The 56,746-nt window shown below is 74.5% G+C and carries 51 protein-coding genes (1 of these 51 running past the window's edge); 27 read left to right on the plus strand and 24 right to left on the minus strand.

Going from position 1 to position 56,746, the window contains the following annotated elements; all coding sequences use genetic code 11:
• Positions 1–112: 112 nt before the first annotated feature.
• Complete coding sequence (locus ACZ52J_RS17675; protein ID WP_465619794.1) at positions 113–868, minus strand: lysoplasmalogenase; 756 nt, start codon at positions 866–868, stop codon at positions 113–115.
• A gap of 261 nt (positions 869–1,129) precedes the next feature.
• Between ACZ52J_RS17675 and ACZ52J_RS17680 the strand changes: the two genes are divergently transcribed.
• Positions 1,130–2,971, plus strand: a complete 1,842-nt coding sequence (locus ACZ52J_RS17680; protein ID WP_465619796.1) for a DUF2398 family protein — start codon at positions 1,130–1,132, stop codon at positions 2,969–2,971.
• A gap of 186 nt (positions 2,972–3,157) precedes the next feature.
• Here the strand turns inward: ACZ52J_RS17680 and ACZ52J_RS17685 are convergent, their stop codons facing one another.
• The 4 genes from ACZ52J_RS17685 to ACZ52J_RS17700 form a co-directional block, all read right to left on the minus strand.
• Positions 3,158–3,337 carry a hypothetical protein gene (locus ACZ52J_RS17685; protein WP_465619798.1) on the minus strand — a complete coding sequence of 60 codons (180 nt, stop codon included), beginning with the start codon at positions 3,335–3,337 and terminating at the stop codon, positions 3,158–3,160.
• Between the two features lie 226 nt (positions 3,338–3,563).
• Complete coding sequence (locus ACZ52J_RS17690; protein WP_465619800.1) at positions 3,564–3,785, minus strand: hypothetical protein; 222 nt, start codon at positions 3,783–3,785, stop codon at positions 3,564–3,566.
• A 114-nt stretch (positions 3,786–3,899) separates the two neighbouring features.
• The gene (locus ACZ52J_RS17695) at positions 3,900–4,271 is read right to left on the minus strand and encodes a MerR family transcriptional regulator (protein WP_465619802.1); all 372 of its coding nucleotides are present in this window, start codon (positions 4,269–4,271) and stop codon (positions 3,900–3,902) included.
• 54 nt (positions 4,272–4,325) lie between these two features.
• Positions 4,326–5,108, minus strand: a complete 783-nt coding sequence (locus tag ACZ52J_RS17700; protein ID WP_465619803.1) for an alpha/beta fold hydrolase — start codon at positions 5,106–5,108, stop codon at positions 4,326–4,328.
• 303 nt (positions 5,109–5,411) lie between these two features.
• On the opposite strand from ACZ52J_RS17700, the gene ACZ52J_RS17705 reads away from it, so the two are divergent.
• Positions 5,412–6,644, plus strand: a complete 1,233-nt coding sequence (locus tag ACZ52J_RS17705; RefSeq protein ID WP_465619805.1) for a sulfite oxidase — start codon at positions 5,412–5,414, stop codon at positions 6,642–6,644.
• A 76-nt stretch (positions 6,645–6,720) separates the two neighbouring features.
• On the opposite strand, the gene ACZ52J_RS17710 is transcribed toward ACZ52J_RS17705, so the two are convergent.
• The 5 genes from ACZ52J_RS17710 to ACZ52J_RS17730 all read right to left on the minus strand — a co-directional run bounded on the left by ACZ52J_RS17710 (position 6,721) and on the right by ACZ52J_RS17730 (position 11,155).
• A complete protein-coding gene (locus ACZ52J_RS17710) occupies positions 6,721–7,371 on the minus strand; it encodes a TetR/AcrR family transcriptional regulator (protein WP_465619807.1) in 651 nt (216 codons plus the stop codon).
• A 90-nt stretch (positions 7,372–7,461) separates the two neighbouring features.
• Positions 7,462–8,370, minus strand: coding sequence for an acyl-CoA thioesterase (locus ACZ52J_RS17715; protein ID WP_465619809.1), 909 nt, complete (start codon positions 8,368–8,370; stop codon positions 7,462–7,464).
• A 199-nt stretch (positions 8,371–8,569) separates the two neighbouring features.
• Positions 8,570–9,757: an MBL fold metallo-hydrolase gene (locus ACZ52J_RS17720; RefSeq protein WP_465620010.1), complete on the minus strand. Its 1,188-nt coding sequence runs from the start codon at positions 9,755–9,757 to the stop codon at positions 8,570–8,572.
• Between the two features lie 365 nt (positions 9,758–10,122).
• Positions 10,123–10,575: a MaoC family dehydratase gene (locus ACZ52J_RS17725; RefSeq protein ID WP_360489939.1), complete on the minus strand. Its 453-nt coding sequence runs from the start codon at positions 10,573–10,575 to the stop codon at positions 10,123–10,125.
• 136 nt (positions 10,576–10,711) lie between these two features.
• On the minus strand, positions 10,712–11,155 hold the full coding sequence (locus tag ACZ52J_RS17730; RefSeq protein WP_465619811.1) for a pyridoxamine 5'-phosphate oxidase family protein: 444 nt from the start codon (positions 11,153–11,155) through the stop codon (positions 10,712–10,714).
• Between the two features lie 301 nt (positions 11,156–11,456).
• On the opposite strand from ACZ52J_RS17730, the gene ACZ52J_RS17735 reads away from it, so the two are divergent.
• The 14 genes from ACZ52J_RS17735 (at position 11,457) to ACZ52J_RS17800 (ending at position 26,236) form a co-directional block, all read left to right on the plus strand.
• Positions 11,457–12,308 carry a hypothetical protein gene (locus ACZ52J_RS17735; RefSeq protein ID WP_465619813.1) on the plus strand — a complete coding sequence of 284 codons (852 nt, stop codon included), beginning with the start codon at positions 11,457–11,459 and terminating at the stop codon, positions 12,306–12,308.
• 137 nt (positions 12,309–12,445) lie between these two features.
• On the plus strand, positions 12,446–13,069 hold the full coding sequence (locus tag ACZ52J_RS17740; protein WP_465619815.1) for a hypothetical protein: 624 nt from the start codon (positions 12,446–12,448) through the stop codon (positions 13,067–13,069).
• On the plus strand, positions 13,063–14,001 hold the full coding sequence (locus ACZ52J_RS17745) for a hypothetical protein (protein WP_465619816.1): 939 nt from the start codon (positions 13,063–13,065) through the stop codon (positions 13,999–14,001). The genes ACZ52J_RS17740 and ACZ52J_RS17745 overlap by 7 nt, the downstream gene beginning before the upstream one ends.
• 64 nt (positions 14,002–14,065) lie before the next feature.
• Positions 14,066–14,947, plus strand: coding sequence for an SAF domain-containing protein (locus ACZ52J_RS17750; RefSeq protein WP_465619818.1), 882 nt, complete (start codon positions 14,066–14,068; stop codon positions 14,945–14,947).
• A complete protein-coding gene (locus ACZ52J_RS17755; RefSeq protein WP_465619820.1) occupies positions 14,947–16,290 on the plus strand; it encodes a CpaE-like family protein in 1,344 nt (447 codons plus the stop codon). The genes ACZ52J_RS17750 and ACZ52J_RS17755 overlap by 1 nt, the downstream gene beginning before the upstream one ends.
• Positions 16,280–17,929, plus strand: a complete 1,650-nt coding sequence (locus tag ACZ52J_RS17760) for a CpaF family protein (protein ID WP_465619822.1) — start codon at positions 16,280–16,282, stop codon at positions 17,927–17,929. The genes ACZ52J_RS17755 and ACZ52J_RS17760 overlap by 11 nt, the downstream gene beginning before the upstream one ends.
• Complete coding sequence (locus ACZ52J_RS17765) at positions 17,929–18,891, plus strand: type II secretion system F family protein (protein ID WP_465619824.1); 963 nt, start codon at positions 17,929–17,931, stop codon at positions 18,889–18,891. The genes ACZ52J_RS17760 and ACZ52J_RS17765 overlap by 1 nt, the downstream gene beginning before the upstream one ends.
• Positions 18,888–19,766: a hypothetical protein gene (locus tag ACZ52J_RS17770; RefSeq protein WP_465619825.1), complete on the plus strand. Its 879-nt coding sequence runs from the start codon at positions 18,888–18,890 to the stop codon at positions 19,764–19,766. The genes ACZ52J_RS17765 and ACZ52J_RS17770 overlap by 4 nt, the downstream gene beginning before the upstream one ends.
• 96 nt (positions 19,767–19,862) lie before the next feature.
• Entirely contained in the window at positions 19,863–20,153 is a 291-nt protein-coding gene (locus ACZ52J_RS17775; RefSeq protein WP_360489919.1) for a hypothetical protein, read from the plus strand.
• Positions 20,154–20,191: 38 nt separating this feature from the next.
• Positions 20,192–20,566 carry a TadE/TadG family type IV pilus assembly protein gene (locus ACZ52J_RS17780; protein ID WP_465619827.1) on the plus strand — a complete coding sequence of 125 codons (375 nt, stop codon included), beginning with the start codon at positions 20,192–20,194 and terminating at the stop codon, positions 20,564–20,566.
• A complete protein-coding gene (locus ACZ52J_RS17785) occupies positions 20,563–21,045 on the plus strand; it encodes a TadE/TadG family type IV pilus assembly protein (protein ID WP_360489915.1) in 483 nt (160 codons plus the stop codon). The genes ACZ52J_RS17780 and ACZ52J_RS17785 overlap by 4 nt, the downstream gene beginning before the upstream one ends.
• A gap of 159 nt (positions 21,046–21,204) precedes the next feature.
• On the plus strand, positions 21,205–21,654 hold the full coding sequence (locus tag ACZ52J_RS17790; RefSeq protein ID WP_396287649.1) for a hypothetical protein: 450 nt from the start codon (positions 21,205–21,207) through the stop codon (positions 21,652–21,654).
• Positions 21,654–25,616: a LysM peptidoglycan-binding domain-containing protein gene (locus tag ACZ52J_RS17795; RefSeq protein WP_465619829.1), complete on the plus strand. Its 3,963-nt coding sequence runs from the start codon at positions 21,654–21,656 to the stop codon at positions 25,614–25,616. The genes ACZ52J_RS17790 and ACZ52J_RS17795 overlap by 1 nt, the downstream gene beginning before the upstream one ends.
• A 146-nt stretch (positions 25,617–25,762) precedes the next feature.
• Positions 25,763–26,236, plus strand: coding sequence for a hypothetical protein (locus ACZ52J_RS17800; protein WP_465619830.1), 474 nt, complete (start codon positions 25,763–25,765; stop codon positions 26,234–26,236).
• Positions 26,237–26,307: 71 nt separating this feature from the next.
• Here ACZ52J_RS17800 and ACZ52J_RS17805 read toward each other — a convergent pair whose 3' ends face one another.
• Entirely contained in the window at positions 26,308–26,817 is a 510-nt protein-coding gene (locus ACZ52J_RS17805; RefSeq protein WP_465619832.1) for an HAD domain-containing protein, read from the minus strand.
• 597 nt (positions 26,818–27,414) lie between these two features.
• On the opposite strand from ACZ52J_RS17805, the gene ACZ52J_RS17810 reads away from it, so the two are divergent.
• Positions 27,415–29,352, plus strand: coding sequence for a hypothetical protein (locus ACZ52J_RS17810; RefSeq protein ID WP_465619834.1), 1,938 nt, complete (start codon positions 27,415–27,417; stop codon positions 29,350–29,352).
• Between the two features lie 173 nt (positions 29,353–29,525).
• Here ACZ52J_RS17810 and ACZ52J_RS17815 read toward each other — a convergent pair whose 3' ends face one another.
• The 4 genes from ACZ52J_RS17815 to ACZ52J_RS17830 form a co-directional block, all read right to left on the minus strand.
• Positions 29,526–30,896: a S53 family peptidase gene (locus tag ACZ52J_RS17815; protein ID WP_360489903.1), complete on the minus strand. Its 1,371-nt coding sequence runs from the start codon at positions 30,894–30,896 to the stop codon at positions 29,526–29,528.
• A 257-nt stretch (positions 30,897–31,153) separates the two neighbouring features.
• Positions 31,154–31,912, minus strand: coding sequence for a beta-ketoacyl-ACP reductase (locus tag ACZ52J_RS17820; RefSeq protein ID WP_360489901.1), 759 nt, complete (start codon positions 31,910–31,912; stop codon positions 31,154–31,156).
• Between the two features lie 50 nt (positions 31,913–31,962).
• Positions 31,963–33,162 carry a thiolase family protein gene (locus tag ACZ52J_RS17825; protein WP_465619837.1) on the minus strand — a complete coding sequence of 400 codons (1,200 nt, stop codon included), beginning with the start codon at positions 33,160–33,162 and terminating at the stop codon, positions 31,963–31,965.
• Positions 33,163–33,192: 30 nt separating this feature from the next.
• Positions 33,193–34,356, minus strand: a complete 1,164-nt coding sequence (locus ACZ52J_RS17830) for an acyl-CoA dehydrogenase family protein (RefSeq protein WP_465619839.1) — start codon at positions 34,354–34,356, stop codon at positions 33,193–33,195.
• 171 nt (positions 34,357–34,527) lie between these two features.
• Here ACZ52J_RS17830 and ACZ52J_RS17835 point away from each other — a divergent pair, with 171 nt between their 5' ends.
• A complete protein-coding gene (locus ACZ52J_RS17835) occupies positions 34,528–35,190 on the plus strand; it encodes a TetR/AcrR family transcriptional regulator (protein ID WP_360489895.1) in 663 nt (220 codons plus the stop codon).
• A gap of 19 nt (positions 35,191–35,209) precedes the next feature.
• Here ACZ52J_RS17835 and ACZ52J_RS17840 read toward each other — a convergent pair whose 3' ends face one another.
• The 7 genes from ACZ52J_RS17840 to ACZ52J_RS17870 form a co-directional block, all read right to left on the minus strand.
• Positions 35,210–36,520: a nitric oxide synthase oxygenase gene (locus ACZ52J_RS17840; RefSeq protein ID WP_465619841.1), complete on the minus strand. Its 1,311-nt coding sequence runs from the start codon at positions 36,518–36,520 to the stop codon at positions 35,210–35,212.
• 139 nt (positions 36,521–36,659) lie between these two features.
• Positions 36,660–38,087, minus strand: a complete 1,428-nt coding sequence (locus ACZ52J_RS17845; protein WP_465620012.1) for a sugar porter family MFS transporter — start codon at positions 38,085–38,087, stop codon at positions 36,660–36,662.
• Between the two features lie 224 nt (positions 38,088–38,311).
• Complete coding sequence (gene egtD, locus ACZ52J_RS17850) at positions 38,312–39,283, minus strand: L-histidine N(alpha)-methyltransferase (protein ID WP_465619843.1); 972 nt, start codon at positions 39,281–39,283, stop codon at positions 38,312–38,314.
• A gap of 45 nt (positions 39,284–39,328) precedes the next feature.
• Complete coding sequence (gene egtC / locus ACZ52J_RS17855) at positions 39,329–40,078, minus strand: ergothioneine biosynthesis protein EgtC (RefSeq protein ID WP_360489887.1); 750 nt, start codon at positions 40,076–40,078, stop codon at positions 39,329–39,331.
• The gene (gene egtB, locus ACZ52J_RS17860; RefSeq protein ID WP_465619844.1) at positions 40,078–41,514 is read right to left on the minus strand and encodes an ergothioneine biosynthesis protein EgtB; all 1,437 of its coding nucleotides are present in this window, start codon (positions 41,512–41,514) and stop codon (positions 40,078–40,080) included. The genes egtC and egtB overlap by 1 nt, the downstream gene beginning before the upstream one ends.
• Complete coding sequence (egtA, locus tag ACZ52J_RS17865; RefSeq protein WP_465619846.1) at positions 41,511–42,764, minus strand: ergothioneine biosynthesis glutamate--cysteine ligase EgtA; 1,254 nt, start codon at positions 42,762–42,764, stop codon at positions 41,511–41,513. Before egtA ends, egtB begins: the two co-directional genes overlap by 4 nt.
• Before the next feature lie 301 nt (positions 42,765–43,065).
• On the minus strand, positions 43,066–44,349 hold the full coding sequence (locus tag ACZ52J_RS17870; RefSeq protein WP_465619848.1) for an aminotransferase class I/II-fold pyridoxal phosphate-dependent enzyme: 1,284 nt from the start codon (positions 44,347–44,349) through the stop codon (positions 43,066–43,068).
• Positions 44,350–44,529: 180 nt separating this feature from the next.
• On the opposite strand from ACZ52J_RS17870, the gene ACZ52J_RS17875 reads away from it, so the two are divergent.
• Positions 44,530–45,120 (plus strand): antibiotic biosynthesis monooxygenase, encoded by a 591-nt coding sequence (locus ACZ52J_RS17875; RefSeq protein ID WP_465619850.1) that lies wholly within the window; start codon positions 44,530–44,532, stop codon positions 45,118–45,120.
• A gap of 156 nt (positions 45,121–45,276) precedes the next feature.
• Here ACZ52J_RS17875 and ACZ52J_RS17880 read toward each other — a convergent pair whose 3' ends face one another.
• The gene (locus tag ACZ52J_RS17880; RefSeq protein WP_465619852.1) at positions 45,277–45,798 is read right to left on the minus strand and encodes an SRPBCC family protein; all 522 of its coding nucleotides are present in this window, start codon (positions 45,796–45,798) and stop codon (positions 45,277–45,279) included.
• Positions 45,799–45,833: 35 nt separating this feature from the next.
• Positions 45,834–47,615, minus strand: coding sequence for a glycoside hydrolase family 15 protein (locus ACZ52J_RS17885; RefSeq protein WP_465619853.1), 1,782 nt, complete (start codon positions 47,613–47,615; stop codon positions 45,834–45,836).
• A gap of 244 nt (positions 47,616–47,859) precedes the next feature.
• Here ACZ52J_RS17885 and ACZ52J_RS17890 point away from each other — a divergent pair, with 244 nt between their 5' ends.
• The 8 genes from ACZ52J_RS17890 to ACZ52J_RS17925 form a co-directional block, all read left to right on the plus strand.
• Entirely contained in the window at positions 47,860–48,666 is an 807-nt protein-coding gene (locus ACZ52J_RS17890) for an SAM-dependent methyltransferase (protein WP_360489873.1), read from the plus strand.
• Entirely contained in the window at positions 48,663–48,824 is a 162-nt protein-coding gene (locus ACZ52J_RS17895; protein ID WP_465619855.1) for a hypothetical protein, read from the plus strand. Before ACZ52J_RS17890 ends, ACZ52J_RS17895 begins: the two co-directional genes overlap by 4 nt.
• Positions 48,821–50,935 carry a putative bifunctional diguanylate cyclase/phosphodiesterase gene (locus tag ACZ52J_RS17900; protein ID WP_465619856.1) on the plus strand — a complete coding sequence of 705 codons (2,115 nt, stop codon included), beginning with the start codon at positions 48,821–48,823 and terminating at the stop codon, positions 50,933–50,935. The genes ACZ52J_RS17895 and ACZ52J_RS17900 overlap by 4 nt, the downstream gene beginning before the upstream one ends.
• Positions 50,936–51,355: 420 nt before the next feature.
• Positions 51,356–52,231 carry a glycosyltransferase family 2 protein gene (locus tag ACZ52J_RS17905; protein WP_465619858.1) on the plus strand — a complete coding sequence of 292 codons (876 nt, stop codon included), beginning with the start codon at positions 51,356–51,358 and terminating at the stop codon, positions 52,229–52,231.
• Complete coding sequence (locus ACZ52J_RS17910) at positions 52,228–53,547, plus strand: glycosyltransferase family 2 protein (RefSeq protein WP_465619860.1); 1,320 nt, start codon at positions 52,228–52,230, stop codon at positions 53,545–53,547. The genes ACZ52J_RS17905 and ACZ52J_RS17910 overlap by 4 nt, the downstream gene beginning before the upstream one ends.
• Positions 53,548–53,554: 7 nt before the next feature.
• A complete protein-coding gene (locus ACZ52J_RS17915; RefSeq protein ID WP_465619862.1) occupies positions 53,555–55,075 on the plus strand; it encodes a lipopolysaccharide biosynthesis protein in 1,521 nt (506 codons plus the stop codon).
• Positions 55,072–56,049: a glycosyltransferase family 2 protein gene (locus ACZ52J_RS17920; RefSeq protein WP_465619864.1), complete on the plus strand. Its 978-nt coding sequence runs from the start codon at positions 55,072–55,074 to the stop codon at positions 56,047–56,049. Before ACZ52J_RS17915 ends, ACZ52J_RS17920 begins: the two co-directional genes overlap by 4 nt.
• A protein-coding gene (locus ACZ52J_RS17925; protein ID WP_465619866.1) for a polysaccharide deacetylase family protein crosses the window boundary here: on the plus strand, positions 56,046–56,746 show its 5' portion. The gene runs 112 nt beyond the window's last position; only the first 701 of its 813 coding nucleotides appear in the window; the start codon lies at positions 56,046–56,048; its stop codon lies beyond the right edge, outside the window. The genes ACZ52J_RS17920 and ACZ52J_RS17925 overlap by 4 nt, the downstream gene beginning before the upstream one ends.

The following is a 56,746-nucleotide window of genomic DNA, read 5'->3' on the forward strand; positions in this document are numbered from 1 at the left end:
TTTGTGGTTCTGCGGGTTAGCGGGGGGGACTTGTTCGGGTCCCCCCCTCTCCTCCACCCCCTCCGCACGCTACTCTTCCTCCTTCTACATCCCCCCCCCCCCCGGCGCCCTGTCAGGCCTGCTGCCCCTGCGGGCCCTGCCACGCGAACCCGGGCCCCTGCGTGAGCCCCGTCTCCTGCGTGAGCCCGTCCTCGTGCGCGAGCAGGCCGCTCGCCAGCAGGTACTGGGCCAGCACATAGGTCGCCATGATCCAGAACTGATGCCCCGGCAGCTCCCGCCACTTCGCCAGCTTGGTGGCGATCAGCGTGTCGGAGAGCAGGAACAGTGCCCCGCCCAACCCGGTCCGCCGGCCCAGCCCGGCCGAGGTGACGGCCGTCGAGGCGAGCAGCAGGCTGTAGCCGGCCACCGGGACCCGCAGGTCCCCGAGGTCCGGCCAGAGCCGGCCCACCAGCGCCACCCAGGCCGTCGCGTACGCGGCCGCGACCACCAGGGCCCGACGGCGGTCGGTGAGCGCGCCGCGCTGGACGAACATCGTCACGTAGCAGACGTGCGCCGCCGCGAAGGAGCCCATGCCGGCGAGGAACGCGGGGTCGTTCTTCAGCTGGAGCAGTACGTCGCCGCCCGCGCTCAGCAGCAGCGCCGGCGCCAGCAGCTTGGGCGCCTCCCGCTCGGCGGTCCTGGCCGCCGCCACGCTGTGCGCGGCCAGCAGCGGCATCAGCGCCGGCTTGGTGGCGTTCTGCAGTACCGACGCGCCGGACAGGATCGAGCCCAGATGCGTTGCCGAGGTGGCCGCGAAGCCGCCCAGCAGGCCGGTGGCCGAACGCAGGCGCGCGCCGAGGACGGCACGGGTGGTCGTACGAATGCTCATGCTGGCGCGGCCTCCGACGGTCGGGCGGTGGGGGGATCCGCACCGACCCTAAGGGAGCCGAACAAGCGGCGGAAGGGCGGGCTACCGGTGCGTAACCCGGACGGCGCCCGGCGGGTGACGGGGTGGCTGGGGAGTCGAGGGGTGGCGGGAGGACTCGGAGCGGAGGGCGGGCGGCCGATTCGAGCGCTCTTGCGGAGACTTCCTCAGGAGGGCGGTTGCTGCCACCGGGTGACCCGGGCACCGTCTACGCTGGACCCCGACATGGATCAGCAGGAGTACGCGGTCGGCGCCACCCGGGTGGCCGCCGGCAGGCCGGACGGACGTACGGGCGGGGCAGGTCGGGGAACCGCCGCCGCCGTCCTCGCCGTACGCGAAGCCGCGCGGGCCGATGCCGTCGATTCCGTCGGTGCCGTTGATTCCGTCGGTGCCGTTGACGCGGTCGACGCGGTCGATGGCGCCGATGCGGCCGACGTGGCGCCCGGGACCGCTCCCGCAGCCGTCACTGACGACGCGCAGGCCGCCGGTGCCCCGACCGGCGCGGTCCTCTCGCCCGACCCGGGGCTGCTGCGGCTGGCCCACTGGTTCGCGGCCGCCGCCCCCGGCACCGCCGACGACCTCTGCACCGCCTCCTTCGGCCTCTACCCCGCCCGCCACCTCGGCGCGCCCGCCGAGCCCGCCGACCCCGACGTCAGCTGGTGGCACGGCCCCACCGCCCACGGCCTCGCGTCCGCGCGTACCCGAGAGGCCCGCGCCGACGGCGGACTGCGCCGCGCCCGGCGGGACTCCGCCGCGCTGCCCGTCGTCCGGTCAGGCGCCAAGCCGGGCGGGCCCGGCAGGCACCGCAAGCCCGAGCGCACCCGGGCGATGCCGGAGACCGCCGCGAGTGCGTGTCCGCCGCCGCTCGCGGTCACGGTCGCGCAGGATCGTTCCGGCGAGGAGCTTCCCGCCGCCGAGCGCCGGATCGCCGCCCGGCTGCTGCTCGCCCACCCGCTGGTCACCGCCTCCGGCCCGCACGCCGACGGTTTCCCGCTGATCCGGCGTCACCGCGACTGGCTCGCCGAGCGCTTCGACACCCTGCTCGGCTACCGCCTCGAGGTCGGGCCCTGGCACGCCCGGCTCTGCAAGGCCGGCCTCGGCCCCGGCACCGCCCGCCGCCTCGAACACCCCGTCACCGGCGCGCCGTTCACCCCCGGTGGCTACGCCCAACTCGCGCTCGCCCTGGCCCTGTTGGTCGACGCGCCTGAGCAACTCGAGTACCGGCGGCTGCTCGACGCGATGCGCGCCGCCGCGCCCGGGCTGACCGCCGACCCGGCCGACCTCGACATGGCGCTCGCCACGCTGGCCGAGTGGCAGGTGCTCGGCGATCCGCCGGGCGACCCCGCCGACGACACCTTCGTGCTGACCGTGGACCGCGAACTCGCCCGCGCCGTCCCGGCCGGCCCGCCCGCCCTCGCCGACGACGCCGCCGACCTCATCCGCCGTGCCGCCGAGGCCGAGCCCGCCACCGCCGTGCGCCGCCTCCTCGCCGAGACGCCCGCCGTCCTCGCCGCCGACCTCCCCGAGGACCGCCGAGCCTGGCTGCACGAGCACCGGCTCAGCGGTCCCGCGGCGCTTGCCGAGTTCCTCGGCCTGGAGGCCGAACTGCGCGCCGAGGGCGTCGCCCTGCTCGACCCGGCCGCCGAACTCACCGATGTCGCCCTCCCTGGCGCCGGCACCCTCGCCCAGGCCAGCGTGCTGCTGGTCGAGCGCCTGGTCGAGGAGGTCCGCCCGCTGCCCGGCGAGACCACCGAGGGCGACGTCCCGATCGCCGACGCGCTGATAGACGGCGTCCTCGGCGACATCGCCGACGAGTACGGCCTCCCGGCCCGCTACCTCTCCGACCGCACCGCCCTGCGCCGCGACGCCCTGGACCTCCTCCACCGCCTCGGCCTGATCACCCCCACCCCCCAGCTCAAGCGCCCCCCGACCTGGCACCTGCGTCCCCACGCCGCCCGCTTCGCCCCCGCCCCGGACCTCCGCCCCACCCCCGGCACCGGCCGCCACTCCCGCCCCGGCCCCTTCGTCCCGCCCCCACCGGGCCCCCGCACCGAACAGCGGGCGTAGCGCCCTGCGCCGCGTCCGACCTCCTGCATCTCCTGCCCCCGCGTCCCACCGCCGCATCCCGCCCGTGCCCCGCCCCCGCGGCGAACGGCGGGTGTGCTGCCGGCGTGTCCGTCTCGGGACGGGGAAAGCAAAAGCACCGCGTCCGGATGCGGGACGGCGGTGCTGGATGGAGAGGGGTGGGTGCGGCTATTTGCTGGCGGTCGCGCTGGCGAGAGGGCCGTGGTCGACGGTTTCCACGGTGGCGCCGACGCCCAGGGTGCCGAGGGCGATGGAGGCGAGGACGGCGGTGCAGGCGAGCAGGCGGCGGTGCCGCTTGGGGAGGGGGAAGCGCGGTTCCTGGTAGGGCGCCTGAGGGCTGGCGTTCATGACAGGGAGGTTTCCAGGGCGGCGTGAACGGTCGGTACGCGCGGGTGAAGTCCGGAGGGGGGTTGGGCGTCGGTTGGCCGCGTACGCCCCACTCGTCGGGAGCGGGGCGTACGCGCAGGTCAGCGCGGTGTGGTCTGATCGCCGACGGCGACCCGGACGGCGTCCCGCAGGCCGTGCGCCGGGTGGAAGCGGGAGGGGCCGGCGGCCGGGTCCTCGCGGAGCTCCTTCACGAGCCGATGATGACCAGCTGGGCGTTCTGGGTGTTGCGGACGGAGGTGACGTACCCGAGGCCGTCGGCGACCTGCAGCGCGCCGAGGCCGAGGCTGGTCGCCGAGCCGAGCACCAGGACCGCGTTGATGCCGAAGACCGCCCGGTCGGTGGGGAGGGTCGCGGCGGGTTCGTCGGGCTCCTTCACGCGCTGGCCGGGCTGCGGTGGCTGGCTGCTCATCGGACGGACCTCTCGACATACGGGATTCGATCTGTATGTCGCACTGTGTCCAGTCGGTTCCGCGAGCGGCGGGAGGGCGCGCCGGGGAGGCGGCGGGTGCGGGCCTGCGTCCCGTCAGGCGGCGAGCTCCTCGGCCGGATCGTGCGCGGTCGTGAGGTAGTGGGAGAGCGCCCGGCGGCTGCGGGTGAGGTCGTCGATCCGGGCGTCCAGGTCGGCGAGTTCGCCGCGCAGGGTGGCGAGCAGGTTCGGGCAGGCCTCCAGGACGGGGACCGGGCCGGCGGCGCACGGCAGCAGCTCGGCGATGACCCGGGTGCTCAGACCGGCCGCGAGCAGGCTGCGGACCTGCCGCACCCGTACGGTGTCCTGCTCGCCGTACTCGCGGTAGCCGGCCGTCGTGCGGGCGGGCCGGAGCAGGCCCTGCTCCTCGTAGTAGCGGAGCAGCCGGGTGGACACCCCGGTCAGGCGGGCGAGTTCTCCGATGCGCATGATCGGCCGAACGTCGCAGCCGGCCGGGGTGTTCCCGCCGCCGCCCCCGCCCGTTCAGTCCTTTCCGAGGCCCTTGACGAACTCCAGTACCACGTCGCGCAGTTCGGGCAGCGCCTCGACCATCGGCAGGTGGCCGGTGGCGAGTTGGGCGAAGCGCGCGCCGGGGATGCCCTCGGCCAGCAGGCGGTGCTGGGACGGCGGGACGAGCATGTCCTCGGCGGTGCCGACGACCAGGGCCGGCACGGCTATCGCCGCCAGCTCCGCGCGCACGTCGGCCTCGCCGGCGAGCCGGAACTGCTGCCGGAAACCGGCCGGCTGCGGGGACTTGAGCGCCTCCCCCAGCCCCGCGAGCTGTTCGGCGGGCAGGGCGTCCACCCAGGACCCGGCGAACGTGACGGCGAGTACCAGCCGGGCCAGGTCGTCGGGCCGCTCCTCGAGGTCGACGATCAGCTCGGAGAGGATCCGCATCCGCGCCGAGCCGCCGGCCACGCCCGCGAGCAGCAGCAGTGAGCGGACCCGCTCGGGGTGGCGGGTGGCGATCCGGACGGCGACGGCGGCGCCGAGCGAGTAGCCGGCCAGGTCGAAGGTGTCCAGGCCCTCCGCGTCGGCGGCGGCGACCAGCCGCTCGGCCAGGTCGTCCAGGGTGAGCCGGCCGGGCTCGTACGGACTGTCGCCGGAGCCGGGGAAGTCGGGGGCGACGACGGTGCGGTGGACGGCGAGGTCGGGCAGCAGCGGGCCCCAGTTGTCCCGGGCGCTGCCGCCGGCACCGTGGGCGAGCAGCAGGCCGGGGCCGGAACCCTGGACGATCCGGGCGAGCGGGGCGGGGGCGGAAGGCATGGCTTCGCTCCTTCGTGGACGGTGATTCCTCCGACAGCGAGGACGGTAGGTGTTCACACCGGTGAGAAGGTCAAGCGCACGGGCCTGATCCGGGTTCGACGGCAACCCGCCGACACGCCCGGAAACCCGCTCCCGCCACCGCCGCCATGGTTACGTACCGCGCCGGAACGCCTACGCTGAGACCAGGGAGGCCGTTCGGACACCGTACGAACGCTCTCCGCCGCCGGGGCGCTCACCGTGCCCGCGTCGGCCGCGCCGGAGTTGCCCCGGGCCGGGCGGTCGCCGAGGAGGTGCCCAGGCCCCATGTCCGGAAACGTCAGCTCCGGCAATGTCAGCTCCGGCAATGTCAGCTTCAGTGATGTCACGACCGGAAGCCCCGGCTCCGGTGACGTCGCGTCGGGACACGTCAGGTCCGACAACGACGCGTCGGGAATCGTCAAGCCGCTGCCCGCCGAGTGGTTCGTCCCGCACGGCACCAACGCCGAGATGCGCTGGGAGGCCCTGCGCGACGCCGAGGGCGGGGCCGCCGTCGGCCGGCACGTGCCGGTGGAGCGGTTCTTCGTCCGCAACCACACCGGCACCCCGCTGATCGACCCCGACACCTGGCGGCTGCGGCTGTTCGGCAGCGGCCTGCGCGGTGCCCCGACGGCCGAGCGGCCGGTGGAGTTCGACCTGGCAGGCCTGCGCGCGCTGCCCGCGACCCGGATCAGCGCGGTGATCGAGTGCGCCGGAAACGGCCGTGACTACTTCCGCCGTCAGCAGGGCCAGTGCGTCCCGGGCACGCCGTGGACGCTCGGCGGGATCGGCTCGGCGGCCTGGCGGGGCGTGCGGCTGGCGGAGGTGCTGCGGGCGGCCGGGCTGACCGGGGCGGCGGTCGACGTGCTGCCGACCGGGCTGGACGCGGACTACGTGGTCGACGGCGTCAACCACGGCCCGGTGCGCCGCCCGCTGCCGGTCGCCAAGGCGCTGGAGGACGCGCTGCTCGCGTACGAGATGAACGAGGAGCCGCTGACCCCCGACCACGGTGCGCCGCTGCGGCTGGTGGTACCCGGCTGGGTGGGGATCGCCTCGATCAAGTGGGTCGGCACCATCGAAGTCGCCGACCACCCGCTCCAGTCACCGTGGAACACCGACTTCTACCGGATGTTCGGCCCCGACTACCCGCCCGGCGGTAGCGAGCCGCTCTCCGCGCAGGTGGTCCGCAGCGCGTTCGAGCTGGCCCCGGGCGCGGTACTGGAGGCCGGCCACGGCCACCGGTTGCACGGGCGTTCGTGGTCCGGCGCGGCGGCGGTGCACCGGGTCGAAGTGAGCACCGACGGCGGCCGGACCTGGCGGCGCGCCGCGCTGCACGGCGGGTCGCACGCCGACGACTGGACGCGCTGGAGCTTCGACTGGCACCCCGAGCGGCCCGGCCGGTACGAGCTGCGCGCCCGCGCGACGGACCGCCGGGGCAACAGCCAGCCCGAGCGGGCGGCGTTCAACCGGGAGGGCTACCTGTTCGGCGCGGTGGTGGCCCACCCGGTGACGGTGGTCTGAGCCCGCCCCGGGGCCGGCCCGTCGACCGACCCGCCTGAGGGTCGGTCGGTGGTCCGCACCCCGGGCCGGGCGGGGCTCAGCCGGTGGAGTGGACCTCGTACGGGGCCGGGTACCGCGTTTCGTACGGGGTCAGCACCAGCCGCACCACGTCCTCCAGGCGTCGTCTGGCGTCCCCGAGGGTGGTGCGGCCGGTCACCCAGGCGGTCAGCTCGCCCTGCCAGGCGTGGGCGACGATGTGCCGCACCAGGTCGCTGGACGCGGCCGGAACTTCGGCCGTCACCGCCTGCAGGGCAGTGCTGTCGGCCCGGGCCATGCCTTGCAGCGCCTCGCTGGCGAAGGGATCGGTGGAGGCCGCCACGGCCACCCGCAGCCGGGCGAGTTCGGGCTGCCGCTGGTAGGCCCGCATCCCGCCCCGGACGAACCGGACCGCCCGGTCGGTGGCCCCCGGCCCGGCCCGGGGCCCGCGCAGCTCGGCCACCAGGTCGGCCAGCAGCAGGCGGTGCCACTCGGCGATCGCCGCCGCCAGGAGGTGGTCCTTGGAGGAGAAGTAGCGGTACGCCGTCCCCAGGGCGACTCCGGACCGCTCGCAGACCTGCTTCATCTGCAGCCGCTCGACGCCGATCTCGTTCACCAGGGCGAGCGCGGCCGCGATCAGGCTTTCGCGGCGTTGGAGCTGACGTGGAGACATGGCCTCCACCGGCCGTGGTGACAGGTCAACCTTGGTCACCCGCACCATGATACGGGCCAGGGCCGCTCAGGAGTATGACGCCGACCGGCCGCCTTCCGTTCGCCGGTAGGTCACCGGGGCCCGGAGGCGCTACGACTGCCGGCGGATCAGCGCCTCCTGGACGGCCGAGGCGACCAGCCGGCCGTCCCGGTCGTAGAACTCGCCGAGCGCCAGGCCGCGGCCGTCCGAGGAGGACGGGCTGCGCTGGGCGAACAGCAGCCACTCGTCGGCCCGGAACGGGCGGTGGAACCACATCGCGTGGTCCAGCGAGGCCATCAGCAGCGTGGGCGGCTCGGTGCGTTGGAAGAAGTTCGGCTGCTCGTCCAGCCCGGCGGTGGAGGCCAGGGTGAGGTCGGACAGGTAGGTGAGCGCGCCGGCGTGCAGCAGCGGGTCGCCGTCCGGCAGTGGGGAGGCGGTGCGCATCCAGACGAACTGCTGGAGCAGTCCGGGGACGGACGGCGGCACCCCGGGCGACCCCGGCGGGACGAAGCGCACGTCGAGGTCGCGGAATCCGCCGCTGGCCGCCACCATCCTGCGGACCTCCTCCGGGGCCTCGGCGACGGCGTCCGGCAGGGACTCCGGGGCGGGCAGCGGCGGCATCTCGCGGCGGCGGTCGCCGCCCGGCTCGGGGTGCTTGAGGGAGACGGAGAGCGAGAAGATCTCGTTCCGCTTCTGCATGGCCGTCACCCGGCGGGTGGTGTACGAGATGCCCTCGCGCACCCGCTCGACCACGTAGTCGATCGGTCGGGTCGGGGTGCCCGGCAGCAGGAAGTAGCCGTGCAGCGAGTGCACCGGGCGCCGGTCCTCGCAGGTGCGCCCGGCGGCGACGAGCGCCTGCGCGGCGACGTGGCCGCCGAAGGCGCGCATCGGGGCACCGGCGTGGCAGTAGCCCCGGAACGTGTTCTCGTCCAGCTGCTCGAGCTCCAGCAGCTCGGCGAACGGGGAGGTCGGGTGGGCGTCCCGGGCGGCCCGGACGGGCGGTTCGGTCAGGTCGGTCACGAGGCCATAGTGGCAGAAGCCAACCGTGTCGTGGTGTGACGTGGGTAACTCGGCCGGGGTGGGGGTTTGACGGAGGGGGCGGTAGAACACGTTTCAGTCGTGCGTCGTTCCGATGGGACTGCCAGACCCCTCGGTCAATGACAACGTTCAGCGAACAGATGTTGAAATCTGTTCGCTGAACTCTGTCCGCTGAAAGTTGTCAGCTGAACTCCGTCACCTCTTCGCGCACCGCGGCCGTCTCCGGAGCCGTCCCTGCCACGGCTTCCCGCTCGCCGACGACCGGAGGTTCGAAGCTGCGCGGGGCGGCGGTGACGGCGCGCCACCACAGGCGCAGCGCGGGCGGGTCGGCGGGCTCGAAGGGCTTGCCCGGCCGGGGCATCGCGAGGCGGGCGCCGAGCGCCTGGGCGGCGGCGACCGCCCGCTCGGCGGGCTCCTCCCAGGGGTGCAGCGCGAGGTTGAACGTGCACCAGTGGATCGGCAGCAGCAGCTCGCCGCCCAGGTCCAGGTGCGCCCGCACGCCCTCCTCGGGCGTCATGTGCACCTCGGGCCAGAAGTCGCTGTACGCGCCGACCTGCACCATCGTCGCGTCGAACGGGCCGAGCCGGCGGCCGATCTCGGCGAAGCCCGGGAAGTAGCCGGTGTCCCCGCTGTGGAAGAGCCGGTGCCCGCCGCCGGACACCACCCAGGAGGCCCACAGGAACAGGGCGCTGGTGCGCGGGCCGCGGCTGCAGTAGTGGCGGGCCGGCGTGGCGGTCAGGGTCAGTCCGGCGACCTCGGCGGACTCCCACCAGTCCAGCTCGACGATCCGCTCGGCCGGCACGCCCCAGTGCTCCAGGTGCGCCCCGACCCCGAGCGGTACGGCGAACACGGCCTCCGTCCCGATCAGTGCCCGGATGGTGGCCATGTCCAGGTGGTCGTAGTGGTCGTGGGAGACCACGACCACGTCCACCGGCCCGAGTTCGGAGAGCGGCAGCGGCACCGGGTGCAGCCGCTTGGGGCCGGTCCAGGCGAACGGGGAGCAGCGCTCGCCCCAGACCGGGTCGAGCAGGACGCGCCGCCCGCCGATCTCGGCGAGCACGGTGGCGTGGCCCAGCCAGGTCAGCCGCAGCCCGGACTCCGGCGGTGTGGCCAGGTCGGCCGGGAGCAGCCGGTGCACGGGTACGGCGGCGGCCGGGAACCGGAGGGTCTTGTCCCCGGTCAGCTGGGCGCGGGTGATCTCCAGCGGGCTGCGTTCGTACACCAGGCGGCGGGTCGGCACCGGGTTGCGGAAGGCGCCGTCGGCGAACTGCGGGGAGCGGCGGATCCGGGCCAGCCGCTCGCCCCGGGGCTCGGCGCCGAACGCGTCGGTCCGGACCCGGTGCCAGGCGGCCCGGGGCAGCCCGGCCAGTCCGGGGACGGCGCGCTCGGCGGCTCGGTCGGTGGCGGGGCCCGCGGGCGGCGGGGCGAACTGCGAGGACAGACCGGCGAGGCGGGAGAACCACGGGGCGGGGCGGGGCACGGCTCCTCCAAGGACGGTCACGGCTACCAGGCGTGCCGGGACGCGCACCGCAGCGGCGGCCGGGGCACTGCGAGCGGCCGAGGTCGCTGCGATACGACAACCATCTCGTCGGAGGTTACTCGCCGTGGGCCGTCCGGACCTGGTGGAGGGCCCGGCGCGGTCCAATCGGGGGACCGCCGTATCCGCCCCACCCGGCAGGCATCGGCGGCGCGGCCCGCCGTATCCGCCGTACCCGCGGTACCCGCCCCACCCGGTCAGGCGTAGAAGCGGGTGATCGTCTCCGCGACGCAGTGCGGCTTGGCGCTCTGCTCGCTCCTGATGGTGAAGCGCACCACGGCCTGGACGCCGCCGGGAACCTCGGTGGCCGAGAGCAGCTCGGCGGTGGCCCGGATCGCCGTGCCCACCGGCACCGGCGCGGGGAAGCGCACCTTCTCGGAGCCGTAGTTCAGCGCCATCCGCACGCCCTCGACGGCGTAGCACTCCTTCGCCAGCACCGGGATCATCGACTGGGTCAGGTAGCCGTGCGCGATGGTCGAGCCGAACTGGCTCTCCTTGGCCCGCTCCGGGTCGACGTGGATCCACTGGTGGTCGCCTGTCGCCTCGGCGAACAGGTCGATCTGCCGCTGCTCGATGGTGTGCCACTCGCTGGTGCCCAGCTCGGTGCCGACGGCGGCGGTCAGCTCGGCGAGGGAGGCGAAGGTCGTCACGGTGCGCTCCTGGTGGGGGGACAGGCCCGGGGAGGGGTCAGGACGCCGGAAGCGTATGCCTACCCACCGGTATCTGTCAGGAGCCCGAGCGGAAGCCCCCGGCAGGAGGCCGAGCGGAAGATCCCGGCCGAGCTGCTCACGGCCGCAGCGCGGCGCGCCCCGGGGCGCCCTGCCCGGTCGGGAACAGCCGCCGGCCGCTGACCAGCTCGGGCACCAGGGCGACGAACAGCGGCTCCGGGTCGCCGATCCACGGCCGCAGGCCGGAACGCAGCACCCGCCGCACCTGCTCGGGGTCGCGCACCACGTCGGAGCGCCCGTGCACCAGCACGCTCCAACCGGTGCGGGTGAGGGGGTCCAGCAGATCGGCCTGGAAGGCGACCACGGTGCCGTCAAGCCCGCGCGCGGTGGTACTTCCCCGGCGCACGGCGAGCACCAGCCGCCCGTCCAGGACCTCGAAGGAGACCGGCAGGACGGCCGGCAGTGCGTGCTCGGTGTACACCACGCGCCCGACGGGCACGGTGCTGAGCAGTCGCAGGCACTCGGCCTCGCTCAGGGTCTCCACACGGTCCTCAGGCTCCATGCGTCCGATCGTCCTCGGTCGGCGCGGGCGTCGATAGGGCCCATGGTCCCTGGGCGGACGGGTCGGGAGCCCCGTCGGCGGCCGCCCGGGGCGATAGCCTGCCCGGCGGCGGAACGGCGACGTGGACCGGAACGGCGACGTGGACCGGAACGGTGACGTGGACCGGAACGGTGACGTGGACCGGAATGGTGCGGCGAGCGGTGACGCGGACGGTGGCTCGCCCGCGAAGTGCTCGGCGGGCGCACCACAGTGGCGGGCGGCGGCCCCGGGTGCGCCGGGGCCGGCCAGGAGGGGGAGACCGATGGCGGGTGGGGTCGATCTGGTGGTGATCGGGGCGGACGGCGGGCCCGACCGGGCCTTCGGCGGTGCGGCGCTCGCGCCGGACGGGGCCCGGCTGCTCGCCGAGGTGCTGCCCGGTATGTGCTTCGACACCGGCGCGGCCGGCTGCCGGGTCACCGCGGCGGCGCCGGACGCGGACGCCAACGCGATGCTCACCGCCGTCCGGGACGCGGCCCAGCACCCGGGCCGCTGGCTGGTGGTCTGCCTGGTCGGCCAGTTGGTGGCCGACCCGCGCGGGCGCCGGCTCGCCCTGGTCACCGGCGGCAGCACCCCCGACAACGCCTACCGCAGGGGCCTGGCCTGGGACTGGGTGGTCAGTGCGATGGTGCACGGCGACCAGGAGGAGGCGCTGCTGCTGGTCGACGCGGTGGCCGACCGGGACACCTGGGCGGCCCTGGAGCGCGGCGGCGAGGACAGCGCGGGTGAGCTGCTGAGCTTCCCGCGCGTCCCGCTGTGGGGCCGGATCGGGCGCTACGCCCCGGGCAGACGCGGCCGGGACGCCGTACTGCCGGGCGGTGAGGGCTCGTTCAGCCGGGCGCTGACCACCGTCCTGCGCCAGGGCGTTCCGGGTGCCCCCGCGGCCGTCGCCCCGTCGGACCTCCAGCCAGCCGTGGCGGCACTGACGGACGGGCGGGAGTCGGCCGGTAGTTCGGGTGCGCCGGGCGCGCGCCTGCTCGTTCCGCCGCAGGGCGGACGCCTCTTGATGCGCAATCGGGCCGCGGTTCGGGGCGCATTGGCCGGATTGTCGCTTTCCGAAGAACTGTTGGCCGTTCTGTGGCGGGAAAGTGCCCCGACGGAACCGCCTTCCGCGTAAGGTCAGGGGGCCTGAGGTGTTGCCGTGATGGGGTGGGTTGGCGAAGAATCGATCCCCAGCGGAAAGACCGGCGGGACAGCGGAATTCTTCTGGCGGCCGTGGATCACGGATCGGGTCGGTCGCGACGAGGTGGGGCCATGCGGCAGCGCGGAAATGTGTTGCGCCCTGGGGCCGTTGGGGTCGGTGGGGCGATTCTGGTGTTACTGCTCGGCGCTTGTGCGAGCGGTGGTTCCGGCGGTTCCGTCGATCACCTCGGGGCGACGGCGCCCACGGTTGCGGGAGCGGCTCCGGTAACTCCTTCGAGTGGTTCGTCAAACGCCTCGATCGCGCCGACCGACGGACCGGAAGGGGCGATGGGCCGACTGGCCCTGAAGACTTATCAGGACTGGTGGCAGGCGCAGGCCGACGCCTTCGCCCGTACGGATTCGGACGGATTCTCGCTGGAGTCGTACTCCTCCGGACGCGCACTGTCGGACGTCCTGGTCGGACTCCGCCAACTTCACGACGCCAAACTGGTGATGACCGGAACGCCGCGCAATTCCGCGGTGGTCAAGGCCATTGACCTCAAAGCCGATCCGCAGACCGCCGTGATCGAGGACTGCGTCGATGTGACCGACTGGCATCGTGTCGATGCCGTCACGCGGGCCGCGAAGGATCCGGCCCAACGGCTGAACCGCTACCTGGCGACGGCGTCCCTGCGCTGGTTCCAAGCACGTTGGCTGATCTACGACTTCAAGCGGGAGGTGGACCGGACATGCTGAACAGGCGCTATCGGGCCCGGCGATTCGTGATCCTCGCACCGTTGTCCGCCGGGTTGCTGCTGTCCACGGCGGCGGTGGCGTCGGCGGACGAACCACCGAGCGGGGGTGCCACCCAGTGCGCCCCCGACAAGATCTGCTCGGACGTCCACACCGGCGGCAAGACCCCCGATCCTGGCTCCACCCAGTCGGGCGGTGGCGGCGGCTCGTCCGACGGCCCGCTGGTGTGCAGCTACCACGGGGTGGAATGGGCCTGCCACGACCCGGAACGCGGCTGGTTCAACAGCGACGTGGGCTGCTATTTCAGGGTGCAGGACCCCCAGCCGCCGGAGGGCGCGCCGGAGTGGGACGGGCACAAGTCCACGGAAGGCGCGATCTACACGAAGATCTGCCCGCAGACGGGCGGTGGCACGGACGGCGTCCAGAGCGTGTTCGAGTCGAGCGCGCCGGCCGGTCCGCCGGTGCTGAACCTGGCGGCCGTCGGTCTCAGCCTCGCCCACGAGATGAAGTTCCCGAAGCCGGCCGCCGGCGTGGCACCCAAGGGCACGGCCGTGGTCAAGGCGCCGGTCTGGCTCTGGCTGGACGGCGTGCGGGCGCCCGATCCGAAGAAGCTCGAGGTGCCCGGAGCCTCGGCCACCGTCACGCCCGTGCTGAAGAACGTGACCTGGACCTTCGACACGGGCGTCGAGGTGACCTGCGACAAGCCCGGAACGCCGTACGACCCGAAGTACGGCGCCGCCGCGTCGCCGGACTGCGGGTACGCGTTCGCCGTCGGATCGGGCACCAAGAAGGACGGGGTCTTCGCCGGCACCGTGACGGCGAACTGGCAGGGCCACGTCGTCGTGACCGGGCCGAACGCCAAGGTCTTCGATGTCGACATCCCGCAGTCCTCGAAGTTCACGCTCAAGGTCGCCGAGGTGCAGGTCCTCAACTGACCGCCGCACGGCGGCGATTCGACTACTGACGATCCGGCAACGTACAAGGGAAGGGCGGAACCCGGTGGAGAACCGTACATTCGCGACGCCGGGATCCGGCACACCCGCGGGCGCCGGGGCCTCCGTGGCGCTCCCGGAGCAGCAGGAGCAGGCCGGCGGTCCGGGCAAGGGCCGTGGCCGGGGGCGGGCGGTGCCGCACGCGCCCGGGCGGACCATGCGGGCGAGGCGGCGGCGCCCGGCGGTGCTGGCGATGGCGATCGCGCTGATCGCGGCCGGCGGGCTGGGCGGGGCCGTCCTCTACAACAGCACCGGCCAGCGGGTCGCGGTGCTGGCGCTCGCCCGGGACGTGCCGTGGGGCCAGCTGATCACCGAGGACGACCTGGTGGTGGCCCGGATCGCGGGCGACCCGGCGCTGCACCCGGTGTCGGCCCAGGACCGGACGAAGGCGGTCGGCATGCGGGCCGCCACCGACCTCAAGCGCGGCGCGATGCTCACCAGCGGCGACCTGGCCCAGGGCCTCACCGTGCAGCCCGGGCAGATCGTGGTCGGGGTGTCGGCCAAGCGCAGCCAGCTGCCCGCCAGCCGGCTCCAGCCCGGGGTGCAACTGGTCGTGGTCTACACGCCCGACAACGGCCGGGCCGACTCGCTGGCCGCGACGGTGATCACCGTCGGCCGGGTGGACACCGACGGCAGCCAGGTGATCGATGTCGCGGTCGGCACCGCGGACGGGCCCCGGCTGGCGCAGTGGGTGGCGAGCGGGCGGATCCAGGTGCTGCTGGCGCCGCGCGGCGCCTCGGCCGGGGGCGCGGGCGGCGGCACCACGCCCGGCCCGGCGCCGAGCGGCAGCCCCGCCGCCGGTGCTCCTTCCGCCGCTGCGCCCCCGGCCGGTGCACCCTCGGCCGGGACCGGTGCGTCCGGGGCTCCGACCGCGACCGGGGGCGCCTGATGGCGGTGATCGCGGTGGTCGGCGGCCCGGGCGCGCCCGGCGCGACCACGACCGCGCTGGCCCTGCTCCTGGCCTGGCCGCTCCAGCCCGGGCGGCGCATCCTGCTGGTCGAGGCCGACCCGGACGGCGGCGCCGTGCTCGCGGGCGCCCTGGAAGGCCGGGTCGAAGCCGTCTACGGGCTGCGCAACCTGGCCGTGGCCGACCGGCGCGGACTGCTCGCGCAGACCATCTGGGAGCAGCTGATCGACCTCTCGCCGGACGGCGACGCCGAACGCCTGCTGCTCCCCGGACTCACCGACCCCACCCAGGCCCCCGGCCTCGCCTACACCTGGGAGCCGCTCGCCGAACTGCTGCACGCCGTCGAACAGCAGGGCTACGACGTCATCGTGGACCTCGGCCGCTCCGGCGCCACCGGCGCGAGCGCGGTGCTGGCCCGCCGGGCGGACGTGGTGGCGGTGACCGTCCGGACCACGCTGCGCGGACTGAGCTCGATCCGGCCCCGACTGTCCGCCCTCACCGAGGACCTGGCCTCCGCCGGCACCGGCTCGGACGCGCTCGGGCTGCTGCTGGTCGCCGAGGGGCCGTACACGCGCGCGGAGGTGGCGCGCGAACTCGGGCTGCCGGTGCTCGGGATGCTGCCGCACGCCACCCGGACGGCGAAGGTGCTCTCCGACGGCGGCGACACCACCGACCGGCGGTTCGTCCGCTCCGAGCTGATGCGGACGGCGCGGTCGGCGGCGGACGAGGTGCAGCTGCTGGTCCGCCGCAGGCGGCAGCGGCTCGCGCCGGGCGCGGGCTCGGCGGCGGTGGTGCCGGGTCAGGCGCCGGCCCGGCTGTCGGCGGCCGCTCCGGTGGCGGGCGCTGCGGTGGCGGCTGCGGTGCCGACCCCGGTACCGGCTCCGGCGGTGCCCACTCCTCCGGTGCCGACCCAGCCGGTGCCGACGCCCGCCCCGACCACGTACGCGCAGACCACCTACGGACAGGCTCCGTACAGCCAGCCCGCGTACAGCCAGCCCGCGTACAGCCAGCCCGCGTACAGCCAGGCCGCGTACGGCCGGGCCGGGTACGGGCAGTCGCCCTACGGTCCGGTGGAGGCCGAGTCGCCGTCGTACACGCCGCCGCAGCCGGTTCCGCCGGTGATCATCACCGGTCCGGTGGCGCCGCTGGCCGGGCTGGCGCCGCAGCCGGCCGCACCGGCGCCGTTCCCGGCGCACGTGCAGTCGCCGCAGCGGGCCGAGCAGGACGACCGGTACCCGCTTCAGCAACCGACTGTGACGGATGATCAGGTGCAGGTGAACGGGCAGTACCCGCACAACCCCGGGGAGGTGCTCCGTGCGCGGTAGCCCCCTGCACCAGCGCCCGGCGGCCGACCCGGCCGCGCTGCCCTGGGCCGCTCCGGCGGCCGCACCGACGCCGACGGCCACGCCGACGGCCGCGCCCACGCCCGCGACCGGCCCGGTCGCGCCGCAGCCCGTGACCCCCGGCCCCGTAGCCCCCGGCCCCGTCCCCCCCGGCCCGGTCGTGCCCGGCTCGGCCGCGCCGACCGCCGTGCCCTCCCAGCTGCCCTCGCTGGACGTGCGTGGCTCCGCCACCCGGCCGGTCGTCGACCCGCAGGTCGCCCGGGAGCTCAAGCGTCAGGTCGCGGCCGAACTCCACCAGCAGATCAGCCGGTTGACCACCGCCTCCGGTTCCGAGCCGGACCGCGCCACCCGCCGTCAGCGCGGCCGGGCGCTGATCGAGGAAGCCGTCGCCCGCTGGTCCGACGCCTACGCGCAGACCCACGGCATCCCGCCCACCCGGGAGCAGGACCGCGCCCTCGCCGAGGCCGTCTTCGACCTCCTCTTCCGGGCCGGCCGGCTCCAGCCCTACCTGGACGACCCGGAGATCGAGAACATCCTGATCAACGGCTGTGACGACGTCTGGGTCTCCAAGGTGCACCAACCCCTGCGCCAGGTCCCGCCGGTGGCCGAAAGCGACGCCGAACTCATCGAACTGCTGCAGGACTTGGCCCGTCAGCACGGCGGTGGCGAGCGCAGCCTGTCCACCGCCAGCCCCACCCTCGCGCTGCGGCTGGAGGGCGGCATGCGCCTGCAGGCGCTCACCGAGGTGACGCCCCGCCCGTACGTGGCGATCCGGCGCCACCGGGTGGCCTCCGCGACACTGCCCGAGATGGTCGAACTCGGCACCCTGGACACCACCTTGGCCGCCTTCCTGGCCGCCGCGATCCGGGCCCGGAAGAACGTGATGATCACCGGCACCCAGGGCGTCGGCAAGACCAGCCTGCTGCGCGCGATGGCCGCCGAGATCCCGCCGGACGAGCGGATCGGCACCCTGGAATCGGAGTTCGAGCTCTGGCTGCACACCCTCGGCCACCTCCGCCAGGTCGTTCCGATGGAGGCCCGCGAGGGCAACGGCGAACGCGTCGAGGGGCGGCTGGCCGGGGAGTTGACGATCGGCGACCTCATCCCGGCCGCGCTGCGCATGACCCTCTCGCGCATCATCGTCGGCGAGGTCCGCTCCGGCGAGGTCGTCCCGATGCTGCGGGTGATGACCAACGGCGAGGGCGGCTCGATGTGCACCCTGCACGCCCGCGGCCCGCACATGGTGGTCGACCGCATTGCCGAACTCTGCCTGGAGTACGGCTCGCACATGACCGACTCGCTCGCCTACCGGCTCACCGCCAACGCCCTGGACCTCATCGTGCACGTCACCATGGTCGACGAGACCGCCGTCGGAGGCCGCCGGCACCGCTTCGTCTCCCACGTCCTGGAGGTCACCGGCCTCGGCGAGAGCGGCCGTCCCGCGCTGAACACCGTGTTCGGCCCCCGGCCGGACCTCGGTGAGCCGCGGGCCGTCCCGCACACCCCGCCGCAGTGCCTGGACGACCTGCGCCGGGCCGGCTTCGACGCCGGGCTGCTCGACTCCCGGTACGGGAGTTGGGCCACCCCGCTGCAACTGCGGATCGGCGGTGGCGCGCGGTGATGCTGCTGTTCGCCCTGTGCGGGCTGGCGGTCGCGGGCGGCCTGGTCGCCCTGGCGGCCTGGGCCCGCGGCAGCGAGCCCGGTGACGAGGACGCGGCCGCGCGGACCAACCCGCTCGCCGGGCGCGCCCACGTGTTCTGGTACGGCGCCCCCGGGGCGGCCGCGCCCCGGATGGTGCGGCTGCGCCGGGTCCAGCTGCCGCTGGCGCTCGTCGGCGGGCCGCTGGCCTGGCTGTTCACCGGCATCCCGCTGACCGCGCTGCTGGCGCCGCTGGCCATCTTCGGCCTGCCCTGGCTGTTCGACACCACCCGCGCGGACACCCACCGGATCGAGCGGCTCGAAGCGCTGTCCGAGTGGACCCAGCGGATCGCCGACGTGCTGCTGCTCGGCGTCGGCCTGAACCAGGCCATCGTCACCAGCCGCCGCACCGCCCCCACCGCCCTGGAGGACGAGATCGGCGAGCTGGCCGCCCGGCTGCAGGCCCGCTGGCGGCCCGAGGAGGCGCTGCACGCCTTCGCCGACAGCCTGGCCGACGCCACCGCCGACAAGGTGCTCGCCGCGCTCGTGCTGCGGGCCGGGGACAGCGGACCGGGCCTGGCCCGCACGCTGTCCGACATGGCCGACTCGGTGCGCGAGGAGGTCCGTCAGCGCCGCGTCATCGAGGCCGACCGGGCCAAGCACCGGACCACCATCCGCTGGCTGGTGGGCATCATCGTGCTGGTCGTCACGGTCGGCTCCTTCAACACCGAGTACACCCGGCCGTACGGCACCTTCCTCGGCCAGCTGGTCCTCGCCGTGGTCGCCGCCCTGTTCGTGGCGATCATCGCCTGGATGCGGGCGCTGGCCTCCCACCCGCCGGTGCCCCGGCTGCTCACGCCGGACCGGCGCAGCAGGAGCAGGCGGCGGACGGGCGCGCAGACGCCCGAGGCCGAGCCGGCCGAGCAGCTCGGGGAGGCCCGATGATCTCCCCCTGGTCCGTGCTGGCCGGCGCCGTCGCGGCCGGCGGCCTCGCCCTGCTGGTCGCCGAACTGCGGCCCGCCGCCCCGGACCTGCGCCAGGCGCTGGACCGGCTGCACGCCGTCCCGGCCGACCGCGAGCAGGACCCGGACGAGCGGCCGCGCTGGTACGACCGGATCGGCGAGCGGTCCGTCCACCTGCGCGGGGTCTCCGTCCCGCGCCGCGAACTCGCCCTGATCGGCCGCACCCCGGCCCGGTTCATGGTGCACAAGCTGCTGTTCGCCGCGCTCGGCCTGGTGCTGCCCGCCTACCTGGGCGCGATGGCCGTGCTGATGGACATCGGCCTGCCCTTCGCGCTGCCGCTGGTCGCCGGGCCGCTGCTGGCCGGCCTCCTCTGGTTCATTCCGGACGCCATCGTGCGCGGCGAGGCCAAGGAGGCGCGCACCGAGTACCTGCACGGCCTCGCCGCCTACCTGGAACTCGTCGCGCTGGAGCGCGCCGCCGACTGCGGCCCCGCCGAGGCGCTGCGCCGGGCCGCCGCGGTCGGGCAGGGCGCGGTGTTCCGGCGGATCCGCGACGCGCTGGAGCGCGCGGCCACCGACCGGCTCCCGCCGTGGGCCGGACTCGACGCGCTGGCCGAGGAGTTGGGACTCACCCCGCTGCAGGACGTGGCCGACATCATGCGGCTGTCCGGCACCGACGGTGCCGCCGTGTACGACACCCTGCGGGCCCGCGCCAAGGGCCTGCGCGGCGAACTCCTCGCCGAGGACCTCGCCCGCGCCAACGCCGACAGCGAGCGCATGGTCGCGCCGGGGGCCGCCCTGACGCTGCTGATGACCGTCCTGATCGTCTTCCCGGCGCTCCACCAGATGCTCAACTGACGCCCGACCGAGCCCGACCGAGTCTGACCGACGCCCGTTCCAGAGCAGCCGACACCACACCGCCCCACACCACATCGCACATCCCCGGGAGAACCGATGACCGTACGACTCGCCCAGCTGGCCGGCCGGGCACTGCGGCCCGTCCTGTTGCCGGTGCAGTTCGCCCTGCTGCTGTTCACGCTGCGGCTCGGCCGGCTGCGGGCCGCCCGGGCGCGTGGCGACCGCGGCGCGATCAGCATCGAACTCGCTCTCGCCATCATCGCGTTGGTGTTCGTCGCAGGCGCCGTCGCGACCGCGCTGTACCTGCTGAAGGACAAGGTCGTCCAGAAGGTGGAGCAGGACCCGAACCTGCCGGGCGGCGCGGCCGCGGGCGGCGCCACCAAGTGATGCGCCGTCCTCTCCGCCGCGGAGCCGACCGGGGGTCGATGAGCGTCAGTCTCGCCATCGTCTTCCCGGTCGTCCTGCTGCTCCTGCTACTCGTCGTCCAGGCCGCACTGTGGTGGTACGACCGGCAGGTCGCGCTCAGCGCCGCCCGCGAGGGCGTGGACGCCGGGCGGGTACAGGGGAACGCGACGGACGAGGTGAAGAACGATGCGGCGCGCCGGCAGGCCCGGGACTTCCTCGACCGGCAGGGCGCGCACGACTACACGGTGCGGACCGACGGCAGCACGCCCGAGACCATCCGGGTCACCGTGGAACTGACGCCGCCGCTGCTGATACCCGGGCTCTCGGCGCCCAGCGTCACGCAGTTCGCCGAGGCGCCGCGCGAGCGCTTCGTACCGCCGGTGGTGAAGCCGTGAGACCGGGGCTGCCCGGTGCGCGCCCGCCCGGTTCACGCCTGCGCCGGTGGCGCCCCCGGCGGCGGGACCGCGGCGGGGTCGCGATCGAGGCGGCGATCGTCGTGCCGCCCGTGGTCGGCCTGGTCCTGGTGGCCATCGCCGCCGGACGGGTGCAGACCACGGCCGGCAGCGTCGAGGCCGCCGCCCGCGCCGGCGCCCGGACCGCCTCGCTGCAGCGCAGCGTGGACGGGATGGACCAGCCGGCCAGGGACTCCGCCTTCGCGTCGCTGCGCCAGCAGGGTGTGTCCTGCCGGAACGGCGACGTCCACGTGGTCAAGGGTGAGCTGGACCTGCCGGGCGGCCCGGTCACGACCGTCAAGGTCACGGTGGTCTGCGACGTCGAACTGGCCGACCTGCTCGGTGGACCGTCCGGAGTGCCCGTGACGAAACACCTCGTCGGCGAGTTCACCTCGGTGGTGGACCGCTACCGGGGCACATGACGACGCGCGCCGCCGCCACGGCGAAAACGGGGGATTGGAGGCGGCCCCCGCGGGGGAGACGCAAGCGGAGAGCGCTCGGGGGATGACGCAACGGTACCGAGTGGCGCCCGGTGGGGCCGGTGGGGAGAACAGCGTGCGGATTGGGGGGAGGGGATGCGGGTGGTGAGCCGTCTGCGGCGACGGGCGCGGGCGCGCCGGTCCGACCGGGGCGCGGTGGCCCTCTTCGTCGCCATCTGCGCGGCCTACGTCGTCCTCGTCATCGCCCTGGTGATCGACGCGGGCGGCCGACTGCGGGTCGCCGAGCGCACCGACGCCTACGCCCAGGAGGCCGCGCGGGTCGGCGGACAGCAGCTCGACCAGGCCGCCGTGCTGCAGGGGGCGGGCTTCAAGGTCGAGGAGAAGTACGTCCGGGACGCCGCCGACGCCTACCTCGGCCTGTACGGCCTGAAGGCCGGCGGCATCGAGTTCTCCGGTGACGGCAAGGTCGTCACCGTCACCGTGCAGGCCGACTACCGGCCCGTCCTGCTGGGCGCCCTCGGGGAGCGGAAGGTAACGGGCAAGGGCAGTGCGACCCTCGTCCACGGAGTCGAGAAAGCGGAGACCGACTGATGGCCGCGCCACGTGCCAAGGACCAGGCCCGAACCGCCCAGGCCCGTACCGGCCGGGCCGGAGCCACGCATACCGGAGCCACGCACAGAGGCGGCGGGGGCACGCGACGGCCCGGCGCGCCGACGCCCCGACCGCCGCGCGGCGGCGGCCGCGGCGGCGCCCTGATCACCGCGCTCGCCGCGCTGGTCACCCTGCTCGTCCTGCTGGTCGGTGTCCCCGCGCTGCTGCTGTACGGCACCCACGCGGTCGCCGGGATGGGTGACGTCGCGCCGGGCGGCGTGGGCGAGGCGCTCACCAGCCCGGACGACGGACGGCTGTTCCTGTGGGCGCTGGTGGGGGTCGGCTGGCTCGCCTGGGGGTGCTTCGCGCTCTCCGTCCTGCTGGAGATCCCCGCCCAGCTGCGCGGCCGGATCGCCCGCCGGATCCCGGCCTTCGGCTGGAGCCAGCGGATCGCGGCCGGGCTGGTCGGCTCGGTGCTCGCCCTGCTGCCGGTGGCCGGCTCGGCCTTCGCGGCCGTGCCCGAACTGACCCACACCCCGGCCGTCCAGGCCCAGTTGACCCCGGGCGTGCAGCGCGCCGCCCTGCCCGCCGCGCAGTCCGCGCCCGCCCTGACACCCGCCGCCGAGCAGCAGCCCACGTACACCGTGCGGGACAGCCGGCCCGCCGACAGCCTGTGGTCCATCGCCGAGCGACAACTGGGCTCGGGCGAACGGTGGATGGAGATCGCCAAGCTCAACGACGGGCGGGTGATGGACGATTCGGGCATCCGCTTCGACGCCGACCGGCCGATCCAGCCCGGCTGGGAACTGCTGATGCCGGCGGACGCCAAGCCGGACGAGGCGAAGAGCCCGACGCCGGCACCCGCGCCCGCTCCGGCGCCCGCGCCCTTGGGCGACACGGCGCAGGGGACTCCGCAGGGAACCTCGCCCCAGGGGACCTCGCCGCAGGCCGGGACGGAGCCGGGCGCGGGCACGGGCGGGCAGCGGACCGTCACCGTGCAGGCCGGGGACAGCCTGTCGGCCATCGCCCAGCGGGAGCTGGGGGACGGGGAGGAGTGGCCGAAGCTGTTCGAGGCCAACAAGGGAGTGCAGGCACCGGACGGGGAGCAGCTGACCAACCCGGACGTGGTGGTGCCGGGGATGGTGCTCACGGTGCCGGGAGCGGCCGCCACGCCCGCGCCCGCTCCGGCCCCTGCTCCGGCTCCGGTGCCCGCGCCCGCTCCGGCCCCAGCGCCCGCTCCGGCCCCTGCACCGGCTCCCGCGCCGTCGCAGGGCGCGCCGCAGCCGGCGCCGGCGCCGACGCACGCGCCCACCCCGGCGCCCGCGCCCGCCGCGCACGCCGACCCGGCTACCAACGACGACTACACCGTCGCCCTCACGGCCTCCACCGTCGGCATCCTGCTTGCCGCCATCATGGTCGGCACCGTCGCCCACAAGCGCGGCACCCAGCAGCGCGCCCGCCGCCCCCGGCACCGCATCGCGATGCCCGCCGCCGAGGCCGCCGCCTTCGAGAACGAGCTGATGGCGCGGCAGGACCAGGCCGGGCTCGAACTGCTGGACCGCGCCCTGCGCACCCTGGCCCGCAACACCGTGCGCGGCGGCAAACGCCTGCCCGCCATCGTCGCCGCCCGGATCACCCCCGGCCACACCGTCGAGCTGCACCTGTCCGGACCGGCCACCCCGATCGCGCCGTTCCGCGCCGCGCACGCCGCCAACGTCTGGTGGTGCAGCGCCGAGTCCGGCGACATGCTCAGCGCCGCCCAGGCCCGCAAGACCGCCGCGCCGTACCCCGCGCTGGTCACCCTCGGTACCTCGCCCGACGGCTCGGTGGTCCTCGCCGACCTGGAGGCCGTCCGGTTGCTCCACCTCTCCGGCCACCCGGACGACGCCCGCGACGTGCTGCGCACCCTCGCCATCGAACTCGCCCACAGCCCGCTCGCCGACCGGCTCCACCTGCACCTGGTCGACCTCGCCGAGGAGGTGCCGATCAGCGGCCCGGCCGCCGAACGCGTGCACCGCCACACCACCCTGGAGGCCGCGCTCGCCGCCCTCGGCCCGCGCACCGCCAAGGCCCGCGCCACCCTGGTCGCCGCCGAGGCCGCCAGCCCGCGCGACGCCCGCAGCCGGGGCCAGGCCGACGAGTCGTGGATCCCCGAGATCGTGCTCTGCGCCCAGCAGCCCGGCGGCGGGATCCCCGCCGAGCTCGGCCGGCTGCTCGACGGCCGTCCGCGCACCTGCGTCGCCGTCATCACCCTCGCCCCCGAGCGCGGAACCGGCCCGGTCGCCCGCTGGACCCTCCCGACCACCGGCCAGGCCGCCATCCCCGGCCTGCACCTCACCGTCGAGCTGCAGCGGCTCAGCGCGCGGCAGTACGACCAGGTCGCCGAGCTGCTCCGGGCCGCCGACGACACCACCCAGCACCCCGCCCCGGCCTGGACCCTGGACGGGCCGGAGGACACCGACACCACCGAACTGCCCGCCGCCGTACCGGTACTGGTCGCCGTCGGGGCCTCCGGCGGTGCGGCGGAGAGCGGTGCGCCGGAGAGCGGTGCGGACACGGCCGCCGGCCCGCGGCTGCTCGCCCGGGTCATCGGCACCGGGGCCAGCCCGTTCGCGGGCACGGACCCGGTGACGCCCGCCCCGGCGCCGACTGGTCCGGCTTCGGTTCCGGCCGGTCCGGCGCGTTTCGCGGTCAACGGGCAGGGACGGCAGGCGGCGGGCGACGAGGCCACCCGGGACCTGCGGCGGCCGGGAGCGCCGGAGGCCGAGGAGCCGGAGGGGACCGCTGCCGGGGTCGGCGAGGAGGCGACTGGCGAGGTGGTTGCCGAGGCGGTGGACGCCCCGGCGGAGGCCGCTCCGACGGCCGTGCTCGCCGTCCAGCCGGTCGTGCCGCGTCCGGTCACCCCGGAGCCCGTCGAGGAGCCGCAGCCGACTGTCGAGGCGGGACCCGGAGCCGTAGCCGCAACCGCAACCGTTTCCGAAACCGAGGCCGAGGCCGAGGCGGTGGAGACCGAGGACGCCGAAGCCGGCGCCGCCGAGCCCGGGGTGGAGCCCGGTCCCGCCTCCGGATCCGCCTCCGGATCCGCCTCCGAGCCCGGCTCCGCTGCCGCCGCCGTCGCCCCCGTCGCCCGGACCGCACTCGGTCGCAGCGACAGCGACGACCTGCTCGCCATCCTCCGGTCCCCGGAGGCGCACGCCGCCCGCAACGCGCCCCGGATCCGGCTGCTCGGCCCGGTGGACGTCGCGGGCGTCCTCGGCACCGCCGAAACCGGCGCGCTGCCCCGGCTCACCGAGCTCGCCGTCTACCTCGCGCTGCGCCCCGGCTCCGACCACCACGCCCTCGACCACGACCTGCACCCCGGCGCCGCACACCTCGACCCGCACCCCACCGCGGCCGACGCCAAGAGCCCGCTGCCGGGCAAACTCGCCGACCTGTCCGCCTGGTTCGGCATCTCGCCCGAGGGCCGCGCCTTCCTGCCCACCGACACCACCGAGGGCTACTCGTTCACCCCGGCGGTCACCTGCGACTGGGACGAGTTCCGCAGCCTCTACCGGCGCGGCATGCGCAGCACCAGCGCCACCGCCGACGCCGCCCTGGCCCACGCGCTCGCCCTGGTCCGCGGCGCCCCGTTCGCCGAGGCCCCGCCCGCCTCGTACGGCTGGGCCGAGGCCGAGCGCCAGGACATGATCGCGGCGATCGTCGACACCGCCCATGAACTGGCCGCCCGCCGCCTGCAGTACGGCGACCACCGCAGCGCCGAGGCAGCCGTCTTCCGCGGCCTCGCGGTGGCCCCGGACGTCGAACTCCTGCACCGGGACCTGTTCTACGCCTACGCCTCGGCCGGCGCACGCGACCAGCTCCTGCGCGCCGTCAACCGGCTGGACGCCCTCAGCCGCCGCACCGGCCGCGACCTCGACTCCGACACCGTCACCCTGCTGCGGGACCTGCTCGCCGGGTCCTGAGGGGCTCCGTTGCGGGGAGGAACCGTCCTCGGCCGCGTGGCATCCGCCGGTGCCGGTGCCGGTGCCGGTGCCGGTGCCGGTGCCGGTGCCGGTGCCGCGCGGCCGGGGCACGCCGTCGGCAGCCGTGGAGCGGGGTGCGGAGGAGGATGAGCGCGGTGCTCGGGAGTCTGATCGCGGTCCTCGGCACCCTGCTGGGGGCCCTCAGCACCCACCTCTTCCAGCAGCGGGCCGCCGCGCGGACCGAGGCGAGGGCACGCGAGGAACTGCTGCGCCAGGAATGCCTGGCCGCGTACAGCGGGTTCGCCGCGGCCGTGACCGAGCTCAAGCGGGCGGTCGTCACCGTATGGCTGCGTCGGTCGGACCCGCTCGCCTGCGGACCGGCGCTCGCCGAGGCCGACCGGCTGGGCGCCCTGGCCGAGACGGCGCGGTTCCGGCTGCGACTGGTGTCCGGCCGTCCCGAGCCGCTCGCCGACGCCGCGTTCGCGTGCGTGGGGGCGTTGCCCGAGGCGGTCGACCCGGTCGAACTCAAGGACCGGGAAGCCGAGTTCGAGGCAGCGGTCGCAGCGTTCATCGCCGCCGCCGCGGAGCGCCTCGCGGTCGCGCCCCACCCGAGGCCGTAGCCGACCGGGCGGTTCGTGCTCGGACAGTGTGCTCGGATTTCGTGCGCGGATTTCGTGTACGGAGTTCTTGCTCAGACGGTGCGCAGCCAGGTCTCCAGAGCGGTGAAGTCCGCTGCGGTGAGGCCTCGTTGGGGGTTCACCCGGTGGAGGAATGCGCGGGCCGGGGAGTGGGCCGCGACCCAGCGGCGGTCCGCCTCGGTGATCTCGTCGTCCAGCCAGGCGAACGGGCGGTCGGCGGCCCGGGCCACCAGCGTGCGGGTCTTCCAGTGCACGCCGCGCGGCTCGTCCTGCTCCTCCAGCGGCCAGTCCACGACGGGCAGTTGCGGAAGACCCAGCCACGGTGCCAGGCAGTCGTTGGCGTCCTCCAGCCAGGTCGTCGCCCACACCAGGTCGCAGCCAAGGCTCAGCAGGCGCGGCCCCAGCGCAGGGTTGGCGCGGGTCACCAGGGGGTTCCCGCCCGGCGTCGCGCCGGAGCCCGACGGGCTGCGGTAGGTGGGGTAGCCGCCCGGGGGAGGGGAACCGAAGGGGATCAGCGGTCCGTCCACGTCGAGGAAGAGCAAAGGGCGGTCGGTACCGGTCATGGCGGCACGATAGCGGGCGCCACGGGCGGCCTGACGAGCCGATCGGCGACCCGGCCTGGATAGGGTGCGCCGGGATCTCGTAGGGTGGCGCGCACGGAGTGTGGTGGCAAGCACCACACAGGCAAGGGCATCAGACGCCGCGGGGCGGCGGGGCGGGGCGGTGACCAGGAGATGGCGGAGACGACAGCGGTTTCCGGAGGCCCCGACCCGGCAGCGGACTCGGGCCCCTGGGACGCCGTACCGCCACCCCCGCGCGTCCCGTCCGAGGAGCACCCGCCCGGGCCCGCCGCGCTCTACGAGCCGCCGCCAGCACCCCCGGCCGTACCGGCTCCGGTGCCCACTGCGGCGCCGGCTCCTGCTCCCGTCCCGGAGCCCGCTTCCGCGCCCGCTCCGGCTGCGCAGCAGCCCCTGCAGGTGCCCACGCCGCCGCTCGCCCCTCCGGCGGGTCCGCCTGCCGGTCCGCTTGCCGGTCCGCCTGTCGCGCCACCCGTTGCGCCGACCGGATGGACGCTCACCGGCCTGCCCGCCGCAGGTGCGGCGTCCTCGGCGACGCCGCCGCCGTTCCCGGTCGCGGGCGCCGGCGGAATGCCGGGTGGCATGCCGGGTGTGGCCGCCGGCGGGCTCGGTGGTCTCGGTGCCGCGCCGCGCGGACGGATCCTGGTGATCGAGGGCGGGTACGGCAACTCCGGCCGCCGCACCTGGGGCCGGGGCGGCCCGACCCAGGCACCGGTGCTCTCGGCGATGCTCGCCGCCGTCTCGCCGCAGGTCCTGCTCGCCGCCGACGCGGTGGACGCCGTCCACCTCCCGGGCGCCAGCGACCCGCACACCGTCCTCGCCCACCTGCGGGCCGCCTCCCGGCACCCCGGGCCGCTACTGGTGCACGTGGGCGGCCACGTGGTCGCCGACAAGCGCGGCGGCCAGCTGCAGCTGACCCTGCGCGACGCCAGGCAGGACGGCCTGCCCTGGCAGGCCATCGCCGCCGAGCTGAGCCACCGCCCGGCCGAGTGGCAGACCCTGGTCATCGCCGACCTGAGCGCCGACCAGAACGCCTGGCCGTACCTCCAGGGCACCGTCTCGCCGCTCAGCGAGGGCATCCCGCTGTGGGCCGTCGTCAGCCCGGACCCGGAGCAGATCGGCACCTTCACCCGCGCCCTGATCGAGGCACTGCACGGCGGCCGGCCCGGCGCGGGCGAGGTGATCGCGCCCGAGCAGCTGCGGCAACAGGTGTACTCGGTGCTGCGGCCGGACGTGGTCATCCTGGCCACGCACGCCCCGGACCGTCCGTTCTTCCGCAACACCGCCCGGCGCGGCGACGGCCCGGTGGCCGACCTGCCGCCGGTGACGGACGTGGTGCCGCTCACGGACGCGGTGCCCGCGTTCCCGCCGCCCGCGGCACCGCTGCTGCCGCGTCCGGCGCAGCCGCAGGACGACGTCGCCGCGTGGCCGGTACCGGCCCCTCCCGCCGCTCCGGTGGGCGTCGGCGGCCCGGTGAGCCTCGTCAAGCCGGGCGTGCCGCCCACCCCGCCCCGGCCGGCCCGCCCGGTCAGCCTGCTGAAGGCGGGCGAGTCCGTGGTGGCACCGGGCGTGACCCTGCGCAAGGCGACCCCGGCCGACACCGTGCCCGAGGACACCGTGCCCGAGGACACCGTGCCCGAGGAGATTGCGCCCGAGGACACCGTGCCCGAGGAGATTGCGCCCAAGGCCGGCGTCACGCTCCTCAAGGGCCGGCCGGAGGCACCCGACGCCGTGGTCGAGGCCGAACTCCCGCAGGTGGAGGACGCGGTGGCGGCCGCGGAGGCCCTGGCCTCGGAGACGGCCGAGGTTGCCGACGTCGCGGAGACGCCGGAGGGCGCCGAGGAGACGGCAGAGGAGGCCGAGGAGACGGCCGAGGCCGTGCAGGAACCCCGGGACGCCGTCCCGGCCGAGGCCGCGCCGACCGGCGAGGTCGCGGCCGACGAGGTCCCCGCCGACGCCGTGCCGCAGGACGAGGTGCCGACCGACGCTCCGCCCGCTCCGGGGGAGGCTCCCGCCGATGCCCCGGTCGATGCCCCGGTCGATGCCCCGGCCGAAGCCCCCGCTGATGCACCGGCGGCCGGCCGGCCCCGCGCGGACTACCGCGAGGTCATCGGACGGATCGTCCGCAGTGCCGACGCAGGGGACCATGCCGCCGCGACCGACCTGGCCTTCGCCCTCGAACTGGAGGCGATCGCCGAGCACGGCGCCGTCTCCGAGCCGGTCCTCCAGGTGCGCCAGGTACGGGCGCACGTGTGCCGACTCGCGGGCCGCCCGGCCGAGGCCGCGGACATCTACCGCGAGGTGGCCCTGACGCTGCTCCGCTCGCAGGGTCCGGAGCACCCGGAGACCCAGCAGGCGGCCACCAACGCCGAGGCCTGCTGGCGCTCGATCACCGACCGCGCGGAGGCCATCCGCATCGCCCCGGAGATCATCGAGCTGCGCGCCTATCTCCCGGGTCCCGAGGGCCGCAAGCTCCGCGCCGCCGAGCGCTACCTCGCCCAGCTGGCCGCCACCGGCTGACGGGTAACCGAAGACAGCTGACAGCGGCCAGCTGACAGAGAACAGCAAACAGAAAACAGCGGACAGCTGACAGATTTCGAAATCTGTCAGCTGTCCGCTGTCGTTTGTCAGCTGTGCGGCGGTCCGGCCGTTCAGCCGTTCAGCCGCTACCGGCCGACCGAGCCGCTACCCGATCACCGACCGGCGATCGCGTGCACGAACTTGGCGGCGTCGATGGTGCCCAGGCCGCTGGCGAGGTCGTAGCCCGCGGTGGCGTTGTTGCCGGTGACTCCGCCCCAGCCGTTGTCGCCGTCCTTCACGTCCACGATGCCGCTCCACTGGCTCGGGAGCAGGTTCAGGCCGTACAGGCGCCAGTTGAGCTGGCCCAGGCGGTGGCCGGCGAGCTGGTCGGCGAGCGCGACGACACCCGAGAAGATCGGGGTGGCCTCGCTGGTGCCGCCGGTGAGGTGCCAGCCGACCGCGGTCGGGTCGTAGGACTCGTAGGTCCAGGCCCCGCCGTCGACCGCCGCGCTCATGCTGATGTCGGGCGTGCCGCGGTGGTTGCCGGTGACGTTGGCGACGCCGGCCTGGTACCACGGGCGCTCGAAGATGCCGGAGACGCCGCCGCCGCCGGCGCCGTAGTTGTCGTGCCACACCTTGTCGGCCGCGGTGCGCTTGCCGGAGTCGTCGAGGGTGAGCTGGGTGCCGCCGATGGAGGTGACCAGCGGGTCCGAGGACGGCCAGGAGTTGACCTTGTACGGGTACAGGTCGGTGCCGTTCTCCTTCGCGTCGGTGGCGCCGTTGTCGCCGGAGGCGGCGAGCACCGTGACGTTGTGGTCGGCGGCGGCCTGGAACGCGTAGCGCAGGTCGGTCAGCGACTTGAAGTCGCCCTTGTCGTACCCCGGGAAGGTGTTCTCGGTGGCGCCGAAGCTCTGCGAGATGACGTCGCCGCGGCCCGACTTGATCAGGCTCTTCTCGGCGTCCATCATCTCGGGCAGGCCGGTGGTGCCCTCGGTCTCGGCGACGCCGGTCTCGACCAGGACGATGTGCGCGTCGGGGGCGACCGCGTGGGCGTACTCGACGTCCAGGGTGGTCTCGCCGGCCCAGCCGGTGTGGTCGGGGTTGGTGGGGTCGAAGACGGGGACGTTACCCCACTTGACCACCTCGACGTTGGTGTCCGGGATGCCCCACTGCTTGTCGAAGACCTCCAGGTCGTGCTGGATGGTCGGCGAGCCGAAGGAGTCGACGATGACGATCGTGCGGCCCTTGCCGGTGATCCCCTGGTCGTACAGCGGGCTCAGGTTGTAGGCGGCGCGGTACTGCAGCGGCGAGTAGCAGTGGATGCCGATCTGGCTGACGCACTGGGTGGTGGTCAGCGGGGCGGGGCGCGCCTGGGCGTTGTGGTGCCCGAAGGAGGCGGGGCGGACGTGGACGCCCGTCAGGTTGTGCGAGGGGGCGGCGGTCGCGGCGCCGGCGGCCGGGACGGCGACGGTGCCGGCGGTCAGAGCGGTGGCTCCGACGGCGAGCAGCGCCATGGCGCGGCGGAGGGGAGCGGGGCTGCCCATGGAACTCCTTGGGACGCAGGGCCCGACCGGGTCCGGTCGGGTCGGTTGGGCCATCCCATCGAGTGCCACATGATCATGCCATAGTCATTTGGTGGGGTCATGTGATCACTACCATGGTCATGCTCGGCCACGAGAAAAGGTAAAGGCCGTCCCAGGTGAAGGTAACCATGCACCTGGAACGGCCATCTGATGACACGTCAGTCATATTCAATGAATATCAAGCGTATCCACTGACCCCGCCCGGTTCAACCCCCGGACTACCGCGCCCCGCCGTTGACGTACAGGGTCTGCCCGCTGACGTACGAGGCGTCCTCGCTCGCCAGGAAGGCGACCACCGACGCGATCTCCTCCGGCTGCCCGACCCGGCGCAGCGGCGTACGGGCGGCGACCTCGGTCTGGTGGTCCTCGGCCGTGCTGCCGACCCGCTCGGCGGTGGCCGCGGTCATCGGGGTGGCGATGTAGCCCGGGGCGACGGCGTTGACGTTGATGTTGAACGGCCCGAGCTCGATGGCCAGGGTCGCGGTGAGGCCCTGGATGCCGGCCTTGGCGGCCGCGTAGTTCGCCTGGCCCCGGTTGCCGAGGGCGGAGCGCGAGCTGAGCGAGACGATCTTCCCGTACTTCTGCGCCACCATGTACTTCTGTGCGACGTGGCTGCAGTTGTACGCGCTGGTCAGGTTGACCGTCAGCACCGTGTCCCAGTCGGACTTGGGCATCTTGAAGAACAGGTTGTCCCGGGTGATCCCGGCGTTGTTCACCAGGATGTGCACCCCGCCGAGGTCGGCGGCGATCTGCGCGAACACCGCCTCGACGGCGTCGTAGTCGGCCACGTCGCAGCCGTACGCCCGGGCGGTGCCGCCCTTGGCGGTGATCTCGGCGACCGTCCCGGCCGCCCGCTCGGCGCTGAGGTCGACCACGGCGACCGCCGCGCCCTCCTCGGCCAGCAAACGGGCGGTGGCCGCCCCGATGCCCTGTGCCGCGCCGGTCACCACGGCGACCTTGCCCGCGAAACGCGTCATGTGAACTCCTTGGAAGAGTGTGTCGGCTGCCATCTGCTGTCTGTCCGCTGTCAGACGTTCTCGACCAGCACGGCCGTACCCTGCCCCACGCCCACGCACATGGTGGCCAGGCCGCGCCGGGCGCCGGTACGGCGCATCCGGTGCAGCAGGGTGGTGAGGATGCGGGCGCCGGAGCCGCCCAGGGGGTGGCCGAGGGCGATCGCCCCGCCGCTGGGGTTGACCAGCGCGTCGGCCTGCTCGGGGTCGAAGCCGATGCCGTCGGCGGAGGCCAGTGCCTGGGCGGCGAAGGCCTCGTTGAGCTCGGCGGTCTCCAGGTCCGCGAGCGACCAGCCGGCCCGCCCGAGCACCTTCGCCGTCGCCGGCACCGGGCCGATGCCCATGACGTCCGGGTGCACCCCGGCCGAGGCGCCGGCCACGTACCGGCCGAGAGGCTGCAGCCCGAGGTCGCGCAGGGCCTCCTCGCTGACCAGGACCAGTCCGGCCGCGCCGTCGTTCATCGGCGAGGCGTTCCCGGCCGTGACGGTACCTCCGGGCCGGAAGACCGGCTTGAGCCCGGCGAGCTTCGCCAGGCTGGTGTCCTCGCGGATGCTCTCGTCCTGGCTCACCGTCACCCCGTCCGGCCGTTCGACCGGGATCAGCTCGGCGTCGAAGTGCCCGTCCTTGCGGGCGGCGGCGGCCCGCTGGTGGCTGCGCAGTGCGAAGGCGTCCTGGCGCTCACGGGTGATGCCGTACCGGCCGGCCACCTCCTCGGCGGTCTCGCCCATGCTGAGCACGCCGTGCAGGTCGGCCATCCGGGGGTTGGTGAGCCGCCAGCCGAGCCGGGTGTCGTAGGTCTCCATCCGGTGCGGCAGCGCCTCGTCGGGGCGGGGCAGGACGAAGGGGGCGCGGGTCATCGACTCGCAGCCGCCGGCCAGCACCACGTCGGCCTCGCCGGAACCGATGGCCCGGGCGGCGAGGGTGACGGCTTCCAGGCCGGAGGCGCAGAGCCGGTTGACGGTGGCTCCGGGGACGGTCTCCGGCAGGCCGGCCAGCAGGACGGCCATCCGGGCGGCGTTGCGGTTGTCCTCGCCGGCCTGGTTGGCGGCGCCCCAGTAGACGTCGTCGATCCGGGCCGGGTCGAGGGCGGGTACGTCGGCGAGCAGGGCGCGCAGCACGGTGGCGGAGAGGTCGTCCGGGCGGACCGTGGCGAGCGCTCCGCGCAGCCGGCCGATGGGTGTGCGGCGGGCGGCGGCGAAGTAGACAGGACGCACGTCGTCGGGCTCCTTAGCGAAGAGGGTGGGTCAGAAGGCGTTGACGCCGGTGAGGGCGCGTCCGATGAGCAGTTGGTGGATCTGGCTGGTGCCCTCGTAGAGGGTCATCACCCGCGCGTCGCGCAGGTACTTGCCGACCGGGTACTCGTCGATGAATCCGTACCCGCCGAACACCTGGAGCGCGTTGTTGGCGGCCCGGACGGCGGCCTCGCTCGCGTAGAGCTTGGCGACGGAGGACTCGGTGGCGAACGGGAGGCCGCGCTCGATGTGGTCGGCGACCTTCCAGGTGAGCAGCCGGGCCGCCTCGACGTCCACGGCGATGCCGGCCAGCAGCTCCTGGACGAGCTGGTGCGAGGCGATCGTCCGGCCGAACTGTTCGCGCTCGCCCGCGTAGCGGACGGCGGCCTCCAGGCAGGCGCGGGCGATGCCGACGCAGCCGGCCGCGACCGACATCCGGCCCTTGGCCAGCGCGGCCATCGCGACCGTGAAGCCCTTGCCGACCTCGCCGAGCCGGGCGCTGTCCGGCACCCGGACGTTCTCGAAGGAGAGTCCGGCGGTGGCCTGGCCGCGCAGGCCCAGCTTGCCGTGGATCTCGGTGCGGGTGAAGCCGGGCAGATCGGTGGGGACCAGGAAGGCGGTGATGCCCCGGTGCCCCCGCTGCTCGGGCTCGCTGCCGCCGGTGCGGGCGAAGACCAGGGCGACGTCGGCCCAGGTGCCGTTGGTGATGAACGTCTTGGCGCCGCTGATCAGCCAGTCCGAGCCGTCCCGCACCGCGCGGGTGGTGAGGTTGGCGGCGTCCGAGCCGGTGCCGGGCTCGGTGAGCGCGAAGCAGGCGAGCGCCTCGCCCGAGGTGAGCCGGGGCAGCCAGTGCCGCTTCTGCTCCTCGGTGCCGAAGCCGTTGATCGACTTGCCGACCAGGCCGAGCGAGACCGAGACGATCCCGCGCACGGCCGAGTCACCGCGCCCGAGCTCCTCCAGGACCAGACAGTACGCGAGGTGGTCGCCGCCGCTGCCGCCGTACTCCTCGGGGATGGTCAGGCCGAGGAAGCCGACCTTCGCCAGTTTGCCGATGATCGCGCGGTCGACGGACTCGGCGCGATCCCACTCGGTGGCGTACGGCACGATCTCGCGGTCGGTGAAGGAGGCGGCGAGGTCCCGGACGGCGCTCTGCTGCTCGGACAACTCCAGGTTCACGGCGGCTCCCGAATCCCGTGTCCAGGGTCCGGGCGAGGTCCGGACCGATTAAACTAGCGCTGCAAGTTTTCTGGGGGGACTGTAGCCCCGCCCGGCCCGCGCTGGGAAGAGGCACCTGCCAGAATCGGTCCCCAGCACACCCGACCGGAGGAACCGGAGGCAGCCGCCGAGATGGCCCGTCCACGCACCCCGCTGCTCAGCCGCGAGCGCATCGTCGCCGCTGCCCTGCGGCTGATCGACGACGAGGGGCTGGACGCCCTCTCCACCCGCCGCCTCGCCACCGAGCTGTCGGTCAGCGGGCCCTCGCTCTACAACCACTTCGCCACCAAGGACGAGCTGCTGGACGCGGTGGTGGACAGCGTCATCGGCGAAGTCGACCTGTCGATGTTCGGGAGTGTCGGGACCACCGGAACCGTCGGGACTCCCTGGCCGCAGGCACTGCGCGACTGGGCCCGTTCCTACCGCGCCGCGCTGGCCGCCCACCCCAACATCGTCCCGGTCCTCGCCCAGGGCCCGGGGCGGCGGCCGAACGCGCTGCGCCTGGCCGACGCGGTCTTCGGTCACCTGGTCGAGACCGGGTGGCCACGCGGCCAGGCGACCAGGATCGGCGCGCTGATGCGCTACTTCGTCACCGGCTCCGCACTGGCCTCGTTCGCGGCCGGCTTCCCGGCGGACGCCGAGGTCTACGACGCGGCCGACTACCCGCACCTCGGCGAGGCGCACCGGCTGGCCGGACACCGGGGGGCGGTCGACGAGGGCGCCTTCGAGACCGGCTTGGAGGCCCTGCTGGACGGGCTCGCCCTGCGCTTCGAGCGGCTCCCGGCACGGCCCTGACCTCGCGGCGCCGGCATCGCTACCAGGGCTCGCGCGGGACGAAGGCCGGCCGCAGCGCCGGGTCCACCGGGTCGTAGTACCGGTGGTAGACCGGCGTCAGCCCGCCCGAGACCGGGGGCACGATCCAGCTCCAGTCCGCCGGGGTCGTCCGGCCGAGCCGCTTCTCCTGGGCGACGTGCTTGAGGAAACGTTCCGACTCGGTGTGGTGGTCGGCGATCGTCACCCCGGCCTCCTGGAAGGAGTGCAGCACGGCGATGTTGAGCTCGATCAGCGCGCGGTCGCGCCAGAGCGTGCGGTCGCTGGAGGTGTCCAGGCCCAGCCGTTCGGCGACGGTGCCGAGCATGTCGTAGCGGTCGGCGTCGGCGAGGTTGCGGGCGCCGATCTCGGTGCCCATGTACCAGCCGTTGAACGGCGCGGCCGGGTAGCGGACGCCGCCGATCTCCAGCGTCATGTCGCTGATCGCGGGCACCGCGTACCAGCGCAGCCCGAGGTCGGCGAACCAGCCGTACTCGGGGTGGCTCAGCGGCACCTCCAGCGTGGTGCCGTCCGGCAGTTCGTACCGTACGGGCCGCTCGCCCGGCCGCTCCTGGACCAGCAGTGGCAGCACCTCGAAGCGGTCCTCGGCGCACTTCCAGCCCAGGTCGCGGGCGCGGGCGGTGAGCGCGATGCCGGCCGGGTCGCCGACGACGGCCTCGCCGACCCGGTGGCCGGCGTAGCGGACCAGCTGCTGGTTGAGGATGCGGGCGGCCGGGCGGCCCGGGCGGTCGGGGGCGAACACCGAGACCACCGGGCGGATCCGGCCGCCGTTGCCCGCCAGCCGCAGGTGCTCGAAGCACTCGGCGGCGATGTCGTCGGCCGAGGTGAGGTGGCGCAGGTCCCGGACGACCAGGCTGCGCCAGTAGAGCCGGCCGATGCACCGGGCGGCGTTGCGCCAGGCGAGCTTGGCACCGTAGGCGAGTTCGGCGGAGGTGTGCCGGTAGCTGCCGGTGCGGTCGATCTCGTCGAGAACGGCGCGCAGCCGCGGCTGCGGGTCCCCGGAGGCGGGCTGTTCGTGGTGGAACTGCCGGATGAAGTCGGCGGCCTGGTCCGGGTCGGTGAACGGCGGCGGCGCGGGCACGGCCGCGGTCGCGGACGCGGTCAGGGGGTCCTGGAACGCCTGGCCCTGGTACGCCTGGTCCCGGAAGGCCTGGGCCTGGTACGCCGCCGGGTCTGGCCTGCCGACGTGGGCCTGCGGCTGCTGGTGCGCGTGGTCGTGGGCGTACGGGCAGCCGCCGGTCATGGTGGCGGCCGCGGTTCTGCGGGTGCGAAGCCGGTTGAAGATCAAGGACACATCCCTCCTGTCGCACAGGAGTACCGGAGGTGTCCGGTCCACCGCAGAGAGTGAACGATTCGGCCCCCGCACCCGCGCGGAGCGCGCTAGGGTGCGGGGGCCGAAGGTCAGACTGTCGGATCAGCCGATGTTCCGGCTGTCAGCCCATGTCCTCCAGTCGGACGCCCTTGGTCTCCTTCAGGTACTTCGCCACGAAGGGGACGGACAGCGCCGCGAAGGCGGCGTAGATCAGGTAGGTCGCCGACAGGTTCCACCGCGACATGGACGGGAACGAGACGGTGATCGCCCAGTTGGCGATCCACTGCGCGGAGGCGGCGACGGAGAGCGCGGCGGCGCGGATCCGGTTCGGGAACATCTCGCCGAGCATCACCCAGACGACCACGCCCCAGGACATCGCGAAGAACAGCACGAAGGCGTTGGCGGCGATCAGGGCGACGGTGCCCTGGAGGTCGGGCAGGGTGAGGTTGTCGCCGCTGCCGGTGGCCGAGGAGAACGCCCAGCCGGCCGTGCCGAGTGCGACCGCCATGCCGACCGAGCCGATCAGGGCGAGCGGCTTGCGGCCGATCCGGTCGACCAGCACGATCGCGATCACGGTGCCGAGGATGTTGATGACCGAGCCGATGAAGCTGATCATCAGCGAGTTGCTCTGGTCGATGCCGACCGACTGCCACAGGATCGACGAGTAGTAGAAGATCACGTTGATGCCGACCAGCTGCTGGAACACCGACAGGCCGATGCCGACCCAGACGATCGGCAGCAGGCCGAAGCGGCCGCCGAGCAGGTCGCGGAAGCGCGGGCGGTGGTCGGAGTCGATCAGCGTCCGGATCTCGGCGATCCGGGTGTCGGTGTCCACACCCTCGCCCTCGACCTGGGCGAGCACCTTGCGGGCGTCGGCCAGGCGGTCGGCCTGGATCAGGTAGCGCGGGGACTCGGGGATGACCGAGGAGAGCACGAAGTAGACCGCGGCGGGGACGACGCAGATGCCGAGCATCCACTGCCAGGCCTCCAGGCCGAGCAGTTGGCCGCGGGTGTCGCCGCCGGCGGCCTGCGCCAGCATCCAGTTGATCAGCTGGGATATCGCGATGCCGAGCACGATCGCGGCCTGCTGGAAAGAGGCCAGTCGGCCGCGGTACTTGGTCGGCGCGACCTCGGCGATGTAGGTCGGGGCGATCACCGAGGCGATGCCGATGGCCGCGCCGCCGAGGACGCGCCACAGGGCGAGGTCCCAGGCGGAGAAGGGCAGCATCGAGCCGACGGCGCTGACCGCGAACAGCAGCGCGCCCGCCTTCATGACCTTGATGCGGCCGTACCGGTCGGCGAACCGGCCGGCCAGTGCCGCGCCGATCGCCGAGCCCAGCAGGGCCGAGGAGACGATCAGGCCGGTCACGCCGTCGCCGACGCCGAACTTCGCCTGGATGCCGGAGACGGCGCCGTTGATCACGGAGCTGTCGTAGCCGAACAGGAACCCGCCGAGGGCCGCGGCGGCGGTGATGAAGACGACGAAGCCGAGGCGGCCGGGCGCGGGGTCCTCGACCGCCCCGGAGGGCTTCTGGGTGACGCTCACGATCTGACTCCTGGTACTCAACGCTGAGCTCGGTCGCCGAGATCGTAACCCTTATTCATTTAACTCTTGTAGGCCGGGGGCTCAATTTTCGCTTCGAGAATTCGTAAGGTGAACAAGCAAATTGAGCCACCGGGCCACCGGGCCACCGGGCCACCGCCGCGGGCCGGGCTCCGCCGCGGGCCGGGCTCCGCCTCGGGCCTGGCCGCCTGAGTTCGGGGCGGTGCCGCTCACGCCGGGGCGGAGAGCGAGAGCCCGAACCGGCCCTCCGGATCCGTCCACCAGTGGCTCAGTCGCAGTCCCGCCGCCGCCAGCTCTCCGGCCACTCGCTCGCGGCGGAACTTGGCCGACACCTCGGTGCGCAGCTCCTCGCCGCGGGCGAAGTGCACCGGCAGGTCCAGGGCCGGGATCTTCACGGTCTGCGAGCGCAGCGAGCGCAGCCGCATCTCGATCCACTCCTGTTCGGCGTCCCAGCGCGCGACGTGCTCGAAGGCGTCCGGGTCGAAGTCGGCGCCCAGCTCGCGGTTGAGCACGTTGAGCACGTTCCGGTTGAACTCGGCGGTCACCCCGGCGGAGTCGTCGTAGGCGGCGACCAGCACCGCCGGGTCCTTGACCAGGTCGGTGCCGAGTAGCAGGAAGTCGCCGGGGTCGAGGGCGGCACGCAGGCCGCGCAGGAAGGCGGCGCGCTCCTCGGGCAGCAGGTTGCCGAGGGTGCCGCCGAGGAAGGCGACCAGGCGCGGGCCGCCCTCGGGGGGCAGTCCGAGCCGAGCGGTGAAGTCGGCCAGCACGCCGTGCACGGCCAGGCCAGGGTACTCGCCGGCGAGCGCGGAGCCGGCGGTGGTCAGCGCGCTCTCGCTGACGTCCACCGGGACGTACGTCTCCAGGGTGTCGAGTGCGCGCAGCGCGTCCAGGAGGAGCCGGGTCTTCTCGGAGGAGCCGGAGCCCAGCTCGACCAGGGTGTGGGCCCGGGTGGCGGCGGCGATCTCGCCGGCCCGGGCGGTGAGGATGGCCCGCTCGGCGCGGGTCGGGTAGTACTCGGGCAGCCGGGTGATCTCCTCGAACAGCTCGCTGCCCCGCGCGTCGTAGAACCACTTCGGCGGCAGCCACTTGGGTTCCGAGGTCAGGCCGTGCTGCACGTCCTGGCGCAACGTGGTGCTGAAGTGGTCGGCGGGCAGCAGTCGGGTGAGCTCGAAGGTGTCCATGACAGGGTGGTTCCTCTGTTCAGAAGATGAAGGGAGGGTGGAGGGTCAGTAGTGACTGGGGAGCCGACGGACGGTGACGCCGTGGCCGCCGACCAGCAGCAGCGAGCCGTCCGGCACGGGCGTCCAGCCCGGTCCGTCGTCGTACGGCTCGGAGGCCACCACCGTCCCGAGGCCCGGCAGGGTCCGGTGGTGCAGGGTGTCGCCCCAGGTGGTCGCGGCGAGCGCGGTGCCGTCGGTGAGCAGCAGGTTGAGCCGCCCGGTGGTGTGCGCGGCGACGTCCGCGACGGTGCCCGCCAGGGCCTCGTCGAGCCCGGCGCCGGCCCGCAGCCGGTGCAGGGTCAGGGCCCACAGCAGGGCCGAGTCGGTGCGCGCCTCCAGCTCCAGCAGCTCGGCCGACGGGAGCAGCGCGGCCAGGGCGTCCAGCTTGCCCGGCCAGCCGGCCACCGCGCCGTTGTGGCTGAACAGCCAGCGCTCGGCGGCGAACGGCGCGGCCGCGCTCTCGCCCGCCGCGCAGCCCTCGGTGGCGGAGCGCACGGCGGCCAGCAGCGCGCGGGTGCGGACCACCCGGGCCAGGTCGGCGAAGGTCTCGTCGGCCCAGATCGGCCCGGTCCGGCGGTAGCGGGCGGGCACCTGGTCACCGTCCGCGTACCAGCCGAGGCCGAAGCCGTCCACGTTGACCGTGCCGAACCGCTGCGTCCGGGGCGCCCAGGACTGCCGGTACAGCCCGTACGGCGGGTGCACCAGCAGCTCCTGTGGAGCCACGGGCTCGCCCAGGTAGGCGATGTGGCGGCACATCAGTCGCGCTCCGCGTCGCGGGCGGTGCGGAACCCGGCGAAGATCTGCCGCCGGATCGGGTAGTCCCAGTTGCGGAACGTGCCCCGGCAGGCGACCGGCGCCACCGCGAAGCAGCCGCCGCGCAGCACCTTGTACTCGGGGCCGAAGAAGACCTCCGAGTACTCCCGGTACGGCCAGGCCCGGAAGCCCGGGTAGGGGTGGAGGTCGTCGGCCGTCCACTCCCACACGTCGCCGATCAACTGCCGTACGCCGTACGGGGACTGTCCCTCGGGGTAGGAGCCGGCCCCGGCCGGGCGCAGATGGCGCTGGCCCAGGTTGGCGTGCTCGGGGCCGGGGGTCCGGTCGCCCCAGGGGTAGCGGCGGGAGCGGCCGGTGACCGGGTCGTGCCGGGCCGCCTTCTCCCACTCCGCCTCGGTCGGCAGCCGCCGCCCGGCCCACCGGGCGTACGCGTCCGCCTCGTACCAGCTGACGTGCAGCACCGGCTCGTTCGGCTCGACGGGCTCGACTGCGCCGAAGCGGCGGCGCAGCCACTCGCCGCCCTGGCGCTGCCAGAACAGCGGGGCGGTCAGCCCGGCGCGCTGCCGGTGCGTCCAGCCCTCCGGCGTCCACCAGCGCGGGTCGTCGTATCCGCCCTCGGCGATGAAGCGCTGGTAGGCGGCGTTGGTGACCGGCGTGGTGTCCAGCAGGAAGGCCGGCAGGTCGACGGTGTGGGCCGGGCGCTCGTTGTCCAGCGCCCACGGCTCGGTGTCCGTTCCCATGGTGAACGGTCCTGCGGGGATGAGGACTTCGGCGGGCAGCGTGGCGGCGTCGACGGGTGCGGGCGGCGGTGGGGGAGCGGCCAGGGCCGGCGCGCCCCTGCGGAGCTGATGGGTGATCAGCATCGTCTCGTCGTGCTGCTGTTCGTGCTGCGCGATCATCCCGAACGCGAACCCGGCCTCCAGCAGCGGCGCGCCCTCCAGCGGGCTGGCGGCGAGCATGTCCAGCACCCGGCCGCGCACCTCATGGGCGTACGCGCGGGCCTCGGCGGGCGGCAGCAGCGGCAGGCTGGGGCGTTCGGCCCGGGGGTGCTGGAAGGCGTCGTACAGCCCGTCGATCTCCGGGTGCATCGGGTCCCGGCCGCCGACGTTGCGCAGCAGCCAGAGCTCCTCCTGGTTGCCGATGTGCGCGAGGTCCCAGACCAGCGGGGACATCAGCGGGGAGTGCTGGGCGGTGAGGTCGCCGTCCTCGACGCAGTCGGTCAGCGCGGCGGTCCGGGCGCGGGCGGCCGACAGCTCGGCGGCGATGGTCTCGCGCAGGTCCTCGATGCCGCGGGGTGCCTCGATGCCGCGTGCGGCCTCGGAACCGCGGTCTTCGATGCCGCGATCCTCGATCCCGGGTGCTGCGCCGACCTCCTGGGCGGGGGCTGCGGTCGGGCCGTTCGGTCGGACGTCGGTCATGGGGCGGCCTCCTCCGTGGGAGTGCGTCGGGTGCCGGAGCGCAGGGCGTCCAGCTGGTCGTCGGCCGGACAGCGGCCGCGCGCGGGGTAGCGCTCGGCGAACTCGGCGACGGCGGTGCGCAGCCGCCCGGCACCGGGCAGGCGGCCCAGTGCGGCGTCGGCGGCGGCGAAGCAGGTGAGGGCGGCGCGGCGCAGTTCGGGGTCGGCGACCGCCAGGGTGGCGGCGCGGCACCAGACGTCGTTGCGCGGCGGTCGCGGACCGTCCGCGCACGCGAGGGGCTCCAGCGCGGCCAGCGCGGCATCGGCGGCCACCGGGTCGTCCAGCAGCGCGGTGACCAGCGCGGTGACCACCGTCCAGCCGTCCCCGGGCTGGGCGTCGATCATCCGCAGCTCCAGGTGGCCGCGCGGGCGCACCGGCGGGAAGAGGGTGGTGCGGTGGTAGTCCAAGTCGGCGAGGGTGGGCGGTCGTTCGCCTCCGCCGCGGATCCACTCACGGAAGGTCAGCCCGGGCGGGACCGTCCACGGCAGTCCCTCAGGCCGTTGCATGCACAGCACTTCGGCGTCCAGTACGTACCGCGCCCAGGCCTCGCGCGGGTCGCCGTGGTCCGGCTCCGGGGCCAGCGTGCGGGTCGGGTCCATCCGGGACCAGACGGTCTGCCGGGTCGACCGGTGACCGGTCGGCCTGCCGTCCAGCAGCGGGGAGTTGGCGAAGGCGGCGACCAGCACCGGGCCCAGCCGGTGGACCAGCTGCCAGCGGCGCTCCACGGCGTGCGGGCCGTCCGCTTCGCCGGCGTCCAGGCACACCTGCACCGACGCGGTACCGGTCATCATGATCCGGCCCCAGGGCCCCGCGGAGTCGAAGAAGCGCTCCATCGCGAGGTAGCGGGGGTGGTCCAGCACCATCCGTCGGGGGCGGGCCAGCGGGTCCGTCCCGGTGCCGGTGAGTCGCAGGCCCTGTGCCGCGAAGGCGGCCCGCAGGGCGGTCAGATCGCGTCGGGTGTCGTCGACGCAGGCCAGGAGGCCGGTGGCGGGCGGGGAGCTGAGCTCGACCTGTCCGCCGGGTTCGAGCGTGAGGCGCGAACCGGAGGGGAGCGAGGTGCCGTCGGTGCCGCCGAGGGGCAGCGACTCCAGTGCGGCGTGGATCAGTTCCGGCCGGACGGGCCGGGTGGGACATCGATCGTCATGGACGAACCACTCGACCTCGACACCTACCAGTCGGGGCGGTCCGATCTTGAAACAGACACCCGACACGTGGCTGCGCGCCCCCGATTCGGTCAGCGGGGTCACCCCCGTCGGGGGCGGTGGTGCGCTCTGCCGGTCGGGCGGAGTGGTGTGGGATATGGGTATCACCGGACTCACCATCCTCGGGATCACGATTGCGGCCCGGTCTACTTTGCCCAGTCTGCTACGGAGCATGCGGGGGCGCTCCGCAAAAATCGCGTGAACGTTGGTTTCCGCAGGCCAGGGGCGTGGCGAACGGGTGATTGCGGGGTTTTGGGCGGCTTGTACGCGAGCGCGTACACGGGGTGCGTGACCCCGGCATGTGCCGGGGTCACCCGAGGTCGAGCCGCTCCAGCCGCGCCAGGACGGTGTCCAGCACCGGGCCCGACAGGGCGTAGTTCAACCGCAGCGCACCGTGGCCGCCGGAGCCGAACTCGGCGCCGTCGGAGGCCTCCAGGCCGCAGCGCTCCAACAGGGCCTGCCGGGCGGCCGTCGGCGGCAGGCCCAGGGCGGCGGCGTCCAGCCAGAGCAGGTAGGAGGCCTGCGGGGCCGAGCGGACGGCGGGCCCGAGCCGGTCGGTGAGCCGGGTGCGGGCGGCGGCGAGGTGGGCGAGCAGCGCGTCCAGCCACGGGCCGCCCTCGCACAGCGCCGCCCGCTGCACGGTCTGCTCCAGCAGGCCGCCCTCCCAGAGGCCGTAGCCGGCCAGTGCGTCGGCGAACCGGGTGCGCAGCCCAGGGTCCGGGACGAGGGCGAAACTGCTGGGGATGCCGGAGCAGTTGAAGGTCTTGCCGACGGAGTTGAGGGTGACGACGAGGTGCCGGTGCGCCGGGTCGACGGCGGTCACGGCGACGGGGTGGCCCCGGCCGGGGTGGGTGGGGTCTGGATGGGCGATGCCTGGGCGGGCGATATCCGGGTGGGCGATGTCCGGGTGGGTGAGGTCGCCGTGCACCTCGTCCGAGACCAGCAGCGCGCCCGCCTCTGCCGCCCGCTCGGCCAGGCCGCGCAGCTGGTCGGCGGGCCAGACCCGGCCGGAGGGGTTGTGCGGGCTGCTGAGCAGTACGGCGGTGGCGGGCCCGGGGAGCGGGCCGTCCGGGAGCCGGTAGCCGCCGGGGCCGAGGGGCAGGGGCAGCTCCCGGTACGCGACGCGCGCGGCGCCGCAGAGCTGGGCGAAGCCGCCCCACTCGGGGGTCGGGAAGAGGACGGGCGGCTGCGGCCGTCCGGGGTCCGGCCGGACGGCCTCCAGCAGCACGCGCAGGGCGGTGCGCGGGCCGCAGGGCAGCAGCAGGACCCAGTCCGGATCCACGTCGACGCCGTGCCGGGCGCGGTACCAGTCCGCCACCAGCGGCCGGCCCGCCGGGTCGCACACCGTGTAGCCGTACGCGCGGTGGCGGGCCCGCTGGCGCAGGGCCTCGGCGATGGCGGGCGGGCCGGGGAGGTCCATGTCGGCGAGGCCCATCGGGACCACCCCGGGGGCGCCGCCCGCGCGGGCCCACTTGCTGCTGCCGGTGCCGGTGCGGTCGAAGGGGGCGTCGAAGCCGAAGGCGAGGCGGCCGGCTGAGCCGATAGGGCCGGTGGGTGTGGCGGGTGTGGTGGGCGTAGGGGGCGTGGCGGTCATGGGCGGGCCTCCGGTGCGTCGGGACGCTCCGGCCACGCTAGTCCCGGCGGGGCCGTCTCGTCCCACGGTTCGGGCGCAGGGTGGGCGGATCACCGGACGGCCCGTAGGCTGCCCGGCGGCTCGCGGCGGTGAGGCACGGGGGTGCAGACGCGGGGACGCACGGGGAGAGGGGCAGCGAGGATGGCGGCGACGGTACGGGGGACGGTCGATGAGCAGACCGACCAAGGCGAGGAGGTCACGCTGTTCGTGGCACGGCGGGTGGAGCCGGGCTACGAGAAAGCCTTCGAGCGGTGGGCGGAGAACATCCTCGCCGCGGCCACGGAACACGCGGGCAACCTCGGCACCGGGCTGCTGCGTCCGTCCGGCCCGGACGAACCCTGGCACCTGCTGCTGCACTTCCGGGACGCCGAGGCGTTCCGTTCCTGGCAGACCTCCCCGGTGCGGGCAGCCTGCTTCGCCAAGGCGGACGGCCACCACCACGAGGTCCATCGCCACGAGATCCACGGGATGGAGGGCTGGTTCGCCACCACCCCGGGCGCCGCGCAGCGCCGACCGCCGGTGCGCTGGAAGATGGCGGTGGCCTCGACGATCGCCATCGCGCCGTTGGTCGTGGTCTCCGCGGTCGTGCTCGGGCCGCACCTGACGGGCCTGCCGGTGGCCGTCCGACCGCTGGTCACCGCGCCGCTGATCAGCTTGCTGATGACGTACGCGGCGCTGCCGGTGGTGACGCGGGCGCTGCGGCGGTGGCTGTTTCCGGGGGCGAAGGGGTGAGGGGCGGCGGGTGTCGGCGGGCGAGCGGGGGCGACGGGCGGACGGATGTCAGCTGACAGACGACAGACGACAGACGACAGGCGACAGCGAACAGATGACAGCTGACAGATTTCGAAATCTGTCAGCTGTCATCTGTTCGCTGAAAGTTGTCAGCCGTCATCCGTCACCCCCGCCCGCCGCCAGGTACGCCGCGAGCCCCCGCCGCCCCCGGCGCATCATCACTGCGTGGTTGGCCCGGAAAACCGGGTGGAGCGGAAGGGCGAGCCGGCGCAACAGCGCCGAGCCGGGCCGGGTGTCCTCCTCGAACAGCACCCGGCTGCCCGCGCCGCCCGAGCTGCCTGCGCGGCCCGCGCCGTCCCGGTCGGCCGCGCAACGCGCCCGTCCTGCGCCGTCCGCCGTCACCGTGAACCGGGACCACCCGGTGAGGTCGCCCCGCATGGTCGCCTCCAGCACCCCGGCGGCCGGGTCGCGCCGGCTCGCCTCCAGGCCGATCACCAGCCGGTACGGCAGCAGCGCGCGCACCACCACCTCCCCGGAATCCTCGCCGGTCGGCCGGGCCTCGCGGATCTCCGGCCACCACAGCGGATAGCTCCGTACGTCCGCCAGCGCCGCGTACACGATGTCCGGCGGCGCCGCGAGCCGCCACATGCCCCGGAAGCGGTAGTGGTTGGGGTCCACGGGTCCACCCTAGCCTCGTGTCGCCCCCGCGTCCGCTACCCCGGCTCGGCCAGGGCGAAGGCCGTGTTGACCAGTGCCACGTGGCTGAACGCCTGTGGCGTGTTGCCGAGTTGGCGCCTGGAGCGCGGATCCCACTCCTCGGAGAGCAGTCCGAGGTCGTTGGCGAGTCCGACCACCCGCGCGAACAGTGTCCGCGCCTCGTCCCGGCGTCCCGTCGCGACAAGCGCGTCGGCGAGCCAGAACGAGCAGGCCAGGAAGGCTCCTTCGCCGCCCGGCAGCCCGTCGCCGTGGTACCCGGCCCGGTAACGGTGCACCAGTCCGCCGTGGCCGAGTTCGTCACGGACGGCGTCCACGGTGCGCACCACCCGGGGGTCGTCCGGCGGGAGGAAGCCGCTCTTGAGTACGAACAGGGTCGCCGCGTCCAGCCCCCGCCCGCCGTAGTGCTGGACGAACACGCCGCGCTGGCGGTCGTAGCCCTGTTCGCAGACGTCGGCGTGGATGTCGTCGCGCAGCGCCCGCCAGCGGTCGACCGGGGCGGGCAGTCCGGTGGCCTCGGCGAGCCGGACGGCACGGTCGGCGGCCACCCAGCACATGACCTTGGAGTGGACGAAGTGCCGCCGCCCGCCGCGTACTTCCCACAGCCCTTCGTCCGGCTCGCGCCAGTGCCGCTCCACGTGGTCCATCAGTGAGCGCAGCAGTGTCCAGACATGCCGCTCCATCGGGATTCCGGCCCGCAGCGCGAGGTTGAGGGTGTCCACCACCTCGCCGTAGACGTCGAGTTGGAGCTGGTCGACGGCGGCGTTGCCGAACCGGACCGGTCGCGAGCCCTCGTACCCGGGCAGCCAGTCGGCGGTGGTCTCGCCGAGCATCCGTTCCCCGGCGACCCCGTACACGGCCTGGACGTGCCTCGGCCCGCCGGCGATGGCCCGTAGCAGCCAGCGGCGCCAGGCGGCGGCCTCGTCGCGGAACCCGCCGCGCAGCAGGGCGGAGAGCGTCATCGAGGAGTCGCGCAGCCAGCAGAAGCGGTAGTCCCAGTTGCGCGCGCCGCCGATCACCTCCGGCAGGGAGGCGCTGGCCGCCGCGACGATCCCGCCGGTGGGGGCGTAGGCGAGCGCCTTGAGGGTGAGCAGTGAGCGCAGCACGGCCGAGCGCCACTCGCCCCGGTACTGGCAGCCGGCCGCCCAGCCCTGCCACTGGGCGACGGTGGCGACGAGCGCCTGTTCGGGGTCGGTGCGCGGGGCGGAGGCCAGGTGGGAGGGCTGCCAGGTGAGGACGAAGGGTACCCGGAGCCCGGTGGTGACGGTGAACTCCGAGGTGGTGACGCCGTCCAGTCCGTACGTGTGGACTCCTGCGGGCACCCGCAGCCAGGCGGAGTCGGGCCCGGCGACGGCGACCCGGTGGTGTCCGGTGCGCCGGACCCACGGGTCGATCCGGCCGTAGTTGAAGCGAAGCCGCAGCGACCCGCGCATCGGCACCGTGCCGTCGAGGCCCTCGACGATCCGGATCAGCTGCGGTTCGCGCCGGCCGCCCTGACCGCGCTGCGGCATGAAGTCGATGATCCGCACCCGCCCGCCGGCGGTCTGCCACTCGCTCTCCAGCACCAGGCTGTCGCCGCGGTAGCGGCGGGCGTGGCACTCGGCGGCGCCGGCCGGGGCGATCCGCCAGGCGCCGTGGCGCTGGTCGCCGAGGAGTCCGGCGAAGCAGCTGGGGGAGTCGAAGCGGGGCAGGCACAGCCAGTCGACCGATCCGTCCCGACCCACCAGGGCGGCGGTCTGCAGGTCGCCGATGAGGGCGTAGTCCTCGATGCCTCCGGCCATCACGCCCATTGTGGGACGCGCCGCCGCCGACCCGCGCGGCAGGAAGGCCGCCACGGGCACCCGCGCACCCGCATCCCCGCGCGACACGCCCACCCGACACGCCCGCCCGCCGGCCAGGAGCCGGGCACTCCGCTTGCACCCGTTCGGGGTGCGGAGGAGGATCTTCTGTGCTTGTAGTCTCATCTGTCACAGCGGTGTCCGTGCGGCACTGCCGCCCCATAACCGGAGTGAAGGAGTCACAGGCATGCGGCGACCGAGCTGGGTACCGGAGGGCACGGACCTGGACAAACCGAACGCCGCGCGGGTCTACGACTACTACCTCGGGGGCTCGCACAACTTCGAGGTCGACCGGGAGATGGCCCGCAAGGCGATGGCCCTGTGGCCGGAGCTGCCGCAGATCATGCGCTCCAACCGCGCCTTCCTGCGCCGCGCCGTGACCTTCCTCGCCGAGCGGGGCGTCACCCGATTCCTGGACATCGGCTCCGGCATCCCGACCTTCGGCGCGGTGCACGAGATCGCCCGCGCGATCCGCCCCGAGGCGAAGGTCGTCTACGTGGACCGCGACCCGGTCGCCGTCGCGCACAGCCGCCTGCTGATGGAGGACGACCCGGCCAGCCTCGTCGTCCAGGCCGACCTGCGCGACGTCGACGACCTGATGGGCCGCCCCGAGGTGACCGCGCTGCTGGCGGAGGGCGAGCCGGTGGCCGTGCTGCTGGTGGCCGTCGCCCACTTCGTCAGCGACGACGAGGACCCGTGGAAGCTGATCGGGGTGATCCGCGACGCCCTCCCGCCCGGCAGCGCGCTGGTGCTCTCGCACGCCTCCCTGGAGGGCCGCCCGGACCAGGCGGAGGACCACCAGAAGCTCTACAAGATGACGCCGACCCCGCTGACCATGCGCAACCACGAGCAGATCACCGCGATGTTCGCCGGCTTCGAGCTGGTCGAGCCGGGCGTGGTCTACCTGCCGCAGTGGCGCCCGGACCAGCCCGACACGGTCGGCGAGCACCCCGAGCGGATGACCGGGGTGGCGGGCGTGGGGTTCCGCCCTTGATCGGACGCGGCGCACGAGGCACCGACGGCCGCCCGCCCGGCGCGGCGGCCGCCGGGAGCGCCGCGCTGTCCGGCGCCGCCGGGAGCGCCGTGCTGCCCAGCGCCGCCGGGAGCGTCGTGCTGTCCGGCGCCGGCCGCGGCCCCGGGGTGCGCCGATGAACACCACTCCGGTTCGCGGCAGCGCCGAGCGGTTCCACGAGGACTGGGCCCGGCTGCTCTCGGCCGACCACGGCATCGCCGTCCACCCCGACCTGCTCAGCCGGCTGGTCGCGCGCACCGCCGCGCTGCTGCACCGCGCCCAGGAGGACGCGCCGTTCGAGCCGCGCCTGGCCGCGCAGGCCGGCGCCGAGCTGGTCGACGCGCACTTCACCGACCCGGTGCTGCTGGCCCGGGCCGTCGAGCTGCTCCAGGCGCAGCCGCTCGCCGACGCCCGCGGCCCCGCCCTGACCGGCTCCTTCGCGGCCGGCTGGGCCGCCGCGCTGCGTGAGCGCACGCTGCGTGAGCAGGAGGCGATCCGCACCGCCGCCGACACCGCCCGCAGGGAGGCCGAGCGGGCGCTGCGCGCTTCCGAGGCCCGGTTCCGGGCGCTGTTCGAGAGCGCGGCCATCGGCATCGGGATCGGCGACACGGACGGCAACATCCTGGCCGTCAACAAGGCCCTGCAAGAGCTGTTCGGCGCGAGCCCGGAGGACATGACCGGCCGCCGGGTCGGCGATCTCGTGCACCCGGAGGACACCCCGGGGGTCTGGGAGGCGTACGAGGAGCTGATCGGCGGCAAGCGGGACTACTTCCAGTTCGACAAGCCGTACTACCGGCAGGACGGCGAGGTGGTCTGGACGCACCTGACGGTCTCGCTGATCCGCGACGACGACGGCCGCCCGCAGTACCAGGTCGCGATGCTCGAGGACGTCACCGACCGCTACCGGCTGCAGGAGCGGCTGCGCCACCAGGCGACCCACGACCCGCTGACCGGCCTGCCCAACCGTGCGGCCTTCTTCGAGCGGCTGGAGAAGCTGTTCGAGGACCCGGAGCCGGGCGCCCGCTTCGGCCTCTGCTACGTCGACCTCGACGGCTTCAAGGTGGTCAACGACAGCCTCGGCCACGACATGGGCGACCAGCTGCTGTCCGCCGTCGCCGCCCGGTTGAAGGCGGCCCTCACCCCGCTCGGCCACCTGGTGGCCCGGCTCGGCGGGGACGAGTTCGTGGTGCTGCTGGAGAACTGCCGGGGCGAGCAGGAGGCGGTGGCCGCCGCGAAGACGGTGCTCAAGGCCCTGGCCGGGCCGGTGTTGATCGGCGATCACAAGCTGGCCGTGGGCGCGAGCGTGGGCGTGCTGGAGCGGCGGGTGTCCACGACCACCCCGGGCGCCGCGGTCCGGGCCGCCGACCTGACGCTCTACCGGGCCAAGGAGGCCGGCCGCGGCCGCTGGACGCTGTTCGACCCCAAGGAGAATGCCCGCGCGGTCAGCCGCTACGCGGTGTCGGTGCGGATGCCCGCCGCCCTCGACCGGGGCGAGTTCTTCGTCGACTACCAGCCGCTCTACCGGCTCGAGGACGGCCGACTGGCCGCCGCGGAGGCGCTGGTGCGCTGGCGTCACCCGCAACTCGGCGTCCTCGGCCCGGACGAGTTCGTGACCACGGCCGAGGAGACCGGGCTGATCATGCCGCTCGGCCGCTGGGTGCTGGAGCAGGCGTGCGGGCAGGCGGCGGACTGGATCAAGCGCTTCGGTGACGCCGCGCCGCAACTGAACGTCAACCTGGCCGTGCGTCAGGCGCGCAGCTCCGCGCTGGTCTCCGACCTCGCCCGGATCCTCGACGACACCGGTCTGGATCCGGCCCGGCTCCAGCTGGAGATCACCGAGTCGACGGTGGTCGGGCCCGAGGACGAGGCGCTGCGCACCCTGCACGGGCTGGTCGACCTCGGGGTGTCGCTGGCCGTGGACGACTTCGGCACCGGCTGGTCCAACCTCGCGTACCTGCGCGACCTGCCGGTCTCCGGGCTGAAGATCGCCGGGTCCTTCGTGGGCGACCTGCACGAACCGGGCAAGGACGAGTCCACCGGGTGGCGGATCGTCAGCGGTCTGGTGTCGATGGCCCACGCGCTCGGGCTGACCGTCACCGCCGAGGGCGTGGAGACCCGCAGGGACGCCGAGCGGCTGCGGACCATCGGCTGCGACTGGGCGCAGGGCTGGCACTTCGGGCGCCCGGTGCGGCCGGCCGAGATCGCCCGCCGGATCGCGGAGGAGCCGCATGGCCGTCCCGTCGAGGGGTGAGCTCCGCCGGAGGCGCTGCGAGGTGGGTCGCTGCGAGGTGAGGCGCTGCGGGTGCGGAGAAGGATGGTGACAAAGCGTTACCGCACGTCATGGGAAGTTACGGTAAAAATCGGACAAAGACCCCTTGACGTGACTGTCCGTACCGACAGACGATGAGGCCCTGGCATAGCCCGCACCCGTAGGTGCGGTAGTCCATCAGCCAGTTCGTACGACCGGCGCCCGAGGCGCCGGGAGGGCCCGGCGGTGCGCACCCCCCACACGGCCGCCACAGCGCCCTCAACGTTTCGGCAGCCCCTCGACGGGCTTCCCTCCGGGCTCGGCCCGCGCGTATCCGTCCGCGCCCGCCGCCCGTTCGTCACACCGCAAGGGCCGCGCCGTGCCCGGCGCCTGCCCCCGCCTCCCCCCGAGAGGCCGCTCACGATGAGCCCCACCCTGCCCCCCGATGCCGTCCGGTACCCCGACGTCGTCCGGTACCCCTATGCCGGACGGCCCCCCGACCTCAACGGGGACCGCCACCCGCGCCGCCGCGCCGAGGACCGCGTCACCGTGCACCGCCCGATGCGCCGGGCCGGCGACGGCGTCGCCACCACCCACACGGTCAGCCTGGTCGTCCCCGCCCAGAACGAGGCCCGCAACATCGCCTGGGTCTTCGAGCAGATCCCACGCTGCGTCGACGAGGTCATCCTGGTCGACGGCGCGTCCGACGACGCGACCGTCCCGATGGCCCGGCACTGCCTGCCGACCGTCCGCAGCGTCCAGCAGAGCGGCCCCGGCAAGGGCAACGCGCTGCGTACCGGGTTCGCCGCAGCCGCCGGCGAGTACATCGTCATGATGGACGCCGACGGCTCCATGTGGCCCGGCGAGATCCCCCACTACCTGCACTTCCTCGACCACGGCTTCGACTTCGTCAAGGGCTCGCGCTGCATCGCCGGCGGCGGTTCGCTGGACCTCACCAGGATCCGCTCGCTCGGCAACCGGGCCCTGCTCGCCGTCGTCAACCGCGTCTACGACGCGCGCCTCACCGACCTGTGCTACGGCTACTGCGCCTTCCGCCGTTCCTTCCTGGACGCGCTCGACCTGCGCTCCACCGGCTTCGAGATCGAGGCCGAGATGGTCGCGCACGCGTTGCGCTCCGGGCTGCGGATCGCCGAAGTGCCGAGCCTGGAGCTCCCCCGCCGCAGCGGCCGATCCCACCTGCACGCCGTCTCCGACGGCCGCCGGGTGCTGAGGACCCTGATTGCCGAGCGTCCCGGCGCCCGGCCCTCGGCGGCCGTCCCCGCAGGGGAGAACCGATGAGTGGCACCGACCGGCGCACCGCAGCAGCCTGCCCGCGCCCCGCCGCCCGCGACTCGCTCCGCACCCCCGTCCGTGTCGTCGAACTGGACCTGGACGAGCCCGGCGAGTTGCGCTCGCCCGGCGGTCTCGGGGCCGGCGACCCGGCCGGCCGCGTGCTGGCGTTGGTGCGGCTGCACGGACACCCGCTCGGCTTGGTCACGGCCACCGGAGCAGCGGGCGAGAGCGCCGCGCTGCGCCGGGCGCTGGTCGACGCCGCCCACCGGGAACTGCGTGTTCCCGCTCTGTCCACCGCGACACCCGCGGCGCGCCCCGGTCGGGTCGGGCGCGCCCGGGTGCCTGCGGGCCCGGTCACGGTCAGCGTGGTCGTCGCCACCCACAACCGGGTGGGTCTGCTGCGACTCTGCCTCGACTCCCTGCTGCGGAACGGCTATCCGCACTTCGAGGTCATCGTCGTGGACAACGCCCCCGCCGACGACGCCGCCGAACGGCTGATCCGTGACCGGTACCGGGGCCGGGTCCGCTACCTGCGCGAGCCGGTGGCGGGCCTGGCCCGGGCCCACAACACCGGGCTCGCCGCCGCCACCGGCGAGATCACCGCCTTCACCGACGACGACACCCTCGCCGACCCCGGCTGGATCGAGGCGCTCGCCCAGACCTTCGCCGAGGACGAGCGGATCGGCTGCGTCACCGGCCTGATCCTGCCCGCCGAGCTCGACACCCCCGCCCAGGTCGCGCTGGAGCACCAGGGCTGCTTCGCCAAGGGATTCGCTGCCCGCACCTGGACCCTCGCCGACCGGCACACCGACCCGCTCTTCCCGTTCGCCGCCGGCCGCTTCGGCTCCGGGGCCAACATGGCCTTCCGCACCGCGCGCCTGCGCGCCCTCGGTGGCTTCGACCCCGCCACCGGCACCGGCACCCCGGCCCGCGGCGGCGACGACCTGCTCGCCTTCTTCCGCATCCTGGTGGCCGGCCAGGCCCTCGCCTACGCGCCCGACGCCATCGTCTGGCACTGCCACCGGCGCACCATGGACGCGGTGCCCGCCCAGGCCTTCGGCTACGGAGCCGGCTTCGGCGCCTACCTCACGGCGGCCCTGCACCACGAACCCGCCATGCTGCCCGCCCTGCTGCGCCGCCTGCCCGGCGGCCTCCGCTACGCGGCCCACCGCGCCCGCACCCGGCCGGACCCCGGTGGTGCGGCGGGCCGCTGCCCGACCTGGCGCCTGGCCCGACTGGAGCTCCAGGGGCTGCTGTACGGTCCGGTCGGGTACGCGCGCAGCGTCCGCCGCGCCCGGGCCGGCGCACGGGTGACAGGGTGAGCCCGCCGTGTCCGCGCCCACCAAGCCCACCACGTCCGCGACGCCCGCGGCGCCCACCGTGACGCCCACCGTGACGTCCACCGCGGCGCCCACCGTGACGTACGCCACGGCGCCCGACCGGGGCAGCCGGCCCTGCTCCTGTCCGCTGCCGCTGCCCTGCGAGTGCTCGTACGCCACCCTGCTGCGGGCCCGGCTGCGGGCGGCCACCGCCGGTGAGCCGCTGCTGCGCAACGGCCATGTGCTGACCGCCAGTTCGATCGTCACCGCCGGCCTCGGCGCGGTCTTCTGGATGCTCGCCACCCGCTGGTACGGCGCGCAGTACGTCGGCCTCGGCTACGCCGTGCTCTCGGCGGCGACGCTGCTCTCCGAAGTGGGCCAGCTCAACCTCGCCGACGTCCTGGTCCGCTTCCTGCCCGCCGCCGGCCGGCGTACCCGCGGCCTGCTGATCCGCTGCTACCTGGTCGCCACGGCCGCCAACATCGTGGTCGGCGGCGTCTTCATCGGGCTGGTGCCCGTGATCGCCCCGGGCCTCGGCTTCCTGCGCAGCCCGGCGCCCGCCGTCGCCTTCGTCGCCATGACCGCGGGCTACACGCTCTTCGTCCTCCAGGACGGCGCGCTGACCGGCCTCCGCCGGCCCGGCTGGGTCCTCGGCGAGAACGCGCTGTTCGCGGCCGTCAAGATCGTGCTGCTGGCCGCTCTCGCGGGCTGGGCGCTGCACGTGGGGATCGTGCTCGCCTGGGCCGGGGCCCTGCTGGTCGCCCTCGCCGTCGCCAACCTGCTGCTGTTCCGCCGACTGCTCCCCGGGGTCACCGGCCGGGACGGCTCAGCCAGCCCAGCCAGCCCAGCCAGCCCAGGCGGCTCAGGCGGCCCGGACGGCCCGGACGGCCCGGACGGCCCGGACGGCCCGGCCGCGCCCCGGCTCGCCCGCTACGCGACCGCGGACTACGTCGGCGCCCTGCTGCGGCTGGCCGCCGCCACCGTCGTGCCGCTGTACGTGCTGAACACCCTCGGGCCGGAGCAGATCGCCTACTACTCGCTCCCCTGGGTGATCGCGTACACCTTCTACCTCGTGGCCCTCAACATGGGCAGCTCACTGATCGTCGAGGCCGCGCGGGCCCCCGGGCGGCTCGCCGAGCACGGACGCCGGGTGCTGCGGCACGCCGGCGCCCTGATCGCGGCCGGCGTGCTCGTCACCGTCGTGGCCGCGCCGTGGCTGCTGTCCTGGTTCGGCGACGAGTACGACGACCACGGCACCGCCGTGCTGCGCCTGCTGGCCCTGTCCGCCCTGCCGAACCTGCTGGTCAGCGTCGCCGTCGACACGGCCCGGGCCCGGCAGCGACTGGGCCTGATCATCGGCCTGCAAGGGGCCTACTGCGCTCTGGTCCTCGGCCTGACGGCCTGGCTGCTGCCGCGGTTCGGCCTCGTCGGCGTCGGCCTGGCCTGGCTGATCGCGGCCACCGTGCTCGCCGTCCCGCTGCTGTGCACCCTGCCGCGCTGGCTTCCGACCCCCGAACGGAGAGGGCCGTGAACACCCCGGGACTGTCCGTCATCGTCTGCGCCTACACCCTCGACCGCTGGGACGACCTGCGCGCCGCGATCGGCTCGCTGCACGCCCAGCACCGGCCCCCCGACGAGATCCTGCTGGTCTGCGACCACTGCCCGGAGCTCGCCCGCCGGGCCAGGGCGGCGTTCCCCGGTGTCCGCGTGCTGTCCAACCGCCACCGCAACGGCCTCTCCGGCGCCCGCAACACCGGCGTCGCCGCCGCCGGGTGCGAGGTCGTCGCCTTCCTCGACGACGACGCCGCCGCGGAGCCGGACTGGACCACCCACCTGCTCGCCCCCTACCGGGACCCGGACGTGTACGGGGTCGGCGGCCTCGTCGTGCCGCGCTGGGACGACGGCCGTCCGTCCTGGTTCCCGGCCGAGTTCGACTGGGTGGTCGGCTGCTCCTACCGCGGCCTGCCCGAGCACCGGACCACCGTGCGGAACTTCATCGGCGCCAACATGTCCTTCCGCCGCGCCGAGCTCCTCGCCGCCGGCGGCTTCCGCACGGACCTCGGACGCGTCGGCACCCGCCCGCTCGGCTGCGAGGAGACCGAACTGTGCCTGCGTCTGGCCGAACGGCACCCCCGGGCCCTCCTGCTCTACGAGCCCGCCGCCGCCGTCCGCCACCACGTCCCGGCGGGCCGGGCCACCTGGGCCTACTACCGTGCCCGCTGCTACGCCGAGGGCCGCTCCAAGGCCGTCGTGGCCCGGCACAGCGGCGCCCGGGCGGCGCTCGCGAGCGAGCGCCGCTACCTGGCCTCGACCGTCCCGGCCGCCCTGGCCCGCTGTCTGCGGCCCGCCGCCGCAGATCCGCGCGAACTCCTCGCCCTGGCCGGGGGCGTGGCGTTCACCGTGCTCGGTTACGGCGTCGGACGGCTCACCGCCGCGTGGTCCGCCCGGTCCTGGGCCCGCCCGGACGGAGAGGTGAGCCCGGCGGTCGCGGGGGGCGCGCCATGACCCCCGTGCCGGTACTGCTCTACCACTCCGTCTCCGACGACCCGCCCGACTGGATCGCCCGCTACACGGTGACCCCCCGGGTCTTCGCCGAGCAGCTCGACCGGCTGCTGGCCGGGGGACGCAGCGTCATCCCGCTGCGCCGGCTGGTCTCGGCGCTGCGCGGCGGACCCCCGCTTCCGGAGCGCTGCGCGGTGCTCACCTTCGACGACGGGTTCGCCGACTTCTACTGGACGGTCGCCCCGATGCTGAGCGAACGGGACCTGTCGGCCACCCTGTTCGTCACCACGGGGGCCGTGCACATCCCCGGACACCCGGGTCAGGGCAGCCGGCTGCCGCCGGCTCCGATGCTGACCTGGCGCCAGGTCGCCACCCTCGACGCCCTCGGCGTCGAGATCGGCGGCCACACCCGCACCCACCCCCAGCTGGACACGCAGCGCGGCCGGCAGGTCTGGGAGGAGGTCAGGGGCTGCAAGTGGGAGCTGGAGAACGCGGTGGGCCACCAGGTCACCGCGTTCGCCTACCCCCACGGCTATTCGAGCGTCCCGGTGCGCCGCAAGGTCCAGAAGGCCGGCTGGACGTCCGCCTGCGCGGTCGGCAACGCCTTCAGCTCGGAGGGGGACGAGCCGTTGCGGATCTCCCGGCTGATGGTCCGCGCGGACACCTCGGTCGAGGTCTTCCAGGGCTGGGTGGACGGCGG

It is taken from the genome of Kitasatospora sp. NPDC034035, assembly GCF_055575755.1.

Bases quoted from the DNA above. Each gene is read 5' to 3' on its own strand.
- ACZ52J_RS17775 (WP_360489919.1), top strand. From the start codon at position 19,863: ATGACCGTACGACTCGCCCAGCTGGCCGGCCGGGCACTGCGGCCCGTC.
- ACZ52J_RS17815 (WP_360489903.1), bottom strand. From the start codon at position 30,896: ATGGGCAGCCCCGCTCCCCTCCGCCGCGCCATGGCGCTGCTCGCCGTC.
- ACZ52J_RS17900 (WP_465619856.1), top strand. From the start codon at position 48,821: ATGAACACCACTCCGGTTCGCGGCAGCGCCGAGCGGTTCCACGAGGAC.
- ACZ52J_RS17800 (WP_465619830.1), top strand. From the start codon at position 25,763: ATGAGCGCGGTGCTCGGGAGTCTGATCGCGGTCCTCGGCACCCTGCTG.
- ACZ52J_RS17690 (WP_465619800.1), bottom strand. From the start codon at position 3,785: ATGAGCAGCCAGCCACCGCAGCCCGGCCAGCGCGTGAAGGAGCCCGAC.
- ACZ52J_RS17700 (WP_465619803.1), bottom strand. From the start codon at position 5,108: ATGCCTTCCGCCCCCGCCCCGCTCGCCCGGATCGTCCAGGGTTCCGGC.
- ACZ52J_RS17695 (WP_465619802.1), bottom strand. From the start codon at position 4,271: ATGCGCATCGGAGAACTCGCCCGCCTGACCGGGGTGTCCACCCGGCTG.
- ACZ52J_RS17835 (WP_360489895.1), top strand. From the start codon at position 34,528: ATGGCCCGTCCACGCACCCCGCTGCTCAGCCGCGAGCGCATCGTCGCC.
- ACZ52J_RS17680 (WP_465619796.1), top strand. From the start codon at position 1,130: ATGGATCAGCAGGAGTACGCGGTCGGCGCCACCCGGGTGGCCGCCGGC.
- ACZ52J_RS17735 (WP_465619813.1), top strand. From the start codon at position 11,457: ATGGCGGGTGGGGTCGATCTGGTGGTGATCGGGGCGGACGGCGGGCCC.
- ACZ52J_RS17795 (WP_465619829.1), top strand. From the start codon at position 21,654: ATGGCCGCGCCACGTGCCAAGGACCAGGCCCGAACCGCCCAGGCCCGT.
- ACZ52J_RS17745 (WP_465619816.1), top strand. From the start codon at position 13,063: ATGCTGAACAGGCGCTATCGGGCCCGGCGATTCGTGATCCTCGCACCG.
- ACZ52J_RS17805 (WP_465619832.1), bottom strand. From the start codon at position 26,817: ATGACCGGTACCGACCGCCCTTTGCTCTTCCTCGACGTGGACGGACCG.
- ACZ52J_RS17890 (WP_360489873.1), top strand. From the start codon at position 47,860: ATGCGGCGACCGAGCTGGGTACCGGAGGGCACGGACCTGGACAAACCG.
- ACZ52J_RS17770 (WP_465619825.1), top strand. From the start codon at position 18,888: ATGATCTCCCCCTGGTCCGTGCTGGCCGGCGCCGTCGCGGCCGGCGGC.
- ACZ52J_RS17810 (WP_465619834.1), top strand. From the start codon at position 27,415: ATGCCGGGTGTGGCCGCCGGCGGGCTCGGTGGTCTCGGTGCCGCGCCG.
- ACZ52J_RS17685 (WP_465619798.1), bottom strand. From the start codon at position 3,337: ATGAACGCCAGCCCTCAGGCGCCCTACCAGGAACCGCGCTTCCCCCTC.
- ACZ52J_RS17820 (WP_360489901.1), bottom strand. From the start codon at position 31,912: ATGACGCGTTTCGCGGGCAAGGTCGCCGTGGTGACCGGCGCGGCACAG.
- egtD (WP_465619843.1), bottom strand. From the start codon at position 39,283: ATGGACACCTTCGAGCTCACCCGACTGCTGCCCGCCGACCACTTCAGC.
- ACZ52J_RS17905 (WP_465619858.1), top strand. From the start codon at position 51,356: ATGAGCCCCACCCTGCCCCCCGATGCCGTCCGGTACCCCGACGTCGTC.
- ACZ52J_RS17910 (WP_465619860.1), top strand. From the start codon at position 52,228: ATGAGTGGCACCGACCGGCGCACCGCAGCAGCCTGCCCGCGCCCCGCC.
- egtB (WP_465619844.1), bottom strand. From the start codon at position 41,514: ATGACCGACGTCCGACCGAACGGCCCGACCGCAGCCCCCGCCCAGGAG.
- ACZ52J_RS17755 (WP_465619820.1), top strand. From the start codon at position 14,947: ATGGCGGTGATCGCGGTGGTCGGCGGCCCGGGCGCGCCCGGCGCGACC.
- ACZ52J_RS17780 (WP_465619827.1), top strand. From the start codon at position 20,192: ATGAGCGTCAGTCTCGCCATCGTCTTCCCGGTCGTCCTGCTGCTCCTG.
- egtC (WP_360489887.1), bottom strand. From the start codon at position 40,078: ATGTGCCGCCACATCGCCTACCTGGGCGAGCCCGTGGCTCCACAGGAG.
- ACZ52J_RS17765 (WP_465619824.1), top strand. From the start codon at position 17,929: ATGCTGCTGTTCGCCCTGTGCGGGCTGGCGGTCGCGGGCGGCCTGGTC.
- ACZ52J_RS17885 (WP_465619853.1), bottom strand. From the start codon at position 47,615: ATGGCCGGAGGCATCGAGGACTACGCCCTCATCGGCGACCTGCAGACC.
- ACZ52J_RS17870 (WP_465619848.1), bottom strand. From the start codon at position 44,349: ATGACCGCCACGCCCCCTACGCCCACCACACCCGCCACACCCACCGGC.
- ACZ52J_RS17705 (WP_465619805.1), top strand. From the start codon at position 5,412: ATGTCCGGAAACGTCAGCTCCGGCAATGTCAGCTCCGGCAATGTCAGC.
- ACZ52J_RS17675 (WP_465619794.1), bottom strand. From the start codon at position 868: ATGAGCATTCGTACGACCACCCGTGCCGTCCTCGGCGCGCGCCTGCGT.
- ACZ52J_RS17875 (WP_465619850.1), top strand. From the start codon at position 44,530: ATGGCGGCGACGGTACGGGGGACGGTCGATGAGCAGACCGACCAAGGC.
- ACZ52J_RS17740 (WP_465619815.1), top strand. From the start codon at position 12,446: ATGCGGCAGCGCGGAAATGTGTTGCGCCCTGGGGCCGTTGGGGTCGGT.
- ACZ52J_RS17730 (WP_465619811.1), bottom strand. From the start codon at position 11,155: ATGGAGCCTGAGGACCGTGTGGAGACCCTGAGCGAGGCCGAGTGCCTG.